The organism is Bacillus sp. HMA207 (assembly GCF_003402455.1).
In the GTDB taxonomy this organism is placed as follows: domain Bacteria; phylum Bacillota; class Bacilli; order Bacillales; family Bacillaceae_G; genus Bacillus_A; species Bacillus_A cereus.
Genome location: NZ_BEZT01000003.1, coordinates 79,640 through 137,310, shown reverse-complemented (window position 1 = coordinate 137,310; position 57,671 = coordinate 79,640). Strand labels below are relative to the sequence as shown.

Genomic DNA, 57,671 nt, shown 5'->3' with positions numbered 1-57,671 from the left:
GTTTCAGGGGCAGATACAATTAGAGTATTAAGCTGCTGTAATGAACTAGGAATTTGTTATATTAATTCAGCCTTGGAAAATGAGGCAGTAGATCAGGACGATAGCTTAATCGGTTTTCAGCTTACGGAAAGATATACAAGGTTTGAGAAGGAGAAAGAGAAATTTACAAATACAAAAGCGATTATAGGTTCAGGTATGAATCCAGGTGTTGTTCAATGGATGGTTGTTGAGCTTATGAAGGAACGACCAAATGAAAGGCCAAGAGCATGTTATATTGTAGAACATGACACATCATTTTTGAATGATACAGCACTTATAAAGCCACATACACTTTATGCTTCATGGGCAGTAGAGCGATTTTTAGATGAAGCGATCTGGAGCTATCCGATGTATATGAGTCATCATCGTCCTCTTTACTTTTATGAAGATGTATATTCTTCAGAGTATAAAGTGAAGTTAGGAGAAAAAGAATTCTATGGTTGTTTAATGCCACATGAGGAAGTATTAATTTTAGGGAAAAACTTCAATATGGAAGTTGGTTTTCTTTATCGAATTAATGAGTATACAACAAATATAATTAGACAGAACTTAGATCAAGTAGAAGATTTATGGAACTGGAATCGTAAAGTGTTTAATCCAGCGGAAGAAGAGGTTGCTGGAGAGGACTTGGTCGGTGTGTTACTCGTTTATGAAAATAGTGAGACATATATGTATAATGTGATGAATAGTAGCCAAGTTTTTCGTAAATATAAAACGAATGCAACGTATTTTCAGGTAGGGTGCGGGATTTATGCGGGCTTGTCCAGTTTACTTTTAGATCAATTCGAACAAGGTGCTTATTACGTCGAGGAGTTGTTATTAAATACAGAAAGTAAGTACGGTGAGTATTTAAATTTATATATGAAGGATTTTGTAATGGGGCATAATAATTTTACGGATGGATTGTTACATGACAGGGTAAGATGGATGTAAGTTGTTACCAAAAGGAAGGAGAAATCTCCTTCCTTTCAGTATTATAAGGTTAAATATTGCCCTGAAAGCAATTTCATACTTATACTTTAAGGAGATAACAATGAAAGTTTTTTGTATCGATCAAGGGGAGTTTTTATATGAATAAATACAAGAGCTTGATTTATGAAGAAAGAAGAGCCTTAAAGGTATTTATATTATTATTTTATATTATATTCTTTTTATATGACGCTATATATTATTTTGTATATCCTGCTATGAATATTAGTGGAACAGCGGTAGGGTGGCCAGAAGGTGGTCTTGGGGTAGGTGTGCCTATATTTGTAATAGCATTATTTCCTATTTCTATATATCTTCAAAAAAGAGGGTATGTATATTCTGTAAAATATTTATTTTTATTTGGGTACATGTTTATCAATCTTGTGAATAATTTAATGATTTATTTGCGAACGGATAGACCTTTTGAACATGGCAGTATGGTAGAAATGTTATTAATTTTATTTGCCCCAGTTTTCGTGAATAAAAAATACTTTTATTTAGTGTCCTTTAGTGTAATTGGAAAGTACGTATTTTTCACATTGCTATTACAAGATTTAAAAGTGATAATTCCACTTGTTTTATGTGTATTTTATTTCATTATTTCACATTCTTTATTAAAACGATTTCAATCTTATGTAAGAACAGTGGTTGAAATGATGAACAATATGAAAGAGACGGAAAATTTAGCTGTGATTGGGACTATGTCTACAACAATTGCCCATGAAATTCGAAATCCGTTAACAGCGTTAAAAGGGTTTACGCAAATGCAAAAAGAAAGAAACCCAACTGATACGATGAGCTACGACATTATGCTACAAGAAATTGAAAGAGTCAATGGATTTGTTAGTGAATTGATGTTGTTAGGAAAACCAAAGCCAACAAATTATGAAAGGTGTAATATACGAGACATCCTTCTATATGTTGTGCATCTAATGGAAAGTTATGCAACGCAATATAGAGTTAAATGTCATTTACAAGTAGATGGGAATTTACCGGCTATAAACGGTGATGATAAGCAATTAAAACAAGTGTTATTAAATATCATTAAAAATGGAATAGAATCAATGCCAGAGGGTGGAGAAATTCATATCCGTGCATATCAAAAAACGCAAGGACATTTGTGTATTTCTGTTGAAGACCAAGGATTTGGTATAGAGAATGAGAAGTTAGAAAAAATCGGCAAGGCGTTTTACACAACAAAGGAGACTGGTACAGGACTTGGATTAATGATTACATATAAAATTATTAAGGAACATCAAGGGAGTATCACGATCCAAAGTAGTGTAGGAGTAGGAACGAAAGTAGAAATTTTTTTGCCTACCTTTTAATGTATTGGGAGAAAAGATTTTTCAGAAAAGTGTTCTTGTTGTGTAAATATAAACATTTTATAAAATGTTTCAAGAAGGGTTTTTTTTATAAAATACTTCGTTTATAATGGAGGAAAATATCGACATGAGATTGATTGCTCATGTAGCGGTTCAGTAGTGTTATGAAAAGATAAGAAGGGGTGCACACGCATCCTTTTTTCTATGCAGATATTATGAAAGAGGTGGTATGATGGAATTAACATTAAATTCGACTGTATGTTTACACACGATTCAATTTCGAAAAGAGCAAAAGAATTATACTGTAAAAGACACAATTACAGGAGAAAAATATGAAATGCCGCCACTTTGGATTGATGCATTGGCAATGATGCGTGACGGTTTTTTATTGGGGGAAATTGAGGAGAAATTAAAAGAAGAGTATCCATCCGAAGAAGTGAATATGTTAGCATTCACGAAGCAACTGTTAGAACTAGAACTTGTTGAAATGGTAGATGGGGAAGAAATAGCTTGTACAAAGAAGAAAGAGAAGGATTATTTAGCTTGGTTACGTCCTCATGTTGAGCAATTCTTTCTTAATTTAAATAAAAAAAATAGAAGCAAAGGTCAATGATGATCTTTGCTTTTTTGTATAGTTTGTTTAAAAAATTACAGCAAATGCTCTTGCAAAAGCACCGTCGCTATCTTTAATTTTTAAAGGTGCTGCTGAGAAGAAGAAACGTTTCGTGTGAATAGCATCTAAGTTTGTTAAGTTTTCGATTAAATAAATATTATTCCCAAGTAGTATGTGATGAATTGGTGATGTTTCTGTCGTTACCTCATCAGGAGAAATAAAATCTAAACCGACAGATTTTACTTTTAATTGTACTAGTTCCTCGGCTAATTCTTCAGAAAGATAAAAAGCTTCTTTCTCATACGCCTCCGTGTTCCATTTAGTAGATAGATTGGAATGGAAAATAACAATATCTCCTTCTTTTATATCAGCATCGTGCAGTACTTCTTTAGGTAGTTTTCGTTCTTGTACATGAGTTACATCAATAAGAACAGCTTCACCTACAAATTGATCCAGCGGTAATTGATCGATGGTCGTTGCGCCTGAAATAAAATGCGCAGGAGCATCACAATGCGTGCCAACATGAACGACAGAATGAAAATCTGTAACTTGATAGCCTGATTCTTCAACACTTGTAACAGCTTCTAGTTGTATTTTAGGTGTTCCAGGAAATTGAGACATATTATTTTCAAATGTTTGTGATAAATCAATTACTTTCATTTTACATACCTCCAATATATGTTTTTCAAATAATAAAAAGCTCATCCTTCAGTATCAAGAAAGATGAGCTTTACATGCTAGTTGAGTTTTATCTTCCAAAATGCAATGCATTTTGCAGGAATTAGCACCTATTCAGTTCGTATAAACTGAGGTTGCTGGGCTTCAAAGGGCCAGTCCCTCTGCCTCTCTTGATAAAGAAGTATTCGGTTTGAAAACCTTAATTTTCTGATAGTTAAATTGTAATTCATTTCCTTTTTATGTGCAATACAAAATAGGTATTCACCCAAATAAAGCCGCTCGCATATTGTAGCTTATGTAAATAGAATGCTGCGAAGGAGTGAGTGCAGTGACAGGAAATGTATTGAATTATTATGCTGGTGGTAATACAGCTAGGGGATTTCACAATTTATACGAAGAGAATTTAAAAGGATTAGACAGATTATTTATCTTAAAGGGTGGTCCAGGAACGGGAAAATCTTCTTTAATAAAGGCAATAGGTCGTGAATGGGTTGGAAAAGGATATGATATTGAATTTTTACATTGTTCTTCTGACAATAAATCGGTTGATGGTGTAATTATCCCACAATTAAAAGTAGGAATTGTTGATGGGACATCACCGCATGTTATTGAGCCAAAAATGCCAGGAGTTGTTGAAGAGTATATAAATTTAGGAATTGCTTGGGACTCAGATAAACTAAGAAAGCAGAAGTTAGAAATTGAAAGATTTGTTTCAGAAGCAAGCAAAGCTTTTCAGTCTGCTTACGCACGTTTTAAAGAGGCATTGGTTATACATGATGAGTGGGAGAAGATATATATTGATAATATAGATTTTAATAAAGCAAATGAACTAACCGATCAGCTAATCCAGAAATTATTTGCAGATAAAAGCGGGAGACAATCGCTTGTCAAACATCGTTTTTTAGGAGCTGCTACACCGAAAGGAGCAGTTGATTTTGTTCCTAATTTAACAGAAGGGTTACCACATCGTTATTTTATAAAAGGGCGCCCAGGCTCTGGAAAATCAACGATGCTCAAAAAGTTAGCTAAGGCAGCTGAAGAAAAAGGGTTTGAAGTTGAAGTATATCATTGCGGATTTGACCCGAATAGTCTTGATATGGTTATCGTAAGAGAATTAGGTTTTGCAATTTTTGATAGCACCGCACCACATGAATATTTTCCAAGTCGCGAGGGTGATGAAATTATTGATATGTATGCCCTTATTGTTACGCCAGGGACGGATGAGAAATATGCGAAGGAAATTCGTGATGTTTCCATTCAATATAAAGCAAAAATGAATGAGGCGATGTCTTTCTTAGCGAAAGCAAAATCGATTCGTGATAAATTAGAACGAATTTATATTGCTGCTATGGATTTTTCAATAGTAGATGCATATAAAGAGGAGATTCAAAAAGAGTTTGAACGAATTGCTGCTACTGTAATTGAAAAGCAACAATAGACGTTTCATTAGGCTGTCAGTAATTTCTGACAGTTTTTTTAGTATGTAGTAAAATTAATAGTGTATTGTCGAATTTCCAAGGAAATAATCAAAAAATGGAGATGTTATGAAATGAGAGAGAAAATCGAGTTGGAGTTAGAAAGAATTGAAAAAGAGAATGATGTAAAAATTTTATTTGCGGTGGAATCAGGGAGTCGTGCTTGGGGGTTTCCATCGAAAGATAGCGATTATGATGTTAGGTTTGTTTATATACATCCGGTAGAATGGTATTTATCAATTCATGACAAACGAGATGTAATTGAATATCCAATTAGTGATGATTTAGATATAAGTGGTTGGGATATTAAAAAGGCGTTGCAACTATTCGCGAAGTCGAACCCAGCTTTACTTGAGTGGATTCGATCACCAATTTTTTATTCGAAAAACTCTAATTTTCCAGAACTACTTCAACAGATGAGTGAGAAGAATTTTGATCCAAAAGCAACGATATATCATTATTTACATATGGCGTCGAAAAATTATCGTGAATTTTTGCAAGGTGAGAATGTAAAGCTGAAAAAGTACTTTTATGTATTACGTCCCATTTTAGCTTGTAAGTGGCTAGAAGAGAAAACGACTTTACCTCCTGTAGAGTTTGACCGATTAATTACAGAATTATCATTAGAACGTAGCGTATTAGATGAAATTGAAAAGTTGTTAATAAAGAAAAAAGCAGGTACTGAATTAGATGTTGGATTGAAAATTAAGGTGCTAAATCAATTTTTAGAAGAACAAATTCATTACTATCAGCAATATGTAAAAGGAATTGAAAAGGGATCAGGAATCGATATTGAGAGTTTAAATACATTGTTTCGAGATATGTTGTTTGAAGCATATGAAAAAGAGCACAAGTAAGTTTGTGCTCTTTTTATTTTGTAGGAATGAAGAAAACAGATATAGCTGCGATAAGACCTGCAAAGGAGAATAAGTAAAAATTCCATGCTAAGTCATATTGCATTGTCATAATAATACCGACGAGAATTGGGCCAGCAATTGCACCAACTCGGCCAAGCCCCAGTCCCCAGCCTAAGGAGGTAGCTCGGATATGTGATGGGAAGTATTGTGTTACATATGCATTTAATATTTGAGTAATACCGACTGATCCAATACCAGCAAGGCCAATTAAAAGATAAATGATTGTAACAGATGGTTTGATTGTTAATAGTCCGATACATATGGCTGCCATAAGATAAGAGATGCTAATAACAATTTTTGCGCCTATACGATCAGCAATTGCTCCAGCAAATAATGCGCCGATAGCTGCGGTAATATTTAGCATAAGTAGAAAAGACAGACTAGATCCAAGAGGATATCCCGCCTGGCGCATCATCTGTGGTAACCAAGTGTTTAAACCATATATTAAAAACATTCCCATTATATAAGTGATCCAAAAAAGTAGTGTTGCTTTTATATATTCTTTTGAGAATAAAGTGAAAAATCCATTTTTCTTTCGTATAGTAGATGGAGCTTGATGAGTTTTATTTTTTATATGAAATTCAATTTGAAAACGATTAAGAATTTGGTTCACTTCTTCTTGGCGATTACGTGATAATAAAAATTGAATGGACTCGGGTAAATAGCGAATAATGAAAGGAATGAGGAGTAGTGGAATCATTCCGATACCAAACATAATTCTCCATCCGAAATCTTCTAACATAAGCATGGACAAAATAGTACCTAACACGATACCTAAAGGATAGCCAGTAAACATAAGAGCATAAATAAAAGATTGCCTTTTTTTGGGTGAATATTCAACAGTGAGTGCTGAAGCCGTAGGGATAACACCGCCTAATCCGATTCCTCCTATAAATCGAGATAATCCAAATAACTCAGGAGAAGGAGCGATAGCCGCTAAACCCATTGTGATAGAAAAAAGTGCTAAACAGCATATAAGCGTCCATTTACGCCCAATTAGATCTGTAATCGTTCCAACTAGAATAGCTCCAATAAACATCCCAAATAAAGCATAGCTTGCAATTGTACCAGCATGCGCTGGTGATAGCGCCCAGCTTTTGTCTTCTAGGAGCTTTGGTAGAACGGCACCGTAAATACCTAAATCATATCCATCAGCTAAAATGGCTAGCCAACAAATAAAAACAACAAGTTTTGTAATAGAGCTTGGAAAGATAGTTTCTGTAGATTCTAGATGAGGTGGAGCTGAAGGTTGCATAATATTCACCCCTTTTAATTTGTAGATGAATATATTATTTTATTTAATGTTAATATTTTCCTCCTTGTGTCGAATTTTATCTGAAAAGGGTTTATAACAAATAAAGAAGTTCAACAGTAATTTTGTTGAACTTCTTTATTTGTTTACTCATTATCAACTCGTTTTAACGGTTGATCTGCTGGGCCTTCAAGAACGTCTCCCTCAATTGAAAAACGAGAACCATGGCAAGGGCAATCCCAAGTACAATCACCATTATTCCATTCAACTTCACAGCCGAGATGTGTACAAGTTGTATCGACGATATGTAATTTTCCTTCTTTGTCCTTATAAGCACCTGCTCGTTTACCGTTAACATGTACGACAGATCCTTCACCAACTTCGAGATCTTCTGGCTTACGTAATGCGGTTTCAATCTTTCCTGCAATTAAATGTTTCGCAACATCAATGTTTTGGGAGAGGAACGTTTTTATATCTGGATTTGCATGGAAGCGTGATGGTGCATACAGTTCTTTATAGGGACTGTGAACTTTTAGGATGGAGTCCTTCAGTAGGTGAGCGGCAGCAGTTCCAGTTGTCATTCCCCATTTGCGATATCCAGTTGCAACAAATATATTTGGATTTCTTTCGTTAATATGTCCGATATAAGGAAGCTTATCTAGAGTGATTAAATCTTGTGCTGACCATCTATAAGGAACTTCGTCTATTCCAAAAGTTGCTTCAGCAAAAGAATAGAGTGCTTCATAATGAAGCATCGTATTTATTCCTTGTCCTGTTTTATGACTCTCTCCGCCAATCAAAATTAATTTTTCTCCATTGTTTGTTATATAGCGTAAGGAGCGCTTTGGATCATCAATACTTAAATACATGCCACCTGGATAATCTGTTTTTGCTTTTATTGCAAGAGCGTAGGAGCGTTCTGCGTACATTCGCGTAAAGAAAAAGCTATTCGCATCATAAAAAGGAAAATGTGAACAAGAGACGACATATTCACAAGTGATATGATGGCCCTCTTTTGTAATTATTTGTGGATAATCTCCCTTTTCCACATCCATAGCTGTTGTTTGTTCGTAGAGCTTTCCGCCCATCTCCACAAACTTTTCTAAAAGTGTTTTTAAATAAAGAAGGGGATGGAATTGTGCTTGATTTTTCATTACAAGTGCAGATTGTACTGGAATAGGAATCGATAGAGATTGAACATAGTCACAAGGTATATTTAATTTTTGATAAGCTTCATATTCTTTCGTTAAATTTCTTAATCCGTTATCGGTAGTTGTATATAAATATGAATCTTCATTTGAGAAATTACAGTCGATTTTATATGTTTGAACAGTTTCATTTATGAATTGTAGAGCCTGATTATTTGATTCATAGTAAAGCCCGGCCTTTTCTACACCGAAATGATTTATTAATTCATCATAAATAAGATCATGTTGTGCTGTTACTTTCGCTGTTGTATGCCCAGTTGTTCCATTTAAAATACGACCAGAATCAATTAAAACAACATCGATGCCTTCTTTTGCAAGTAAATAGGCGGTAGTAATACCTGTAATACCAGCACCGATAATAGCAACTTTCGTCTTTATATTTTCGGATAAACGAGGGAAAGTAGGAAACTGAGTAGATTCAATCCAATAAGATAGCGGCAGTTGTGGAAATGTATCACTTGTCATTGCGGAAACCTCCTGATTTTAGAACAATTTTCCTTTTAATATTTCCATATTATATGAAATTCATGTGTGTTGTTTTAGAAGTAGTCTATTTTTATTAAAAGAGGTTATAAATTATTTTAATATAATTAATTAGATGGGGCATTATGAAGTGGTAGGATTTATATAAAACTAAATTCAAGGGATTCTGTTTGTTGATTACATAGGGAGTTATTGAATGAGATAGAGTCTATGGCGTTTAAGAAAATGTCTATATATAGTGGGTAAATCCTTATGGAATCTATACATTTTCTTTAGTGAAATAAAGTATGATTATAAAAATATAACCACCTTTTATTACTAGGTCATAAAAGGTGTTGACAATATAGAAATTCTATTGTTATGATTCATCATGTGGAAAGGTTGATAGAGAGTAAAAAGAGAAATGTTTTTCATTGATAATAAAAGCGAAAAATAAGTGACGATAGAGTGAGTATATTTTCCTTATAATAGATGCTTTTTGGATCATCTAGTAAAATCAATCTGGAAGCAAGAATTGATATATGTAAGTTGCGCAAGGCGCGGCATAAGAAAGGAGCAAAAGGATGAAGGAGCTTCATACGTTTGGGTGGTATGCAGCACGTGTATCACCACATTTGCCGAAAAAAGCATTTAAACCAGTGCCTACTCGTTTATTTGGTGGACTGGCTTATTTGCTTGTGGCATTGGCGGGGTTAATATCGATTGGTGTATTTGAATTGAATGTGTGGGCGAATCTAGGAATTGCGATTGTTCTTGGATTATGTTTTGCTTCACTAGGATTTTTAGGGCATGAAATTTTACATGGAACTGTTGTAAGAAAGGCATGGCTTCGTGACTTCTTAGGCGCGATTGCATTTATGCCATTATCAACAGGGCCAAAGCTTTGGAGAAAGTGGCATAATGCAACGCATCATGTTCATACACAGCATGAAGAGAATGATCCAGATGCATGGCCGACACTTGAGAAACTTAAGAAGAGTAAGTTTTTGAGTTGGGTATATCGTATGCCTTTACATGTACGTTCATTCTTTAGTTTTCTGTCACTAACAATTCAATTTACATTGCATTCGACTCGAATGTTCTTTCATTTTATAAAAGAGTTCAAGTCATCCAATCAAAAATCTGTATGGCTTCAACTTCTTTTGCCTTGGACAGTTTGGATTAGTTTATTGTTTATTATGGGACCTGGAAAATGGTTATTTGCATATGTCATTCCGTTGTTAATTGCTAACTTTATTGTAATGGCATATATCGCAACAAATCACCGCTTAAATCCAATTGTTCCAGTAAATGATCCGTTAGCAAACTGTTTGTCAGTAACAGTGCCGCGCTGGGTAGACGTTTTACATTTCAATTTCTCATATCATACAGAACATCATCTGTTTCCTGCTATGAGTTCTAAATACTATCCGTTAGTAAAAGAGAAGATTAAAGAAATGTGGCCGGAACGCTATCATGAGATGCCGATGACAAAAGCTTTGGCAGCGCTATGGAATACACCACGTGTGTATTATCAAGGAAGTGAATTAGTGGATCCGCATAGAGAGCATTTCTATGGTTCTTTAGGAAATGGACTAGATCCTCATAATATTTCATATCGTGAGGAACATATAGAAGAAGAAAAGAGTATTAAAAAAGTAAATCAGTAAAAATTAATATATTTTTGCAATGAAAAAGCAAGCCATCTCAGGCTTGCTTTTTCTTATAAAGAAACTTCCTTTTTGTTCCTTTTATGGACTTGGACGGAGTTAGTTTCTTTTCGTTGTAATCGTTTTTCTAAAAGATTAACAAAATAAGTAAATAGAAGAACAAGTACGAGATAGTATGCACCAACGATTATGTAAGTATCTAATTGTTGGAAGTTACCTGCTGCAATTGATAAACCTGAACCCCATAATTCGGACATTCCTACATAAGCAACAAGTGAAGAATCTTTTAATCCGATAATAAATTGGTTTCCTAGAGGAGGAAGAGACAGACGAAATGCTTGTGGTAATATAATTCGTCGCATAGCTAAAGGATAAGGCATGCCTAAAGAGCGAGCTGCTTCTAATTGTCCCCGGTCAACGGATTGAATAGATCCACGAAAAATTTCCGTAATATATGCACCGTTATGAATCGCTAAAGCGATTGCACCTGCCCAAAAAGGGGTGAAAACAACAACGGATGTAATTCCAAAATATAGAATGGCAATTTGAACAATTAAAGGTGTACCACGAATAATAGCAATGTAGACATGAGCGATACTATTTAAAACTTTATTGTTAGAGATTCGAAAGAAAGCGAATAATAATCCAATTAATGAACCGAGTACTAGGGAAGTTAATGTTAATTGTAATGTGACAATAGTAGCCTTTAAGAGTGTGGGATAGGAAGAGATAAAAATTTCAAACATGCGTTTCACCTCATATTGTATAGATTTTAGTAGAGAATGAAATGCCCCACATAAAATGAACATTTAATCAGTGGGGCATTGTTTATGAATCTTTTGAATGGCTAACTTACTTCGTTTTTTCCTCTTCACCGAGAATATTACGCCCGAACCATTTTTTACTGATCTTTTCATACGTACCATCTTTAATGATTTCATCTAACGCTTTATTTACTTTCTCAACCATTTCTTTATCATCTTTGCGAATAGCAATTCCCATTTCATCAAGATTTAATGGTTTTCCGGCTTCTTTTATATTCGATTTTCCTTCTTTTATCATACGTAGACCAACCATTTGATCCGTAATTACTGCGTCAACACGCCCAGGCTCTAAATCCATAAGAGCAGTAATATCGCTGTCATATTCTGTGATTTGATCTGTATATTTTGCAACAAGATTTTTAAAGGTACTAGCTTTTACAACACCAATTTTCTTACCTTTTAAATCTTCTGGAGAAGAGATAGCGTTATTCTTTTTAGCTACAAAAATTTGGGCGCCAGAGCGATAGTACGGATTTGAGAAACTAACAGCTTTTAAGCGCTCCTCTGTAATTGCCATACTACCCAGTATTACATCATATTTCTTCGCTTGAAGACCTTGAATCAGCGTTTCCCATGGGTTTGTAACTGGCGTAGCCTTCATGTTCATCTTTTTAGCAAGAGCTTCACCGATTTCTACATCAAAACCGACAAGTTTGCCGTCATTTTCTTTATAGTTAAAAGGTTTGTATAATCCACTCATCGCATAGCGAAATTCTTTTTCACCATTTGATGAAGTAGTAGAGCTTTCTTTGCTACAAGCTCCTAGTATGAAAGATGTGCATAGTGTAATGCTAGCAACAATGGTTAATAGTTTTCTTTTCATAAAACCCCTCCTATATATTGATCATACGGATGGTTTTTTAGTATGTTATTGAAATATTTTATTTGGATGATCAGTTGTGCACCGTATGAATGTATTCCTTTTCGTTTGAAACAAAAGTTACATTATAAAACGTTGCGTAAAAATTGTTTTGCCCGTTCATGTGATGGAGCTGAAAAGAATTGTGCTGGCGGAGCATCTTCTACAATCTTTCCATCATCCATAAAGATGACGCGATCAGCTACATCTTTTGCGAAATTCATTTCATGAGTAACAATAACCATTGTCATCCCTTCTTCAGCAAGTTCTTTCATAACTTGCAATACTTCTCCAACAAGTTCAGGGTCTAAAGCTGAGGTAGGCTCATCAAATAGCATAATCTTAGGGCTCATTGCAAGAGCTCGTGCAATGGCAATGCGCTGTTTTTGACCACCTGAAAGAAGATGAGGAGTTACATCCGCTTTATCTTGAAGGCCGACTTTTTGGAGAAGTTGAGTTCCAATATCCTTTGCATTTGCTTTCTCTAATTTTTTTACGTGAATAGGTGCTTCTATGATGTTTTCTAGTGAGGTCATATGAGGAAAGAGGTTAAAGTGCTGAAAAACCATACCGACATTTTCACGGACTTTATTTAAATTTGAATGCTTTGGGTCAATTCGCTCACCTTGTAAGTGAATTTCGCCTTCATCGTACATTTCTAAAAAGTTAAGACAGCGAAGTAATGTACTTTTACCAGAACCACTGGCACCAATTAAAACAACAACTTCTTTTTCTTTTACTTCTAAATCAATTCCTTTTAACACATCAAGTGAACCGAATGATTTTACTAGATTTCGAACTTGAATCATACAAAACCCCCAGTTTAAAATATATTTTACAAATGTTGCCCCTTATTTCTGTTATTAGTCATAAATTGTCAGAATCCTTTATTTTTTTCGTGCAATTTGATATTCAAAGAAATAATGTTTTTTTAAAATCTCTATATCCTTCTATAATGAAAATATGGATAATAATATATAGGTAGTATATATATTGCTTATAAAAAGGGGGAAAGGGAAGATGGAAAAAGAAAGAAAAACATTTTCTTTTGGATTACGTACACAACTTATGCTATTCACTACAGTTTTAGCTTTCATTACATATTCAACAAGTATATTTTTTATTTACGTGATATACGATTATTTTCAAAGTTATGTAAGTCAAACAGTATATAATATTATCGTTATGTTATTAGGGGTAGTATGGTCTGGAATTTTAGCATATGGAGCAGCCGTATTTTTAATTAAACCGCTTCGCAAGTTAGAGGAAGCGGCAAGAAAAGCAGCTGAGGGTGATATTCGTGAAGATGTTCCATTACCGAAGACAGATGATGAAATTAAATCTTTAAGTGTTGCATTTAATATGATGTTAGGAAACTTAAGGGGCATGGTAAAAAATATTGATACAACATTTTCGTATACAAATAATCAAGTACAGCAGATTAGAAAACAAACAGGCGAAGCAACGAGACAAGCGCAAGGTGTATCTGAGACACTTGCAGAGATTTCTTCAGGCGCTGAGCAATCAGCGGCATCAATTCAAGCAATTGTTTCTGCTGTTGATACAACGACTTCTATTGCAAGTGAAGTAGAAGAAAAAGCGAAGCAGTCTGATACGTTGTCTTTAGAAATGGTTCAAGCTTTAGGGCATAGTACTCGTGTCTTTACGTCTTTAATTCAAGGTATTCAAACATTGGCAAAAGAAAATGAAGATTCAATGCAAAATGTACAGAAGTTAGAAGAACGAATGAAACAAGTAGAACATATTGTGTCTGTTGTGAGTGCGATTGCTAGCCAAACGAATTTATTAGCACTAAATGCTTCTATTGAGGCAGCTCGCGCAGGAGAGCATGGAAGAGGCTTTGCGGTTGTTGCGGAAGAAGTACGTAAACTTGCTGATGAAAGTGATCATTCTGCAAGAAACATATCGCAGTTATTACGGAATATGCAAGATGAAGTACAACAAGTTGCAATGAAAATGACAGAACAAGTGAAAATAGCTAAAGAAGAGGCGAAACGTGGGGAAGCTACGGAATTAATTTTAAAAGAAATGTCATCAAGTGTTATGGAAGTAGCCGATGCAACTCAGCAAATTAGTAGTTATATGAATGAACAAGTGAGCCACATTCATCAAACAGGAGCACAAACAAAAGCTGTAGCAGCAATTGCTGAAGAAACGTCAGCTGGTTCGCAAGAAGTGGCACGTGTGACGCTACAACAGTCTAAAAATATGATAGTAATCGATCAATTATTAAAGGATTTAGAGAAGCAAGCAACTGATTTGAAACAAACAATTGAACGATTTTCAATGTAAAAGGAAGAACAGAATATTGTTCTTCTCTTTTTTATTTAGCTTGATTTAATATTTACAGTTAAACTATGAACGTTTCCGCAACATTCTTTTCTGTCCCTTTCGGATGAAAATTATAGCGAGCTATAATATTAAAAGGGGTGTCTTTTATGAAAAAAGAAAAAAGACAACGGTTAATTAAACAATTTGTAAAGGAGTATGAAATAGATAAGCAAGAAAGATTAGTAGAATTGTTAGCAAAAAAAGATGTATTAGTAACACAAGCTACGATTTCTCGCGATATTCGTGAGTTAAACTTAACGAAGGTACCTTCTCAAGAAGGATTAATGATATATAAAGTTTTCTCAGAAGAGCATGTACAAACTGATATAAAGTTAAAGAAAAAATTACGAGAAGTGGTTGTGAAAATTGATTGTGTAGATCAATTAATGGTTATTAAAACATTACCTGGTAATGCACATGTTATTGGTGTTTTATTTGATGAGTTAGATTGGAAAGAAAAAATAGGATGTATATGTGGAAATGATACATGCCTTATAATTTCACAGTCGAAATCAGATAGGGAGATTATAGAAGAAAGATTAAATTTAATTATTTAGATGCAAAAATCCTGTTTTTAATAAAATTAAAAACAGGATTTTTGTTTAAATACGGAAGTTAAATATTCAACATATATGCGTAATATATGTATTTTTTATTGAGAAAGCAAGATAGTTTGTTATAAAAATACATATTCGTATGATTTTAAAAAAATAACTTGTTTAATATTTCACAATGATAATGTGGATGCTTTCACAAAGATGAAAGTACAGAGCATTTATTATGTACTTGTAAGACATCAAACATATTTAAAAGGAGGTACAACAAATGAAACATCCGATACATGTTACTTCAGAAATTGGGGAATTACAAACGGTTTTATTAAAACGACCAGGTAAAGAAGTGGAAAACTTGACGCCAGATTATTTGCAGCAATTATTATTTGACGATATTCCATACTTACCAATTATTCAAAAAGAGCATGATTATTTTGCACAAACGTTACGCAATCGGGGTGTTGAAGTTCTTTATTTAGAAAAACTAGCCGCTGAGGCGTTAGTAGATAAAAAACTTCGAGAAGAATTTGTTGATCGTATTTTAAAAGAAGGACAGGCCGACGTAAATGTTGCACATCAAACTTTAAAAGAATATTTACTTTCCTTTTCAAATGAAGAATTAATTCAAAAAATTATGGGCGGTGTACGGAAAAACGAAATTGAAACAAGTAAGAAGACACATTTATATGAATTAATGGAAGATCACTATCCGTTTTACTTAGATCCAATGCCTAATTTATATTTTACTCGTGATCCAGCAGCTAGCGTGGGCGATGGCTTAACGATAAATAAGATGAGAGAACCAGCGCGTAGACGTGAATCATTATTCATGGAGTACATCATTAAATATCATCCAAGATTTGCAAAACATAATGTACCAATCTGGTTAGATCGTGATTATAAATTTCCAATTGAAGGTGGCGACGAGCTAATTTTAAATGAAGAAACAATTGCGATTGGAGTATCTGCTCGTACTTCAGCTAAAGCAATTGAACGTTTAGCTAAAAATCTCTTTAGCCGACAAAATAAAATTAAGAAAGTGTTAGCAATAGAAATTCCAAAATGTCGAGCATTTATGCATTTAGATACAGTATTTACAATGGTTGATTATGACAAGTTTACAATTCACCCAGCCATTCAAGGGCCAAAAGGGAATATGAATATTTATATTTTAGAAAAAGGATCAGATGAGGAAACTCTTAAAATTACACATCGTACTTCTTTAATGGAAGCATTAAAAGAGGTATTAGGCTTAAGTGAATTAGTTCTTATTCCATGTGGAGGAGGAGATGTAATTGCTTCTGCTCGTGAACAATGGAATGATGGCTCGAACACATTAGCAATCGCGCCAGGTGTAGTTGTTACATATGATCGCAACTATGTATCTAATACGTTATTACGGGAACACGGTATAGAAGTGATTGAGGTTCTAAGTTCGGAATTATCTCGTGGTCGTGGGGGTCCACGTTGCATGAGTATGCCAATTGTTCGTAAAGATATTTAGTATAAATAACGGAGAAAGTAGGGATGAATTATGTTAATGACTAGACCAAATTTAAAAGGAAGAAGCTTTCTAGCAGAAAAAGATTTTACACAAGAAGAATTGTTATATTTTCTAGATTTGGCAGCAGAATTAAAAGAGAAAAAGAAAAATGGTATCCCGCATCATTATTTAGAAGGTAAAAATGTAGCGCTCTTATTTGAAAAAACTTCTACTCGTACGCGTTGTGCATTTACAGTAGCATGTACAGATTTAGGGGCAAATCCTGAATATTTAGGGAAAGGTGATATTCAACTTGGGAAAAAAGAATCTGTAGAGGATACAGCAAAAGTGTTAGGGCGTATGTTTGACGGAATTGAGTTTCGTGGATTTAATCATGAAACTGTAGAATCTTTAGCACAAAATTCTGGTGTGCCAGTTTGGAATGGATTAACGGATATGTGGCATCCAACACAAACACTAGCAGATTTATTAACAATTAGAGAACATATAGGGAAATTGAAAAATGTGAAGCTCGTTTACGTTGGCGATGGGCGAAATAATGTTGCTAATAGCTTACTAGTTGGTGGAGCAATCGTTGGAATGGATGTACGTATTTGTACACCGGAATCTTTATGGCCTGCACAAGAAGTAATTGATTTAGCAAAAAAATATAATGAACAAGTAATGATAACAAGTAATGTGGAAGAAGCTGTTGCAAGTGCAGATGTAATTTATACAGATGTATGGGTGTCTATGGGGGAAGAAGAAAAATTTGCTGAACGTGTCGAGTTATTGAAACCTTATCAAGTAAATATGAAAATGATTAAAGCAACAGGGAATGAAAACGTAATTTTCTTACATTGTTTACCTGCATTTCATGATGTTGAAACGATGTATGGCGAAGAAGTTTATGAGAAATATGGGTTGAAAGAAATGGAGGTAACTGACGAAGTATTCCGCAGTAAACATTCAAAAGTATTTGATCAAGCTGAAAATAGAATGCATACAATTAAAGCGGTTATGGCAGCTACTTTAGGAAACATGGAGTAAAGAAGAAAGGGAGTCTTCCTTTCTTCTTTCTCCTCCTTTAGACACGATCATTCACTATTGCTTTTGTATTGTTATTGCAATTAAAGAGAGGTGAGTGGAATGGGTGAAGATAAGAAATTAGGGTTGTTTACACTAACGGCTCTTGTAGTTGGGTCTATGATTGGCGGTGGAGCCTTTAATTTAGCGAGTGATATGGCAAAAGGTGCTGGTGCTGGAGCCATTATTATTGGCTGGGTTATAACAGGAATTGGGATGATTGCACTCGGATTATCTTTTCAAAATCTAACTGTAAAACGGCCAGATTTAGATGGTGGTATTTTTAGCTATGCAAAAGCAGGGTTTGGTAATTTTATGGGGTTTAATAGTGCGTGGGGATACTGGCTATCTGCTTGGCTTGGGAATGTAGCTTACGGTACATTATTGTTTTCTTCATTAGGATATTTCTTCCCGATCTTTGAAGGCGGTCAAAATGTAGAATCCATTATTGGTGCAAGCGTATTATTATGGTGTGTTCACATGTTAATTTTACGTGGAGTTCAATCAGCAGCCCTTGTGAATTTAGTAACTACAATCGCGAAATTAGTACCTGTATTTGTATTTATTGTCATAGGAATCTTTGCGTTTCATATTGATACGTTCTTAGATGGATTTTGGGGGCAAACTGGTTCTTTTTCATGGGGAGCAGTTGGCAGCCAAGTTAAAAGTACAATGCTTGTAACTTTATGGGTATTTATTGGGGTAGAAGGGGCTGTTGTTTTATCCAGTCGAGCAAAAAATAGAAGTGATGTAGGGAAAGCAACCGTTATTGGCTTAATTGGTACACTCATCATTTACATTTTAATCACATTATTGTCTCTTGGACTTATGCAGCAAGCAGACATTGCAGGTTTGAAAAATCCGGCTATGGCTTATTTGTTTGAAAGTGTTGTTGGAAAATGGGGTGCTATCTTTATTAATTTAGGTTTAGTCATCTCTGTATTAGGTGCTTGGTTAGGTTGGACTTTGCTCGCTTCTGAAATTCCATATTTAGCGGCTAAAGATGGAGTATTTCCAAAATGGTTCGCAAAAGAAAATAAAAATAAGGCTCCAGTAAATTCATTATGGATAACAAATGGTTTAATACAAATATTCTTGTTAACATTCGTCGTTTCTGATCAGGCGTATAACTTTGCATTCTCTTTAGCATCTTCAGCTATTTTAATCCCATATGCTTTTTCAGCATTTTATCAACTGAAGCATAGCTTAAAGTCTGAAGAAGCAGATCGAAATAAAAATATAATAATTGGCTTGATCGCAAGTATTTATGGCGTGTGGTTAGTTTATGCAGCCGGTTTAGAGTATTTATTATTAACAATGACTTTATATGCGCCAGGTATTTTTATTTTTTACAATGTTCAAAAGCAAAAGAGTTCGAAGCAAATATTTACTCGAGTGGAATTAGCATCATCCGTAGCAATTGGTGCTTTAGCATTCTTTGCGATTTATGGATTAATTACAGGCAGTATTACTTTATAAAGCGCTGTGAAAGCGAAATCAACTGGAGGGCTGGAATATGGCACGAAGAAAAATTGTAGTTGCACTAGGGGGAAATGCGATACAGTCTGGAGAAGCTACTGCGGGAGCGCAGCAAGAAGCGTTGGAAAAAACGGCAGAACAACTTGTGAAAATAATGGAAAATGATGTGGATATAGTAATTGCGCATGGAAATGGCCCACAAGTGGGGAATATTTTATTACAGCAAAAAGCTGCAGAAACGGAAAAGACACCTGCAATGCCATTAGATACTTGTGGGGCAATGAGCCAAGGGATGATTGGATATTGGATGGAAAATGCAATTGGAAAGGCATTGAAAAAACGGAATATAAACAAAGATGTAGCAACGGTTATAACACGTGTTGTTGTGGATAAAAAAGATGAGGCATTTAAAAATCCAACTAAACCAATTGGTCCTTTTTATACAGAAGAAGAGGCCAGAAAATTAATGGATGAAACAAAAGCAGTGTTTAAAGAAGATGCTGGTAGAGGATGGAGACGTGTTGTTCCATCACCGAAGCCTGTAAGTATTCATGAACATAAAGTGATTAATTCTTTGGTCGAAGATGGAAACATAGTGATAGCTGTGGGCGGAGGTGGAATTCCAGTAATTGATTCTGAAGAAGGGTTAAAAGGAACTGAAGCGGTTATCGATAAAGATTTCGCTGCGCAGAAATTAGCAGAATTAGTAGATGCCGATACGCTCGTTATTTTAACTGCAGTTGATTATGTGTATGTAAATTATAATCAACCGAATCAAAAAAAATTAGAGCATGTCACAGTGAATCAATTAGAAGAATATATTGAAGAACAACAATTTGCTGCGGGAAGCATGCTTCCAAAAATCGAAGCTGCTATTAATTTTGTTAATACAAATCCAAAAAGAAAAACAATTATTACGTCTTTAGAAAAAGTATATGAAGCACTAGAAGAAAAAGCCGGTACTATTATTTCAAAACAGAATGTATGCATGTGTGTTTAAAATTATTGTGTACGCTACTTAGTAGTAAAAAAGAATGGAGTTAGTAACTTCATTCTTTTTATTTATTAATATTTTTTGTATTCATTGTTCATAAAGTTTTCATGATGAAATCTGAATATGCAAGTTAATTATGATAAAATTCAAATTGAATACGCTTTCTTGATTTTTCGCTTCAACATACAGCAAGAGAGAGGGAATTTTATGAATAGACGGAACGTAGTGAAAGACTTAAAGCAGTTCGAATTATTTGCTCATTTAACAGAAAAAAAATTGAAAGGCTTAACAGAGTTTGTTTATTGGCGAACTTATAAAAAAGGTCAATTTTTATTTTTAGAAGGGGATTCAAGGGAAAGAATTTACTTCATGTTAGATGGTTTTGTAAAGTTAGAGCGGGTTAATCAAAATGGGAACTTATTATACGATGACTATGTAAAGCGGTATTCTATTTTTCCTTATGGTGGTATGTTTACAGACAGAGGATATAACTATACAGCAGAAGCAATGACGGATGTGGAGGTATATTATATTCCAACGGTAATCTTTGAAGATATGGTAAAGTCCAGCAGAACGCAATTGATGTACGTTGTTCAGCAATTATCATCTATATTAAAATTGAACGAAAATCGAGTGCAAAATATTACAATTCCTAATGCACAAGATCGTGTTATCCAAACGTTAAATTATTTAATGCAGGATTTAGGAGAACAGAGTGGAGAAAAGATTGTAATTTCATGTCCACTTACAACAATTGAAATATCCAAAATATCTGGAACATCTCGAGAGACAGTTAGCAGCGTATTAAAACAATTAAAAAATGATAGCATTGTTACAATTTTAGATAAAAAAATTACAATACATGATCCAACATATTTTGAAGAAATCTCTATGTGAAAATTGTATATTGATTTTTTAATTCATAGTGTATATTAATAAAGTTCTTTATATATTTATAAGGAACTTTTTACGTTATCCTCTATAAAAAGATTGTATAGTATGGTAATAATAGCTAAAATCGATAATAAAATACAAAGTGAAGGGGAGAAAGAATGATTCGTATTGAGTATGATCGATTAGTAGCTATTTGTTACAGTATAGGGGTTTTGTTATTATTAAAAATTCCAAATGATAATGAATTAATTGGGGAAAAACTATTCAATGTCTATAAGATTCCGATACATACGTATGTTTATATGGATTATAAAGTCTCAAATATATTGATTGTTTCTTTCATACTACATGTAATTGCATTTATATTATTTTTAAAATGGCTAGGAAAAAAGGAGTCTAGTACATTTAGAAAAATGAATAAGATAAAAGTAGTAGGTACTAGTATTTTGATTGTAATGATGCCTTTTATTTTAAATACAATCCTCCAGACCTTGAATAAAACATGGTATTATGCAGGAAAAACAGGGATAGAAGCAATAGAATATAAAAAAGAAGATAGCCAGTGTAGAATGGAGAAAAATGGAGGGAATATCCAACCGAAGTGCATTGTTACTTTAAAAAATTATCGTAATCATGCACAAGCATTAAAAGTTGTTTTATATGATAATGCAAACGAGAATTCAAAAAGCTATCCAGTACCGAAACCAGTCTATTTACAAAAACATGAGACAAAGCAATTTGAATTTCAAGTTCCTGTTTCTTATAATAGAGGTATTGAAAAAGATAAAGTACCAAATATTAAATTACATTCATTGCATGAAAATGATACGAAATACAATTAATCTGTAAGTAAAAGTTTATGAGTAGGAGCAAGAATTTGAAACGATATAGAAAATCAACTTGAATCATCCAACATACTGCGAGGTAACGGTATATTGGATGATTTTTTTATGTTATCCCCTTTTTTCACGTATGAAAAGGAGGAATACTTTGTTGGAAATGAAAAACATCATAAGGATCATACATGGTTTTTACTTTACGTAATCTGTGAAAGTTAGAGCCATAATAACTAGTTTGCCAATTTTTAATGTCGATATCGGGCCAGTTCACATAGTCACCTAGTGTATAAGGATCTAAGCTTTCTCGTAAACCTTTAACCCAGCGTATATTTCGATTTTCTTCATCATCGCATTTCCAAGAGGTAATGTATTCTTGAGCAATAATTGCTTTACGATGAAAATAAGCCGTTTCATTCGGCGAAATATTTTCAACAGCACCTATGAGCGATTGATGCCAAATACTAGCATCTTTATTTGGTGCATGAGAAAGAAAGGATTGCATGATTTGAATGCCTTTAAGGGGAATAGGTTTATAGACATAGGAACCAGAGCGCTTGAAATTTTCAGGGATGTTACCTCCATTAAAAAATTCAACAGCCTTTATATAAGGAACTTCTTCTATAAAGAGAGAGGGGCTACCAGTTTCAAGAAGAGGGGATAATAGGGAATGGAGTTCAGAGGGAGAACCGATAAACTCGCCTTGTGCTTCGATTTTATTTCGTTGCTTGGCGAATAATTCGATCGATGAAGTGAGACGTTCATCTATATAAGGTGCCCAGTTTTGCCACGCTTGAAATGCAGCAATAAATTCTTCCCATTTCCATGTAATTGAGAAAATTGATACATTTTTTATCGGGTGGACTCGAAAAGTTAATGAAGTGACAATTCCGAAGTTTCCACCACCGCCACCACGGCATGCCCAAAAAAGGTTAGAGTTCTCTTGTTCATTTGCACGAATGAGTTTTGCACCAAATTTTCCACATGCTTGTACCATTTCCACTTCCATTAATTGATCACATGTTAATCCATATAAGCGCGAAAGCATACCAATACCACCACCAAGTGCTAATCCAACAATTCCAACGCTTGCACTTGTACCAGCAGGAATTGTAACACCGTAATTCCAAAGTTCTTTATAAACAGTGCCAAGATTTGCACCAGCCTCAATTGTTGCTGTTAATTTCTCTGTATTAACAGTAATGCGATGCATTTCACTCACATCAATAATAAGTCCTCTATTTAAAAGAGAAAAATTTTCATAGCTATGACGTCCACTTCTTAACCGAAATGGTATATGACGTTCACGTGCCCATTTTAAGGCGTTACAGACATCCTTGTTATTTTGACAAAAAACAATAATACAAGGGAGTTTTGGAATACTTAAATTTAAATTCATTCGGGCTACGTCGTAGTCAGGATCTGTGGGAACAACGATACGACCTGTTAATTTTGTTTGCTTCAATTTATTACTCCTTTCTAAAATAATCAGAGTTTTTTATTAATATATGAAAAATGTCTGTAATACGCGTGGACAAGGAGAGGTGAAGAATGAGATTTACCTTTGTGAGAAATAAATAAAGCATAAGAATAAAGAATCTACATAGAGTTCAATGAAAACAGTTGCAAACTGTTCATATTTTGTTATGATAGTGTTACGAAAACGTTTGCATAAAATTTCCGATGGGATGCAAAAGGAGAGAATGACTATGAATAAGACATGGTGGAAAGAAGCGGTTGCTTATCAAATTTATCCACGAAGCTTTATGGATTCAAATGGTGATGGTATTGGAGATTTACAAGGTATTATTGCAAAACTGGATTATTTAAAAGATTTAGGTATAGATGTAATTTGGATTTGTCCAATGTATAAGTCGCCTAATGATGATAATGGTTATGATATTAGTGATTATCAAGATATTATGGATGAGTTTGGTACAATGGCAGACTTTGATGCTTTACTAGATGAAGTTCATAAGCGTGATATGAAGCTTATTATTGATTTAGTTATTAATCATACGAGTGATGAACATCCATGGTTTATTGAATCACGTTCATCTAAAGATAATCCGAAGCGTGATTGGTATATTTGGCATGATGGTAAAGATGGTGCGGAGCCAAACAACTGGGAAAGTATTTTTAATGGTTCGGCATGGGAATATGATGAAGAAACAGAACAATATTATTTACATTTATTCTCACGTAAACAACCAGATTTAAACTGGGAGAATAAAGAAGTTCGCGAAGTACTATACGATACGGTTAATTGGTGGCTTGATAAAGGTATTGATGGTTTCCGCGTTGATGCGATCAGTCATATTAAAAAAGAAGAAGGCCTCAAGGATATGCCAAATCCAAAAGGGTTAAAATATGTGCCATCTTTTGATAAACATATGAATGTGAAAGGTATTCAACCTTTATTAGAAGAGCTAAAAGAAAATACATTCTCTAAGTACGATATTATGACTGTTGGTGAAGCAAATGGTGTTAAGATTGAAGATGCTGAGCTTTGGGTTGGAGAAGAGCAAGGTAAGTTCAATATGGTATTCCAATTTGAACATTTAAGTTTATGGGATGCAGAGAAGAAGAAAGACCTTGATGTTGTAGGATTGAAAAAAGTATTAACGAAATGGCAAAAAGGATTAGAAAATAAAGGATGGAACGCTTTATATATTGAGAATCACGATAAACCACGTATCGTTTCAACATGGGGAGATGATAAACAATATTGGCGTGAAAGTGCAACAGCTCTAGGGGCGATGTATTTCTTTATGCACGGTACACCTTTTATTTATCAAGGCCAAGAAATTGGTATGACAAATGTTCAGTTACCAAATATTGAAGATTACGATGATGTAGCAATTAAAAATTTATATCGCGAGAAAATTGCAGAGGGCGTACCACATCAAGATATGATGGAGATTATATGGGCTTCTTGCCGCGATAATTCACGTACACCTATGCAGTGGAATGATGAGATGAATGCTGGTTTCACAACAAGTACACCTTGGTTTAGCATGAATCCAAATTACAAAGAAATTAATGTTGAGAAGCAAAAAAATGAAGAAAAGTCTATTTTCAATTTCTATAAGAAAATGATTGCCCTGAAAAAAGAGCACGATGTACTGAACTATGGCACGTACGATTTACTTTTAGAAGACGATCCACAAATTTATGCATATACACGTACGTTACAGGATGAAAAAGTCATTGTAATTAGTAATATCTCAAAAGAGGAAGCTGTGTATAATGAGGGTTCATTTGCACTAGAACGCAAACGTTTGCTTTTAAATAACTATGAAGTTGCGGAACATGAAGAAGTAACAACAATTGCTTTAAAGCCTTATGAAACAAGGGTTTATCGCATTTCATAATAAAAAAGGATGCTCTTTGAGCATCTTTTTTTATGAAAAAAAATAAATTTCTATTGCAAAGTGAAAACGCTTTTATTAAAATAGATTTATGAAAACGGTTGCGTAAAGATAAAAATAAAGTAACATAAGGAATCGTTTTCATAAAGGGAACAGAAATTATAATTTAAATCACTATGTTTTTATAAATAAAGGGGAGGAAGAACAGATGAAAATTACGTCTTTTGATTTTTGGCAAAAGTTCGGGAAAGCGTTATTAGTTGTTGTAGCCGTAATGCCAGCAGCTGGTTTAATGATTTCCATCGGTAAGTTAATTGGTATGTCTGCTGGGGATGTTAACGCAGTTCATACAATCGCTCGCGTAATGGAAGACATCGGTTGGGCAATCATTACAAATCTACACATCTTATTCGCAGTAGCAATTGGGGGATCTTGGGCGAAAGATCGCGCGGGTGGTGCATTTGCAGCGCTATTAGCATTCGTCTTAACAAACCGAATTACAGGAGCTATATTTGGGGTAAACGCTGAAATGTTAGCGGATTCAAAAGCGAAAGTTTCTTCAGTAATAGCGGGAGATTTAATTGTAAAAGATTACTTTACTTCTGTACTTGGTGCACCTGCATTAAACATGGGAGTGTTCGTAGGGATTATCACAGGTTTCTTAGGAGCTACTTTATATAACAAATATTATAACTATAATAAACTGCCACAGGCATTAGCATTCTTTAATGGAAAACGATTTGTACCATTCGTTGTAATTCTTTGGTCTACAGTTACTGCGATTGTATTATCACTTCTATGGCCATTCATCCAAAGTGGGTTAAATGAATTTGGTCGCTGGATTGCAGCTTCAAAAGATAGTGCACCAGTTGTTGCACCGTTTGTATATGGAACGTTAGAGCGTTTATTATTACCATTTGGTTTACACCATATGTTAACGATTCCGATGAACTATACAGAGCTAGGCGGAACATATACGATGCTAACTGGTTCAAAAGTTGGACAAGTTGTAGCAGGACAAGATCCATTATGGCTTGCATGGATTACAGATTTAAATAATTTATTAGCAAATGGAGATACGAAGGCATATAACGATTTATTAAATAACGTTGTACCAGCTCGTTTCAAAGCTGGACAAGTTATCGGCTCAACAGCAGCGTTAATGGGGATTGCATTTGCGATGTTCCGTAACGTTGATAAAGAAAAGCGTGCAAAATATAAACCAATGTTTTTATCAGCAGCATTAGCAGTATTCTTAACAGGTGTAACAGAACCAATTGAATTCATGTTCATGTTTATTGCTCCAGTATTATATGTTGTATATGCTATTACAACAGGACTTGCATTCGCGCTAGCTGATTTAATTAACTTACGTGTTCATGCATTTGGATTTATTGAGTTAATTACTCGTACGCCAATGATGGTTAACGCAGGTTTAACAAGAGACTTAATCAACTTTGTTATTGTTTCATTAGTGTTCTTCGGTCTTAACTTTACACTATTTAATTTCTTAATTAAAAAATTCAATTTACCAACACCAGGGCGTGCAGGTAACTATATTGATAATGAAGATGAGGCATCAGAAGGAACAGGAAATGTACAAGACGGTTCATTAGCAACAAAAGTTATCGATTTATTAGGTGGAAAAGAAAATATTGCTGACGTAGATGCTTGTATGACACGCTTACGTGTAACAGTAAAAGATTTAGATGTTGTTGCACCAGAAGCACAGTGGAAACAAAATGGTGCTTTAGGGCTTATTGTAAAAGATAAAGGTGTACAAGCGGTATATGGTCCGAAAGCTGACGTATTAAAGTCAGACATTCAAGATATGTTAGGTGCGTAATAATATGAAATTGCTAACTTTAAACTGTCATTCTTGGCAAGAAGAGAATCAAATAGAAAAGATACAATACCTTGCTAAAGTAATTCAAGAAGAAGAGTACGATGTCATCGCATTGCAAGAAGTAAGTCAGTCCATACAAGCTGAAAATGTATGCGGTAACAAGAAAGAAGATAATTTTGGACTTTTACTATTAGAAGAGTTAAAAGCGCTACATGTAAAAGATTACAATATTACTTGGGATTTCTCTCATATTGGTTATGACGTGTATGAAGAAGGATTAGCGATTATAACGAAGCATAATATTATAAAAGAAGATACGTTCTTCATTTCAGAAAACGAGGATACAACGTATTGGAAAACGCGTAAAATTGTAAGTGCAACAATTGCTTATAATGGTAAGGATATAACGTTTTACTCTTGTCATCTCGGTTGGTGGAATGATGAAGAAGAGTCATTCAAAGGTCAAGTCGATCGTTTGATGGAGCGTGTAGATAGCAATAAGCTCGCCTTCTTAATGGGGGATTTTAATAACAATGCTCGATTGAAAGGCGAAGGTTATGAGTATATGATGCAAAAAGGGTTGTATGACACATATGAATTAGCAATAGAGAAGGATGAAGGAACGACTGTCCAAGGCGAGATTGCTGGTTGGGATGAAAATAAACATAATTTGCGAATCGATCTAATATTGTGTAACCAAAGTAAAAAAGTTCATTCTTCAAAAGTTATTTTTAATGGTACAAACAGAAATGTAATTTCAGATCATTTCGGTGTAGAGGTTCAATTAGATATATAATAGAAGAAATCCTCACAGAGAATAAAAGCTGTGAGGATTTTTTTTAGGAATACAAGTATTTCCAAGAGAAAATACTTGTATTTTTTATGACATTTCATATATATTTGTTATTATTGAATGTAAAACCGATTTGGTCATTTTGTATTCATACTTTGACTCACTTCGTTATATAATGAAGTAAGTGAAAGTTAATGGGAAAAAATAGTACGTTTTTGGTTAATACACGATGTAGAAAGTGATATAATTGCAAAATGTATGTATCATTTTCTAAAGAAGGAAAAATATATAATTAGGTGATAACTTCTATGAAACAGATTTGGCGTATTTATAAGACAGATTTACGGAATGTAGCCAAACATTGGGCTGCAATTGTTATTGTTTTAGGATTAATGATTTTACCATCGTTATATGCATGGTTTAACATTAAAGCTTCTTGGGATCCGTATGGAAATACAAAAGAGGTTCCCATTGCAGTTTCTAACCAAGATGCAGGTTCTAATTTAAGAGGGAAAGATATTAATATCGGGAAAGAGATTGTAGACTCCCTTAAGAAAAACAAAAATCTTGGCTGGAAATTTGTAGATGAAAAACAAGCAATTTACGGAGTTGAGCGTGGAGATTATTATGCAAGTATTACGATTCCAAAAGATTTCTCTGAAAAAATTGCAACTGTTCTGGATGAAAATCCTAAAAAACCAGAACTGGATTACTATGTGAATGAAAAAGTAAACGCGATTGCACCGAAGATTACAGCAAAAGGTGCATCAGGTATTACAGAAGAAATTAGTAAAAACTTTGTAAAAACAGCAAACGGTGAGATTTTTAAAATTTTCAATGATCTTGGAATCGATTTAGAAACAAACTTACCAAGTATCGAAAAAGTAAAAGATCTTGTATTTAAGTTAGAAGCGCAGTTCCCAGAAATGAATACACTTATGGATAAGGCGTTAGATGATGCAACTCGAGCAGAAGATGTTGTGAAAGTAGCGCAAAAAGAGTTGCCGGTTGTAGAGAGTGTTATTAATGATGGGCAAGAAGCGTTAGGGAATTTAGATAAGTTCTTTGCAAATAATGATGAAACTTTAAAGAACGCACCTGGAACAATGAGAAACAATTTAACTGTAGCAAAAGATGTAATGGATAAGGCCAATGCTTTTACGAACTTTTTAATGAATCCAGGGATAGACCTTTCTGGTATGAAGGGATTACCGGAGTTCCCAGCACGCCCTGATCTTTCAAAGATGAATGATGAAGGTTATAAAAACATTGCAAGAAACATTAATCAAACAGTTAATAACGTTTTAAACTCAGCACGTGCAGGAACAGCATACGGAAAAAGTGTTGTGAATGGATTGCAAAATGGTCAGTTTGATCCAGAAAAGGCAAAACAAGACCTTAATGCGGTTTCTGAAAATCTTCAAGGGCGTACAGATAGTATTGCATATCTTATTAATGTATTTACTGAACTTCAAAAGTCAGCGACGACTGATTTTGGTCAAAGCTTTTTCCAAGGGCGAGTGGATCGCTTAACTAAGCTAAAAAGCGGTATGGAAAATGCAAACAAGGGTATTAAAGATATTGTAAATGTTATCGGTACAGGACAAGAAGTAAAGAAAGATGTAACAGATGTAGCGAATCAAAAGTTAGATGCAGCAAATGGATTAATTGATCAAGCGGAAAAAGATTATAATGAAACGTTTGTAGCAGATTATAAAAAAGCAGTCAGCACAGTCGATCAAGCTAAAGCTGATGCAAATGAAGCATACGATAGTGTGAAAAATGAATATGAAAAGGCAAAAAATAATTTAGAAGGTGTTATAGCAGACGTAAATAATAGAGGGGTTAATGGATTAGATAGTACAAAAGTGGCTTTAAACGATTTAAATGGTCAACTACAAGCTACTAATAATCTAATTGGTGATGCGATTCCGGTTCTAGAAAGCACAAATAAGGTATTAGCAGATGTAAATAGCGGAAAAAACCTTAATGGCGGAATTGCAAAATTGAACAAAATACAAAATTCTGTTCAAAAAGGTATAGATGCAACGAATAAAGCAACTACACTAATTAATAATGGACAGAAGCCTACAAAAGAGGTTGTAGAAAGCATTAATGAAGCGACTAAAAATGCTTCAGCTCAATTAGGTGATTTCTTAGCAACATATGATTCAGAAATCGTTCCAAACTTTAACACAGCAATTGAACGTACGAAACGTATGTCTAAAAACACATCTCAAATTTTAAAAGAGGCAGACAAAAAGCTTCCAGATGTTAAAAAATTACTAGAAGATTCATCAAAAGGCTTAGTAGACGGGAAAAAGAAATTAGCAGATATTAAAGCTGAAATGCCGGAGACTGAGAAAAAGATTAAAGAATTAGCAGATAAAATTCGTGATTTTGAATCTGAAGAGGATTTAAAAGACATTATACGCTTATTGAAAAATGATGTTGAAAAGCAAAGTGATTACTTTGCGAATCCAGTAAATTTAAAAGAAAATAAATTATTTGCGATGCCGAACTACGGTTCAGCGATGTCACCATTCTATACAGTGCTTGCATTATGGGTAGGCGCATTATTAATGGTTTCATTATTAACGGTAGAAGTACACGAAGAGGGCGCGAATTATAAGAGCCATGAAATTTACTTCGGACGTTTATTAACATTCTTAACGATAGGTCTTTCACAAGCGTTTATCGTATCGATGGGAGATATATTCTTACTCGGTACGTACGTAGTCGATAAGTTCTGGTTTGTGTTATTTAGTTTATTTATTGGTGGAGTCTTCGTTTGTATCGTATACTCACTCGTTTCTATTTTCGGAAACGTTGGGAAATCGATGGCGATCATTTTACTTGTACTACAAGTAGCAGGATCGGGCGGAACATTCCCAATCCAAATGACACCAGCGTTCTTCCAAGCGATTTATCCGTTCTTACCATTCACATACGCAATTAGCGCAATTCGTGAAACAGTTGGCGGAATGCTTTGGGATATCGTAACGCGAGATTTACTTGTGTTAAGTGCTTTCGTAGTAGTTATGATTGTTGCTGCGTTATTACTGAAAACACCAATTAACAAATCAAGTGAAAAATTTGTTGAGAATGCAAAAGGAAGTAAAATCATTCACTAAAATAAAAGGTTCCTACCGATAGAGGTAGGAACCTTTTTGTTTAATCAAATTTTAATTTTTTTAATGCTTCTGCGAACGGGTTGTTTAATGGTTCTTCTTCTTTTTTCTGTTGTTTCATATATTTTTGAACGTCGCGCTTATCAGCTTTGTTTCCAGATTCTTTTTTACGTCTTTCTTGGAATGTTGATAATTTCTCGCGATAGCCACATTTACATGCAAAGATTTGTCCTGCACCCTCACCACGTAATTCTAGTTTCTTCTTACATTGCGGACAGCGAGCGTTTGTTGTACGAGATACATTTTTACGATGACCACATTCACGATCTTGGCATACGAGCATTTTTCCCTTTTTGCCGTTTACTTCTAGCATTGGTTTACCGCAATCTGGACAAGACTTCGTTGAAATGTTGTCATGTTTATATTTTTTATCGCTTGATTTAATTTCAGAAACGATTTCTTTCGTATAGTTCTTCATTTCAGAAATGAATACTTCTTTTTTCAATTTACCTTTTGCGATAGCCTCAAGTTTTTGTTCCCATTCACCAGTTAGTGTAGGAGATTTTAATTCTTCTGGTACTAAATCAAGTAACTGGCGACCTTTTGAAGTAATGTGAATATCTTTACCGCGTTTTTCAATTAAGAATGAATTGAATAGCTTGTCGATAATGTCTGCACGTGTCGCTACAGTACCTAATCCACCAGTCGATTTTAACGTATCAGCAAGTTGTTTATTTTGCGTATCCATATATTTTGTAGGATTCTCCATTGCTGAAAGTAAAGTCGCTTCGTTAAATCGTGCAGGTGCTTTTGTTTGACCTGATGTTTGCATAATTAACTTTACAGCTAATGTATCGCCTTTCTCAATGTGAGGTAGAAGTTGCTCTTTTACGTCATCAGTTACATCATCATCTTCAAAGCGATTTTCATATACTTCTTTCCAACCGGCATGTAGAATTGTTTTTCCGCGCGCAATGAACGTTTCATTGCCAACCTTTGTGCGTAACGTTAGTTGCTCATATTCGAATGCCGGGAATAACACAGCTAAGAAACGTTTTACAACTAAATCATAAATTTTGCGTTCTTTATCTGTGAATGCTGAGAAGTTAACGTATCCTTCTGTTGGAATAATCGCATGATGATCGCTTACTTTACTATCATCAACAAATGATTTGTTAGGTTTGATAGGCTTTTGTAATACTTTATGTGCGAAGGGACGGTATTCTCCAACACCACATGCTTTTAGACGTTCTGGAAGTGTTCCAACGATATCAGATGAAATGTAGCGTGAATCTGTACGAGGGTACGTTAGTACTTTATGCTGTTCATACAATTTTTGCATAATATTTAATGTTTCTTTCGCAGAGTAACCGAACTTTTTATTCGCATCACGTTGCAATTCAGTTAAATCGTAAAGACCAGGAGAGAATGACTTCTTCTGTTTCTTATCAATTTCCACAACAGTAGCATTTTGTTTATCTAAACTTTTTACAATACCATCGATTTTTTCTTTATTAAAACTACGGCTATTGCCATTTGCATCTTGCCAAGTAAGTTTGAGCTTCTCCATTGTTTGAGCTTCGATGCCGTAGTAAGTTTGTGCTTTGAAGTTCTTTATTTCATCCTCACGACTAGCAATCATAGCAACAGTAGGGGTTTGTACACGGCCGCAATTTAACTGGGCATTAAAGCGAGTCGTTAAAGCACGAGTTGCATTAAGACCGATATACCAGTCAGCTTCTGAACGCGCAACTGCTGAAGCGTATAAATTGTCATAGGCTTTACCTGGTTTTAAATTTGCAAAACCATCTTTAATTGCTTTATCGGTTACAGAAGAAATCCATAAACGTTTGATTGGTTTATTTAGCTTAACTTTATCGATAATCCAGCGCGCGACTAATTCCCCTTCACGTCCAGCGTCTGTTGCTACAATAATTTCATTTACATCTTTTCTAAGTAGCTGACTTTTTACAGCATTAAATTGTTTACCAGTTTGTTTAATAACCGTTAATTTCAAACGCTCAGGTAGCATCGGTAAATCTTCTAAATTCCACTTTTTATATTTCACATCATAACTTTCTGGATCTGCTAATGTAACGAGATGACCTAAAGCCCAAGTTACAATATATTTATTACCCTCAAGATAGCCGTTTCCTTTTTTATCACACTTCAGTACACGAGCAATATCTCGTGCAACGGAAGGTTTTTCAGCGATTACAACGCTTTTTGACATATTAAAAACATCCTTTCAAATTTCCATACGTTAACTATAGCATACATCTTCTTGAGATTCAGTTTCGCTCCATATTTGATCGGTTTTTAATGGAGGGAACAAAATCCCAACTAATTAAAGTTTCACTTTATCAGTTGCTTCTATATTAAATAGAAAAAGTAAAGAACTTGTTATTTTACTAGAATAAGAGTAGACTTTGAAGTAGATGAATAAGAAACACATGGGAGTTTGTGGATACAAACTGAGAGTATGGCTACTAGTCCGTCATTGACCATTTGAACCTGTTGGATAATGCCAGCGTAGGGAGAGTGTAAAAGCACATATTCAGGCACTTTGCGTACGCGCAAAGTGTCTTTTTGTGTATCTCCCATCATTATAGTTAGGAGATGAAAAGGATGAATATGAAAGAACTTAGTAAAGTAGTGGATTTGGTGAGAGAATCTAATCCGCTTGTTCATAATATTACAAATGTTGTTGTAACAAATTTTACTGCTAACGGTTTGTTGGCACTTGGGGCATCGCCTGTAATGGCGTATGCAAAAGAAGAAGTAGCAGAAATGGCTAGCATTGCTGGAGCGTTAGTATTAAATATGGGGACACTTCGTCCTGAAGAAGTAGAAGCGATGTTACTCGCGGGTAAATCAGCAAATGCGAACAATGTGCCAGTACTATTTGATCCAGTTGGTGCAGGAGCAACTTCGTATCGAACAGAAGTTGCGAGACATATTCCGGCTGAAATTGAGTTAGCAATTATCCGCGGAAATGCAGCTGAAATAGCAAATGTTATTAATGAGAAATGGGAAATTAAAGGGGTAGACGCTGGTACTGGAAATGGCAATGTTGTAAGTATTGCAAGGCAGGCAGCGGATGAACTAAATACAGTTGCGGTCATTACTGGAAAAGAAGATGTTGTTACAGATGGAGAGAGAACTATTGTTATTCGAAACGGTCACCCTATTTTAACGAAAGTTACGGGAACAGGTTGTTTACTAACGTCTGTAATAGGAGCATTTGTAGCAGTGGAAAAAGATTATGTAAAAGCAGCAGTAGCAGCATTAACGTTTTATGGTGTAGCTTCGGAACTGGCAGCTGCTAAGACCGTGGAAAAGGGACCTGGTAGTTTCCAAATTGAATTTTTAAATCAGTTAGCGAATACTACTGCTGGTGATATTGAGAAGTATGGAAAGATTGAGGAGTTAGAGTAAGGGGGATGAAACACATGATGCGCATTGAAACAAAGAAGATGTCTAAGTTATTACAAGTGTATTTTATTATGGGAAGTAATAACTGCACGAGGGATCCTTTAGCTGTATTGAAAGAAGCATTAGATGGTGGAGTGACACTTTTTCAGTTTCGCGAGAAGGGGGAAGGTTCTTTAATCGGAGGAGATAGAGTGCGCTTTGCAAAAGAATTGCAGACGCTTTGTAAGGAATATAGTGTTCCTTTCATTGTAAATGATGATGTAGAATTAGCCATTGAATTAGATGCAGATGGTGTTCATGTAGGGCAAGATGATGAAGGAATTACATCGGTTCGTGAAAAAATGGGAGATAAAATTATCGGTGTATCTGCTCATACAATTGAAGAAGCACGCTTTGCAATCGAAAACGGAGCAGATTATTTAGGCGTTGGACCTATTTTCCCAACGAGTACGAAAAAAGATACGAAAGCGGTTCAAGGAACGAAAGGATTAGCTTATTTTAGAGAACAAGGAATTACAGTGCCAATCGTTGGTATTGGTGGGATTACAATTGAAAATACAGCGGCAGTTATAGAAGCGGGTGCGGACGGTGTTTCAGTTATTTCAGCAATTAGTTTAGCTGAATCTACGTATGAAAGTACGAGAAAATTAGCTGAAGAAGTAAAGCGAAGTTTGTAGAAAAGGACATGTAGTATTTTAAGTGCTACATCGAGAAGTAGACTGCCCAAAAAATTTAAACAAAAGTTTGATTAAAAAAGCACAAACCTTTTTAAATAAAGGTTTGTGCTTTTTCTTTAAAACATAATTGAAATTAAGAGCATTCCAATTCCGATAGAAGTAAATGTTGCAATTAAGCCTGGAATCATAAAGCTATGATTTAATACGTATTTACCAATACCTGTTGTACCGGTACGGTCAAAGTTAATGGCAGCAACGATTGTTCCATAGTTCGGAATGAAGAAATATCCATTTACTGCAGGGAACATCGCAATCAGTAGCGCTGGTGGAATGCCAAGAGATAGTCCAAGTGGCATTAAGGCACGAACTGTTGCTGCTTGGCTGTACAGTAAAATAGATAGAATGAATAGTGCGATGGCAAATAGCCAAGGCGCACTTGTTACTAAATGCTGAATGGATCCTTGAATCATATTTAAGTTTCCATTAAAGAAAGTATCTCCCATCCAAGCGATACCGAAAATTGCAACAACTGCTGTTGCTCCTGCTTTAAAGACGTTACCAGATACAATGCTTTCTACATTTGGTTTACAGAAAATAATAATAAGAGCCGCGATAGTTAACATAACCATCTCAATTGTATTCGGCATGGAAAGGCGGGCTAACTTCCCATCAACTATCCATCCTGGACGAAGTGCTTCAAATGAACCAAGAAGTACAACAAGGAAGGTTCCTACAAGGAAAAGGATAACTGATAATTTTGCGCCCTTTACACCTACAAATTCTTTTTTCTCTTCAAGCTTAGGAATCATTCCTTCTTTTAATCGTTTTAAGTATTCAGGGTCTTCATTTAATTCTTTTCCCATCTTACTAGCAACAAATGCAGCTATCATACAAGCGATGAAAGTAGAAGGGATACTTACTTTTAAAATATCTAATAAGGTGATTTTATAGTCAGCTAACATTGCTAAAAGTGCAACTGTTGCAGCTGATATAGGACTAGCTGTAATTGCTTGTTGGGAAGCAATTACGGCAATTGACATTGGTCGTTCTGGTCTAATTCCGGATTCGCGAGAGACTTCAGCGATAACAGGAAGTACAGAATAAGCAACGTGACCAGTTCCTGCACAAAGTGTAAATAAATAAGTAACAATTGGAGCAAAGAATGTAATGCGTTTTGGATTTTTTCGCAATGCTTTTTCAGCTAGATGAACAAGATAGTCCATTCCTCCAGCAGCTTGCAAAGCACCAGCAGCTGTAATTACTGCCAAAATCATAAGCATTACATCGATAGGAGGCGCGGTTGGTTGTAGGTGGAAGACAAAAACGAGTATTGCCATACCAACTCCACCCATTACTCCTAAACCAACTCCGCCTAGGCGTGCACCAATAAAAATACAGAGTAACAAGGTAAGAAATTGTAGCCAAAACATGATAAACTACCTCCGAAATTCATTAGTTAAGATATATTCGAATAGTTTAATTTGAATGAAAATTAAATAAATACCCGAAGAAATCCTTGTTATTTATACATTTTTTATTATATAACACAAAAAAAGTAACATTCACGTACTTTTTGAAATTATTTTGAAAAAGCAATGCATTAAAAATTTGTATTTATATCTCTAAATAAGTAGACATTTTGATTTATATGTTGTAATCTTTGAAAGAGAATAAATTAATTCTCATAGAACTCCCATATCGTTCAACTCGTTCAGCGAGAAAGGCAAACTGATGGAAACATGAGGACGCAAAACTACAGGAGCTAAGGTCGAAAGGCTACGCTAGCCAGTTACCGGACGGATAGGGTTGGTCTTGGCCAATGCTTTTACATTGGCTTTTTTTTATTCTCGAACATATTGAGAAACATTTTCAAACAAAATATCCATATATTTTGTTTTTTTGTTTGTGTTGATTAAGGAAGGTGGATATTAATGAAAAAATATTGGCATAAGTTATCGTTCCTTCAAAAGAACGTCTTATTAACCGTATTAGTTATTTTGACACTTGTTGGAAGTATGGGTGCATTAAGTTTCAATATGTTTCAAAATAGTATGATGTCTTTATTTGAAAGGCAGTCTATTGAAACAGGAGAAATAGTATTGAAAAAACTGGATGTAGAATTAGTTAGAGACATGGCGAAAGATCCTACAGCCGAAAAAGTGAAAAAAGAAAAGTTAACAGAGAAATTAGATGAAGTGTCAAAAGAATTGAAAAGCGTTGGACAAACGTATGTTACAGGAGCAAAGCCGAATGAAAAGCGAGAATTACAACTCGTTGGTTTGACTACAGAGTTAACAAATGCGTTTCCTATAAAGCCGGGGGATTATTATGAACAACCCGCTCATTGGATGAAGGCATACGATAAAGTGATTGATACGAAAAAGGCTCAAATGACAGAAGTATATGAAGATGAAATAGGTTCGTGGGTGACAATATTAGAACCAATTACAGATGGAGAAAACAATATTGTTGCAATTATTGCGGCTGACTTAGATGCTTCCATTGTTCCTATTACAAAAGAGAAGTTTATGATACAGGGCTTACTCTTTATCATTATTTCATTAGCAATTGCGACTATTACTCAATTCTTTATCGTGCGTCACTCGTTAGCTCCATTAAAAGATTTACGAGAAGGGTTACGTAAAATTGGTGAAGGTGACTTAAGTATTAAATTAAAAGAAAGACCAGATGATATTGGAATTATTAATGTTTATTTCAATAACACGATTGAAAAATTTAAAGGGATTATAGATAAAGTAAGGCAAACTGCTGAGCAAGTTTCTTCTTCTTCACAAGAATTGTCGGCGAGTACAGAGGAAAATAGCATGGCAGTTCAAGAGATTGCAAGTTCTATTGAAGGTTTAAGAGTAGGGGCACAGTCTCAAAAAACTTCAGTACAACAATGTTTAGGAATTGTACATGGAATGGAAGATAAGGTAGAAGAAATAACTGGGGCTGCAAAACAAGTTGCGGTTGCTTCTGAAGGTATGGAACAACATTCAATTGAAGGTAATGAAGTGATTGGACAAATTATTAATCAAATGAGTTTAATCCAAAATGCAGTACAAGATTTATCTTCCATCATTTATTCGTTAGAAACAAGGTCAAAAGAAATTAGTGATATCGTAACTGTAATTACAGGTATTTCAAATCAAACAAATTTATTAGCTTTAAATGCTTCTATTGAGGCTTCACGTGCTGGAGCAGCTGGAAGAGGGTTTGCAGTTGTTGCTGATGAAGTACGAAAATTAGCAGAACAAACGGAAGCGTCTGCTAAAGATATAGCGAAATTAATTGGTGAAACACAAGCTGAGACAGAAGATGCTGTAGTTTCCATGCAAAAAGGTTCAAGAGAAGTAGAAACTGGAATTTCGCTTGTTCAAAGTAGCGGTGATTTCTTTGAAAAAATCTCAAAATCAGCGCAATCTGTTACAGATCAAGTAAAAGCTGTTTCTGGTAATTCGAGTGATATTTTACAAAATAGCCAGAATATCGTTCAAGTCGTAAATGAATTATCACATATTGCAAATACTTATGCCAACAGCAGTAGTAATGTTGAAGAAAGCATGAAAGAGCAAGAAATATCAGTACAAGATATTGCAGAATTAGCGACTTCTTTAAGTTGGCTTTCTCAGGAATTACAAGAGCTTATTGGTGAGTTTAAAAGCGAATAAGGAGAAAGTTCAATTCTAATCAAGGGGGTATCTCCGCTACTGATTATGAATTGAACGAATCTGCCCTTTAATAAGGGATGAAAAAGGTGTGAATTTTCACACCTTTATTATATTTAAGAGAGGAATTTACATAAATATGAAATTAGCAATTTCTTATAATGAGATGGTAAAAGAATTTTTAGGAAAAGTAGAAGGAAGTATTAAAATACCTAAAGATGTGCAAGGAACAGAACTTAGGATAAAAAGGAAAACGGAACTGTTTTCAAATTTGACTCACATTGTAGATTTAATAGGAGCGACTGCAACGTGGTTATATCATATTTCTAAAGAAAAACATATTGTTGTGCTTTATCATGTAAGAGGAAGTTTATTTCCGATTACTATTGAAGTTTCTAATTTTCTCTCCTATGAAAGTTTAAATTTACAAATTGAAGAGCAACTGGAGCAAATTAAAGAAATGAATGAGGAAGAAATAGAAGAGTTTCAAAACGGTAATACGTTATATGAAATGTCACCTATTATTATTGGTGAAACATATTATGAGCTACAAGACACGAATACATTACAATTTGTATTTAGTAAAAATATGCAAAGTGTAGAAATAATATTTAATAGTGTTAATTGGAAAGAGACAACGATTACTCGTTATGCACAACAAATACAAGGTGTTTTAATTAATAAATCACAAAATAAGAATAATCATATAAATGATTTTAATATTATTACAGAGGCCGAGATGGCACTTTATAGTCAAGTGAATGATACGACAGCAGTATATCCTGAGAAAAGTATCGTCGATATGTTCTATAATACTGTTACTCAATTTCCAAATCGTATAGCTTTATCTTCAAGGGAAGGTACTTTAACTTATGAGGAGCTAAATAAAAAAAGTAATCAAATAGCTCGTATGTTAATTAAAAACGGCGTCCAGTTAGGAGACTATGTTGGAATATTTATGAAACGTAGCATAGACACAGTAGTAAGTATGGTAGCTATATTAAAAGCTGGTGCAGCGTATGTTCCGATTGATCCAGATTATCCGGAAAGTAGAATACAGTACATTATTCAAGATAGCCAAGCGAAAGTTATATTGATGAAAGAGACGCCTATAACATGTGATGGGGTTCAAACAGTTTCAATGTATGATAGTGAAACTTATGAAGATACAGATGTAAAGTTGTCTATTCATTGTGATGATGTAGCTTATATGATTTATACATCTGGTTCAACAGGGAATCCAAAGGGAACAATGTTAGCACATAGAGGCGTTGTTAATCTGTATACTTGGATGAAAAAGCAATATGAATTGACAGAAGAGGATGTATTTGCCCAATTTCCTTCCTTTAGTTTCGATGCTTCTGTATGGGAGTCATTTGCTTCTTTATTCTGTGGAGGAAACTTATATGTACTATTAGAGGAAGAGCGATTGTCTGTAGAAGCATTTGCAAATGCAATCTATAAAGTGAAAGCAACTTCAATCTTGGCATTAGCAACAATTTTTGTTCGACAAGTAGCAACTTATTTAGCAGAAGAAGATATATATAAGCTAGCTTCCCTAAAAAGAATTGCGATTGGCGGTGAAATGTTGCCTGTAGAGGTTATTAAATTGTGGAGAGAAAGAATAGGTACAAATGTTGAAATTTATAATGTATACGGACCGACAGAATGTACTGTAGTGACGACAACCTATAAAATACCTAGTCAGTTAAATGAGGATGTTGCGAGTATTCCCATTGGTAAACCATGTGCTAATTACCAAGTTATGATTTTGGATGAGAATATGAATCTTTGTCCAATTGGTGTACCTGGTGAATTATATATAGATTCAGTGGGATTAGCAAAAGGGTATTTTAATAAGCCTAATAAAACAATTGAAGCTTTTATTCCGAACCCTTTTAATCCTATAGTTAATATATACAAAACAGGTGATATCGTTAAGTTGCTAGAGGATGGAAATATAGAGTTTTTACATCGGAAAGATGATCAAGTAAAAATTAGAGGACATCGTATTGAACTAGGAGAAATCCAAAGTAAAATTTCTCAAAATCATAATATAAAAGAAAATGCTGTGTTTGCTAAGAAGAGTAAGGAAGGTAGCCAATATTTAATCGCGTTCTATACAACTTTAAATAAAAAAGAAATACCAGAATTAGTTTATCAGTTACAAGAGCAATTACCAGATTATATGGTGCCATCTAAACTAATTTATATTAATGAATTACCACTTACACCTAATAAAAAGATTGATGTTAAGAAGTTAGCTCAGTTAGAAGAAAAGTATGAACCGGTTCGACTACAAGAATATGTTGCACCTTCTAATAAAGCAGAAAAACAAATAGCGAACGCCTGGGCGGAAGTATTAGGAATTTCAAAAGTTGGAGTGCATGATGATTTCTTTACAATTGGTGGACATTCATTAAAAGTATTACGAGTCTTAACATTGTTAAAAGAAGATTTCTCACATTTAACAATTCAAGATTTCTTTAAAGAAAGAACGATATATGGATTAGCTCGAATTGAGCGAGAAGTAAAAGTAGAGAAAGAAGAAGTATTTCGTGAATATAAAGTGATTCACGAACCAGATACTATCACGTATGCAAACGTTTTGGAAGAAAACCAGATTTCAAATGTCTTTTTAACAGGAGCTACTGGTTATTTAGGATCACACATATTATATGAATTGTTGAGAGATACATCTGCTACTATTTATTGTTTAGTAAGACCAACTAAAGATGTGCAGCAAAGAATTATAGATACATTAACAGGCTACTTTAATGATGTATGTGAAGAATGGTTACAGCGTATACAGGCCGTAGCCGGTGATCTGGGAGAAGAGTATCTTGGGATGAGCGAAGAAGAATTTATGTTCATCAGTTCTAAGATGGATACGATAATTCATTGCGGTGCAGATGTAAGACATTTTGGGGATGTAAAACAATTTGAAAATATAAATGTCCAAGGAACTAGCCGTATGCTAGCATTAGCGGAGAAAGGTGCTACATTCCATTTTATTTCTACAATTGGTATCCCGTTAGAATTAGCGGTAGATCAATGGGATACATACATGAAAACTGGTGATTTTAATTACAGTGTAGACTTAGAGAATGTATATTCAAATAGTAAACTACAAGCGGAAAACATTGTTCGTGAAGCAATGAAAAATGGTTTGCGCGGAAATATTTATCGTGCAGGTAATTTAGCATGTCATTCAGAAACAGGTTCGTTCCAACAAAATATTGAAGGAAACGCATTTTATCGTCTTATTAAAACAATGCTATTAATTGGGAAAGCACCAAATGTGAAGTGGAAAGTTGATTTCACACCAATTGATTTTGCTAGTAAATCAATTGTATCGTATTTGCAAGATTCGCAAATTATAGGAGAGACGTTACATATTTGTCATCCACATCAAATTGAGTTTGAACAATTTATACAGCTAATTGGAGAGTGTGGATACAATCTTGAAATGGTTCCACTTTCAGAATATGTAAATACCGGACTTGCATTAGCGAAGGGAAATGAAGTAATAGCAGAGTTAATTGCTTCTCAAGTTGCAGGAGATGGAGCGCAGCAATCTGAAATTGTAATGGGTACGCGTAGAACGAATAAATGGATTAAGAAAAAAGAATTGATAGTACCAGCAATTAATAAAGAATTTATTCAGCAGTTATTAGCTCATGGTGAAAAAGTTGGTTATTTTCCAAAAATAATGAAATGATTATGCATGCTTTTGTTTGTTCAATAAAATAAATCATGCTACAATGAAAACGAATTAAGGACCGGGGAGCCAATTGGCTGAGAGGATGTAAGTAAACATCGACCCTCAACCTGATCTGGATAATGCCAGCGTAGGGAGTTACTTAAAGTGATGTAGCATATGTTATTCTGTAATAACTTGCATACAAGGCTTTCCTACGAAGTAGGAAAGCCTTTTCTTATTTTTGAAATTTAATTTTATAAGGGGGATTTTATTATGTCACAACAAGTTACAATGTCATTTTCAGTAGTACCACAAGCAAAAACGAAAGATGTATATTCTGTTGTCGATAAAGCAATTGAAGTTGTGCAACAATCGGGAGTTCGTTATGAAGTAGGGGCAATGGAAACAACTTTGGAAGGAGAATTAGATGTACTTCTTGATGTCGTTAAACGTGCGCAACAAGCTTGCGTCGATGCTGGAGCAGAAGAAGTGATTACTTCTATTAAAATCCATTATCGTCCAAGCACTGGTGTAACGATAGATGAAAAGGTTTGGAAGTACCGTGATGAATATGCAAAACCAGAAGCAATCTAAACTTATTACAACTATTTGGCTTATCCTTCTCATTGCGATATGGGAAGGATCTGTTTCATTATTTAAAATCGAACCGTGGATTTTACCAAAGCCTTCTGCCATTGTTCAAGAATTAATTGGGATGAAAGATTTACTATTACCAAATACGATGCAAACACTGCAGGAAGTTATAATTGGACTATTCTTTGCAATTTTATTGGGGACGAGCATCGCAATTATTATGGACGTTATACCGTTATTTCGTATTTTAATAAATCCATTGCTCGTTATTTCGCAAACAATTCCAATTGTTGTACTTGCACCGCTATTTATTATTTGGTTTGGATATGGGATGTTGCCGAAAGTAATGGTCGTAATACTTGTTTGTTTCTTCCCAATTGCGCTTAGTATTTTAGAAGGTTTTCAAACAGTAGATAAAAACATGCTGAAACTGTTACAAACAATGAAGGCGACAAAATGGCAAGTTTACCAGAAAGTAAAATTTCCAGCAGTGCTTCCATACTTTTTCTCAGGTTTAAAAATTGCAGTTACATATAGCGTAATGGGGGCAATTATCGGAGAATGGCTCGGTGCAAGTGAAGGATTAGGCGTTATGCTTACGAGGGCTACAAAATCCTTTTTGACTGCCCGAGTATTTGGTGTTGCAGCAATCATCGTTATGGTGACATTATGCCTGTATTTTATCGTAGAGTTTATGGCAAGAATAACAGCACCATGGATATATAGAAAGGACGGCAGAAAATGAAAAAAGGTTTGAAAGTTATGTTAGCTGCCTTAGTAGCGGTAGGTGTGGCTGGATGTAATCCGGCGAAGAAAGAAGAAAGTGCAAGTAAAGACCAAAAAGTAAAAGTAGTATTAGATTGGTTTCCAAATACGAATCATACTGGCTTGTATGTAGCGCAAACGAAAGATTATTACAAAAAGCAAGGATTAGATGTAGAAATTATTCAACCAGGTGACAATGTAACAGCAGAGCAAATGATAGCATCAGGAAAAGCAGACTTCGCAATAAGCGCACAAGAAAATGTAACGTTAGCTCGTGTGGAAGGAATTCCTGTTGTATCTGTAGGAGCGATTATTCAGCATAACACTTCGGCGTTTGCATCGCTTAAGAAAGATAATATGACGTCACCGAAAGATTTTGAAGGTAAACGTTACGGCGGCTGGGGAGGACCAGCAGAAGAAGCGACATTAAAGACGATTATGGATAAACATCAAGCTGATTTTAATAAAGTTGAAAAAATCATCTTAGGACAAACAGATTTCTTTAAATCAATCGGTCGTGATGCAGATTTCGAATGGATTTATTACGGTTGGGATGGTATTGAAGCGAAGCGCCAAGGAAAAGAGTTAAATACGATTATGGTGAAGGACTTAGATCCAGCGCTTGATTTCTATAGTCCTGTTATTATTACGAGTGAAAAACATACGAAGCAAGATAAAGACTTTGTGAAAAAGTTTATGAGTGCAACGACAGAAGGTTATAATTTTGCAATTAAGGAACCGAAAGAAGCTGCTGATATTTTAATTAAAGCTGTTCCAGATGTAAATAAAGATTTAGTTCAAGAAAGCCAAAAATGGTTAAGTACGAAGTATCAAGATGATGCTAAAGCATGGGGAGTACAGAAGGAAGAAATTTGGACGAATTACATGAATTTCTTATATGACAACAAAGTTATTAAAAAGAAAATCGATGTAAAAGATGCTTTTACAAATGAATTCCTTCCAAGTGAAAAATGAGCGGATTAAAAATAAAAAATATAGTGAAATCTTTCGACGGAAAGAATGTATTAGAGAATATTAGTGCCTCTATACAAGAGGGAGAGTTTGTTTCCTTTGTAGGACCGAGTGGTTGCGGGAAAAGCACATTATTAAACATGATTGCAAATGTTGAAAAACCAACAAGCGGGAACGTAACGTATAACGATAAGCAAGTACAAGAGCAAGATGTTGTTAGTTATATGCCACAACAAGATTTATTACTACCGTGGCGATCAGCTTTGCAAAATATCGTTCTTCCGTTAGAAATTGAAGGAAAGCCGAAAAAACAAAGGCTGACAGAAGGAATGGAAGCATTAAAGCAGTTCGAACTAGATGAATATGCAGACCATTATCCAGATGAATTATCTGGTGGTATGCGTCAAAGAATTAGTTTTCTGCGCACATATTTATGTGAAAAGCCAATTATGCTGCTTGATGAGCCTTTTGGTAAATTAGATGCATTTACAAAAATGGAAGTACATAGCTGGCTTTTAAACTCTTGGCATCAAGAAAAGCAAACAATCGTTATGGTGACACATGACTTAGATGAGGCAATCTTGCTTTCAGATCGCGTATTTATTTTATCTCAAAGACCAGCGTCAATAGTTGGCGAGGTACAAGTGAAATTACCTAGGCCGAGAACGATGGATATGTTAACATCACTCGAATTAAAAAAGGATAAAGAAGAGATTTTAAGTGTGTTAGCTCCTTATATGAAAAAATAGAAAAAGCTGATGTTTTAATTTTAGACGAACCGACTAATCATTTGGATGTAGAAACTAAGATGGCTTTACAGGAAGCGTTACAACAATACAAAGGAACGGTTTTAATTGTCTCACATGAACCTTCTTTCTATGAATCGTGGATAACAAAAGTATGGAATATAGAAGATTGGAATACTGAACAATATGAATAAAGAAAAGGCATTCGCTTTTAGGAGCGAATGCCTTTTCTTTGTGATTAACATGATTTTCGAGAACTCTTACATGAGAATTGTATGAAGAAGCACTCTTATGGTGCGCTTATAAGCGTGCTTTTTCTTTTGTTATATTTATAATACGAAAGCCTTTCCCTAACAGGTGACTATCTTTCTTTATATATATAGATAGTTCAAAATGGAATGAAAATAATTCCTTTATGTAAAGGATAATATGGATATTATAGGAAGACAATAGAAATTAAAGGAAATTCATGTAAAATTCAAATGAACTTCATATAAACTTCATATTAGAAATTAAATATAATTATAATAGGTTATTATGATATTTTTGATTTTTCGTAAAATTAAAAGTTTGAATTTAGGAGGTATTGCTCAAACCTAAATTCAAACTTTAGTGAATTAATTAATGGATATTACGTCTAGTTTTCGCTAATGACGGTATTTAAAAGTTCGGCAGGATTACCTGTTCCTGCACCGCCAATTGTAATAGATCCACCAGGAGGAATTTCACCATTCCATCCTGCGTTCGTAATTACATAATGATTATTTGTTTTACTACTAATTTTAGAATCCCAAACTTGTGTTAAATTACCGCTATAATCAAATTCTAATTTCCAATTTTTAATAGGAGTCGTTCCATTATTTTTGATTATAATCGAGAAGTTATAACCGCTGCCCCAATTCGAAGTGACTGAAAATGTAGCAGTACCATTTCCATCAGGAGGTGTCGTATTAGCTTCATCCGTTTTGACAGTAAGAGCGGTAGGTTGTGATTTATTTCCAGCAGCATCTTTGGCAATTATTGAAAATGTGTATTCCGTATTAGGTTTTAAGTTTTTAATTGTAATGCTATTTGTTGTTGTACTCCATTTCTCTTCTCCAACAGTAATTTCATATTCCGTAACTCCTACGTTATCAGTAGATGCAGTCCAGTTTAATTGAACTGAGTTTGAATTTTTATTCGTAAATACAACGTTTTTAACATTCGTTGGTGGCTCAGTATCTTTTTGACTAATAGGTCCACCAAGTAATTCTTTTACTAGCGTATCAAGTAATTTTGGACCACTGCAACTATATTTTGGACTTGTACGGCAATCTCCGCTTAGTTCCCAAAACATTGCTCCACTTAAACCTTTCGTCTTTATATAGTCTGTTTTGTATTTCATAGATTCATTGTCATCGTAGCTAATAAATGTACCTGTAGTTGCATTATATAAATAAGGTACTTTAGCTGTGTCATTCCAGTAGCGTACAAAACCATTTTTATTAACGTAATTGGCTGCTAAATCACCGTAATCATACACACCTGTATCACCGGTAGAATAATCATCCCAAGTACCTTTAGAAGCAAGTTTCCCATCACTACCTGGTTTGCAAGGTTGATATTGTCCGTTATTTTCTTTGCCACAACTTTTCCAGCCACGTCCGTAAAAGGGTACGCCTAATACTAGTTTATCGACTGGAACACCTTCATTTGTATAAACATTTATAGCACCATCTACGTAAAAATTCGTATTTGCTGCTGGGTCATTTGGATCCTTATATAGAGCTGCATTATGATTAGAAGTAGCTTCCCATCCGCCGTGGAAATCATATGTCATAATATTAATCCAATCGAGTATTTGAGAAATTTTCTTTAGCTCTGTATGATCAGCGTAGCGTTGGCTTGCGCCTGAAGCGATTGTTAGTAAATATTGTTTGCCATCTTCAGCACCTGCTTTATTCAAAGCATTTCGGACATCTTGAAGAAGGAGAGTGAAATTTTGTTTATCTTCAGGACGATAACTACCACCAGGAATCGTTTCAACGCCCGGATATTCCCAGTCTAAATCTACGCCATCAAACCCATATGCGCGAAGAAAAGCTACTGTAGATTCAGCAAATACTTTTCTTGTTTTTTCATCAGCGGCCATATCAGAAAAGCGGTTAGACCAAGTCCAGCCACCAACGGAAATAATTGTTTTTAAGTGAGGATATTTAGCTTTTAATCGTTTTAGTTCACCGAAATTTCCGCAACGGGCATATTTATCGCAATCTTCCCAATTTGTCCCAGAGCCAGGATACGATTTGGTAACATCAGCCCATGGTTCCCCGAGTACGAGAGTACCATTAGGAACCTCTTTATTTTGCAATGGTACACCAGATTCTTTACAGTTCCACGTTTGTTTATTTGGATTATCAGGATGAGTAGAAGGGTTTCCATGTTTTCCATTCCAACAAATATCCGCGAAAGCATAGTTAAGGTGAGTAAGTTTTGATGCATCAATGTCAGCAACTTGATAATTACGTCCGTAAACGCCCCACGAAGGAAAGTACCCAACAATTTTTTGACTTTGCTTTGGTGAATCTGCTAATGCGAGATTTGGAGTAATAAAATTTGTGAGAAAAAGAGGTAAGAAAAGTAGTAGGGATAGTAATAGCAGTGTGAATTTTTGAGACCTCATAGCCATTTCTCCTTTCAAAATAAAAGATATATTTAAAGGCATACGCCAATAAATCAAAATGAATCTAGACGTGTGAAACGTCTAGATAAAATGATCAGACATCACGAAGTCTATACAAGGGAGCTGGGGGTGATTAAATCGTAACAAATGTAAGATTTAGTGTAAACGCTTTATTAAGTTGAAAAAGACTTTCTCAATACAAAAAGGCTTAAATACAAACTATATATGAAAACGAAAAATCGGTATGGGAGGAAAAAGCTCATTATAAATAAATTTGAGAAAAAATTGTATGGAGCCAATTATTAAAGACGTAGAAAGATAAGGAAATATCATGTAAAATAATAGTAAAAATATGTAAAGGAGGGAATAGTGTGGATGTGTTTTTGAACATTGCTGAAGAAAAAATTCGACAAGCAATACGGAATGGTGATCTTGATTATCTTCCGGGAAAAGGAAAACCACTACAATTAGAAGATCTTTCAATGGTACCTCCAGAACTTAGAATGAGTTATAAAATTTTAAAAAATGCGGGAATGATTCCACCAGAAATGGAACTACAAAAAGATATATTAAAAATAGAGGATCTAATTGCTTGCTGTTATGATGAAGAAGAGAGAAAGAAATTACGAGAAGAGTTAACAGCAAAAACGCTTCGTTTTCAGCAGGTAATGGAAAAGAGAAAGATTAAAGATAGTTCAGCTTTTCGTATGTATCAAGACAAAGTATTTCGTAAATTACGCTAAGAGGGATAAGATGACTACATTTAAAACGATAGAAGAATTAGCGAACTATATCGAAGAACAACAATTGGTACTTCTGTTTATTAAAACGGAAAATTGTGGTGTTTGTGATGTTATGCTAAGAAAAGTAAATTGCGTATTAGAGAATTATGATTACGTAGAGAAAATAGAGATATTACTACAAGACATGCAAGAGATTGCGGGGCGATATGGAGTATTTACAGGGCCAACAATTTTATTATTTCATAATGGAAAAGAAATTCTTCGTGAATCACGCTTCATTTCACTTGAAAATCTAGAGAGAATCATTCAATTATTCGAGGAATAGGGGAGGCTTTTATATGGGATTTATTATTGTCATACTATTATTTGTTGTAGTTGGAATAATCGTAACAGCAGTTCGATCGAACAAAAAGAAGGTGAACTTGGCGAAACAAAATAACATACATAATTCATCTAACAGCTCATCACCATTATTTTTCTTTGCTGGATCGGATAATGATAGCTCGCATGATGGCGGTTCACATGATTGTGGAGGGTCTTTTGGGGGAGATAGCGGGGGAAGCTGCGGTGGCGGTGGTGATTGATGAAAATGCGCCTTATATAGGCGTATTTCTTTTTAAACAAACGTTTGATTAGTTGGCTTACATATGCATAAACACAGTTAAACAAACGTTTGATTAATATTTTTAACATACTAAGGGGAATGGAAATGAAAAGGGAACCGAAAGTGAAAAATAAGGGGAAAATAGTGTTATTTTTATTAGCTGCGGGAGGCGTGTTTTTTGTTAAATTAGCATTTAAGTTTGGAACCATACATATGATTCGAACTTGGTTTGAAAGTACGTTTTCTTAAATAAGGAATATAGCCTCTTGCGATAGAGGTTTTTGATTTGTTATTATTAAACTGAACGGTCGGTTTAAAGAGGTGTGAATATGAGAAGAAGCGCAGAAGAGATAAAGAAAGAAATTGCATATAAAGCAAAAAGTCTATTTTCACAGAAAGGCTACGCAGCTACATCTATGGAAGAGATTTGTGAAATTACAGAGCGAAGTAAAGGAAGCATTTATTATCACTTTAAAAGTAAAGAAGAATTATTTTTATTTGTAGTGAAACAGCATACGTATGATTGGGTTGAAAAATGGAATGAAAAAGAGAAGTTGTATAGCACTAGTACTGAAAAACTATATGGTCTCGCGGAATATCATGTAGAGGACATACAGCAACCAATTTCAAATGCAATAGAGGAATTCTCTATGAGTCAAGTTGTAAGTAAAGAGATTTTGGAGGAACTATTAGCTTTAACTAGAGAATCATATGTTATGTTTGAGAAATTAATTGAAGCAGGTATACAGTCTGGAGAGTTCCGTGAAGATAATACTCGTGATCTTATGTATATTGTGAATGGATTATTATCAGGGCTTGGAGTACTTTACTACGAGCTAGATTATAAAGAGTTGAAGCGTATTTATAAAAAGGCAATAGATGTATTGTTAAAAGGAATGGCAGCTGAATAATAGGTCAGTTGCTTTTCTTACAAAATAAAATAGACCGAACGGTCGGTTTGTAAAAGGGGGATGAAAATGAACGCTTTATTTAAAAACCGAGCATTTATGCTCGTTATGGCATCTGATATTTTACAACAATTTGCAATTTGGATCAGAAATATGGCTCTTTTATATTTCATAATGGAGCGAACGAATAATGATCCGGTTTCTGTTTCTTTGTTATCAGTTATGGAATATGCACCTATTTTTATTTTCTCGTTTATCGGTGGTGCGCTAGCTGATCGCTGGAATCCGAAAAGAACAATGGTCGCTGGAGATGTATTAAGTGTACTGTCTATTATAGGAATTGTCCTGTTGTTAAAGCTGGATTATTGGCAGGCTATATTTTTTGCAACACTCATTTCCGCGATTGTAGGCCAGTTTTCTCAGCCCTCATCTTCGCGCATATTTAAGCGCTATGTAAAAGAAGAAGAGGTAGCAAATGCAATTGCATTTAACCAAACATTACAGTCATTATTTCTGATTTTTGGACCAGTGGTAGGATCGCTTGTGTATACACAACTTGGTTTATTTACGTCACTATATAGCTTAATCATTTTATTTTTGTTATCTGCTATCGCCCTTTCATTTTTACCAAAATGGGTTGAAAAAGAGCAAGTGGCGAGAGATTCATTAAAAAATGATATAAAAGAAGGTTGGAAGTATGTTCTTCATACGAAAAATTTACGTATGATTACGATCACTTTCACCATTATAGGCTTAGCTGTTGGATTAACAACTCCATTAGAGGTGTTTCTTGTAATAGAACGCCTTGGAATGGAAAAGGAAGCAGTTCAATATTTAGCTGCAGCTGATGGAATAGGTATGTTAATTGGTGGTATTGTTGCTGCAATTTTCGCTTCAAAAGTGAATCCGAAAAAAATGTTTGTATTCGGTATGGGCATATTAGCAATGTCATTTTTAGTAGAAGGGCTATCTACATCATTTTGGATTACTAGTTTCATGAGGTTTGGAACAGGTATTTGTTTAGCTTGTGTTAATATTGTTGTCGGTACGCTTATGATTCAACTTGTACCAGAAAATATGGTTGGAAGAGTAAATGGGACGATTTTACCACTGTTTATGGGGGCAATGCTAATTGGAACTTCACTAGCTGGAGGATTAAAGGAACTAACTTCACTAGTTACTGTGTTTTGTATAGCAATGGCACTTATTTTATTAGCGATAGGGCCAGTTCTACGTATGCAAATAAAAAAAGAAGATGTTGCTAATAAAGAGGCACTAACAAATTCGTTAGCTTCGAAATAACTATTGTAAGGGAGCAATATTGCTCCCTTTTTCTTTGAGGAACTTTTGACAACTATATGAGCCAATTATATACTGATGTTGTAAAAACGATTTTACAGGTTAGGAGCAATGGTGTGAAAAATCAAATCTATGAATTACGCACTGAAAATAATATTTCACAAGGCGCATTAGCTGATAAATGTAAGGTTTCTAGACAAACGATAAATGCAATTGAGAATAATAAATATGATCCAAGTTTAGCGTTAGCGTTCCGTTTAGCTGAAGTATTAGGAACAACTGTTGATAAATTATTTTTGTACAAGCAGTAGAGTCGTTCATTATAAGGCGCACCTTTAAAAATAAAAAAGATCCTCTTCTTATGAGAAGAGGATCTTTTCTTAGAGCGTTTTAGTCTTTGGACTAGGTGGTGTAACGGATGTATTATTTTCTGGAACTCTAGTTAGTAAGAATCCTCCGATAATAAACAGAACAATAATACTAAGAACACCAGCGTTTGTTTTTCCTGTTAATTGCGTTGTAACACCGACTAATACCGGACCCATAATTGCGGCAAACTTCCCAAATATATTATAAAATCCGAAGAATTCATTAGCAGATTCTTTTGGTACTAGTTTTGCAAAGTATGAACGACTTAGTGCTTGAATACCACCTTGAGATGTAGCAACTAACATTGCTAAAATCCAAAAATCAAGTGTCGTTTTTAAGAAATAAGCATATGTGCAAATAATGATATAAATAATGATACCGACATATAACATTTTTTTACCAGTAAATGTTTCAGATAATTTTCCGTATAGTAAAGCAAATGGACAAGCGACAATTTGTGTTACAAATAATATGATTAATAGATTCGTTGCACTAATACCGAGATCGGTTCCGTAAGCGGTAGACATAGTAATAATTGTGTCGACTCCGTCAATATAGAAAAAGTAAGCGATTAGAAACATAAATACAGTTTTATATTCTTTAATATTTTTAAAAGTATCAGCAAGACGTTTGAAGCTCATTCTAATAGGTCTTGGATGACGCTCAATATAGTGTGTTTGCTCTACGTTTTTTAGCATTGGAATTGTAAATAATCCCCACCAAAGAGCTGTTATTGCAAAGGAAATTTGACTAGCAATGCCGACCGATAAGGGAATAGTTCCTTTTTGGGAAAGAATAATAAGAGCGATACAACCGATAAAAGGAATTGTACTCCCGATATAACCTAATGCAAATCCTCTTGTAGAAATTCGGTCCATTCTATCTTCAGAAGTGACGTCTACTAAAAATGCATCATAGAAAATGTTTGCTCCAGCAAAGCCGATTAAGGCGAGCATATAGCACCCTAGCAATAAGTACCACTGAGAGGTTGGAACGACTGCTAACATACTTGTAAATACGATACCGAGTCCAAAGAAGAATGTGAAAAAACGTTTTTTAAATCCTTTATAATCAGCAACTGTGCCAAGAATAGGAGCAAGTATAGAAATTAAAAGTGTTGCGAATGAGTTTGCATACCCCCAATATGCTGTTGAAGTTGCCCCAGATAGTCCAGCTTCTTTTGCAGCTGCTTTAAAGTAAATTGGAAATAATGCAGTTGTAATGACGAGCGAATATACGGAGTTCGCCCAATCGTATAATATCCAGCTTTTTTCTTGTCTGGACATTTTTTTCATATAATGTTCCCCCTCAAATTTGTTTTACTAACAGTGTACAAAAATAAAAATTATAAAAAGAGAAACAGGGATGAATTTTACATAACTTTTACATATATACACAGTTCTTTACAATTGGAGTAAATCCTCTACAATTGATCCGTCTGTTTCACCTAAGTGTAAACCGAGTAGTCTAGCGATAGTTGGGCCCTCATCAATAAGTCTCATATACGGTATGGTAATGCCGCTTTTTATCCCTTTCCCAGCAGCTATAAAAATTGTTTCATAGTTAGGTTTTGTTGGAGAGTATCCATGCGTACCAAATGTATATTTTTTACTAGGCGTAACATCTTTTGCAGTAATTTCTTTTATAAAATCTCCTGTATAGTTTTCAGTGAAATAATACCCCTCTTGTGCTTCTAACATGAATAAACAATTACCGTCTGCACCGCAGTCTTTCGCAGCTTCATCATGAAGTATAAATTCAATTCCGTTTTGTTTATTTTGAAGTAGTTCTTCAAGGAGTAGTTGTACCTCCCGAATTGTATCCGTATCATTTTTGTCCTTTACATATACATAGGCAGAGCCGTCGCAACTTTGGCAATAGGCTTTCCAGTCTACTAATTTTCTTTTTTTATTAAGAGATATAAGTCCTCTTTGATGGAATAGCACATTTAATTGTATGGATTTGTTTTCACTTAAAGCGCTATGATCACCAAGGGCAATAATTGTACTTTCTTCGTATAAGTCACTTTCTTTTAGTGCTTGAATAATTTTCCCTAGACGTTCGTCGTGTCTCTGGATAGCAGCTATTGTTTCGTTAGATTCAAAGCCGTGATAGTGTCTTTGTGTGTCTAGATCGGTGAAATGTACGAACATGATATTAGGCTTTTTCGTCTGGATTGTATGCACAGCAGAGGCGAGGACGAAATCATCCAGCTCTGGTTGTGATAAACCATTTCTTATATGGCCGAAACGACGATTTAAATCTAATTGGTATAGTGGGCTACCGCTAAATAAGGAAACTAACACTTGATTTTGCCACGGTCTATTGGGGAAAATTTCTGGTAAATTGTAATCAATGTTTGCTCTCCCAGTAACAGGCCATAGAAGGGCAGCTGTCGTTAAATTTGCTTTACGCGCTTCATCATACAATGTTGTTCCTTTTATCGATTTTCGGTACCAATGCCAATCAGGTGATTCACGTCCTGGTTGAAGTAACGTATTACTAACAACACCGTGCTTGTTAGGGTAATTACCGGTTACGATTGTTGAGTGGCTTGGATATGTTACAGAAGGATAAATTGGTTCTACTTTTTCGACAACCGTGCCCTTTTTTATTAGAGATTGGAAATGAGGTAGTTTTTGTAGTATAGGAAAATCTAAAGCTGATAAACAGTCGAATGATAAAATAATGACACGATTCGTTAATGCTTTATCCATAAAGTAATCCTCCTAATTATATAAAACCTATTCTTATATATTACTATTAATACCTAGTAATAAAAATATGTTTCTGAATAAAATTTATTGTTTATTTTCAGAAAAATTAAACATATAATAAGTATAAGGGAATCTATGGACGGAGGGAATAGTATGGACTGGTTAGATGGATTCGGTATATTTTACATCATTGGTGGCATCACAATTCTCCTTGTATTTGCTATTTCATATTTACTAAAGAAACGTTTTCCAGACAAACAGTTTGATATTATATTTGCACTGATTGTAATACTTCTTTGCTTAGCATCATTTCCTGTTACCATGATGGTTATTGGTGGGTGGGAAGGAATGGGATATGGATTTATTGGTTTCTTCGTTCTACTAGGTACACTTATTGGTATGATTGCACATCAACTTGTAAAAATTACGCGAAAAAGCTACGTATAAAACTGTAAAAAATGAAAAGAATATAAAAATAAGAAAATTCACTCTTGTTTTAGGTTGAAATTTATATTATGATAATCAACAAATTTATTTCGTTATAACGATGAAAAAGGACTAGTACATATTCAACCTTTTTAGCAGAGAGAGAATCCGCCAGGCTGAAAGATTCTTAAAAAGGCAATATGGAACCTGCCTTTGAGTTCTGCATATGCAGCGGGAATTTCCCGTTATCAAAAAGAGAGCATGCGCAATTTTTGTGCATGAATCAGGGTGGTAACGCCGGCAAAGCTCGGTCCCTATTTAGGGACGCGGGCTTTTTTGTATTTTCTAGAAGGAGGAAGACTGACTATGGCAAAAGAACAAGTGCAAGCCATTACGAAGATGGAAGAGGACTTTGCGCAGTGGTATACCGATATTGTAAAAAAAGCCGAACTTGTTGATTATTCAAGTGTAAAAGGGTGCATGATTTTACGTCCGTATGGTTATGCCTTATGGGAGAATATGCAGAAGGTGATGGATGAGAAGTTAAAAGAAACTGGCCATGAAAATGTATATATGCCAATGTTTATCCCAGAGAGTTTATTGCAAAAAGAGAAGGATCATGTTGAAGGATTTGCTCCTGAAGTAGCATGGGTTACACATGGCGGGGATGAAAAGTTAGCGGAAAGACTTTGTGTACGTCCTACATCTGAAACTTTATTCTGTGAGCACTTTTCAAAAATTGTGCAATCCTATAATGATTTGCCAAAGTTATATAATCAGTGGTGTTCAGTAGTTCGTTGGGAGAAGACAACTAGACCATTCCTTCGTACGACTGAATTTTTATGGCAAGAGGGTCATACAATCCATGAAACGGCAGAAGAATCGCAGGCTGAAACATTAAATATTTTAAACTTATATGCTTCTTTCTGTGAGGATTATTTAGCAATACCAGTTATTAAAGGACAAAAAACAGAAAAAGAGAAGTTTGCTGGAGCAAAGGCAACTTATACAATTGAAAGTTTAATGCATGATGGAAAAGCACTTCAAACAGGAACCTCTCATAACTTTGGGACGAATTTCTCAGAAGCATTTGATATTAAGTTTTTAGATCGTAACGGTAAGTGGCAATATGTGCACCAAACATCTTGGGGTGTATCAACAAGAATGATAGGCGGGCTAATAATGGTTCATAGTGATAATAATGGACTTGTAATGCCACCAAAAGTCGCTCCAGTGCAAGTTGTTATTGTACCAATTGCTCAGCATAAAGAAGGAGTTTTAGCAAAAGCAACAGAGTTACAAGCACATATTCAAAAGGTTGCACGAGTAAAAATAGATGCTAGTAATAAAACACCAGGCTGGAAATTTAATGAGTATGAAATGAAGGGGATTCCAATTCGATTAGAAGTTGGCCCTAAAGATATTGAAAAGAATCAAGTTGTACTTGTAAGAAGAGATACGAAGGAAAAAGAGTTTGTACCAATGGATCAATTAGAAGAACGTATTCCAGCATTACTTGAAGAAATTCATATTGCTTTATTTAATAAAGCAAAAGCATTTCGCGATGAGAATACGTATGTTGCGACAAATTTCGAAGAGATGAAAAAAATAGCTGATGAAAAGCAAGGCTTTATTAAGGCAATGTGGTGCGGGGAATTAGCTTGTGAAGAAAAACTAAAAGAAGAAGTTGGCGTATCTTCACGTTGTATGCCTTTTGAGCAAGAGTATTTAGCTGAAGAATGTATTTGTTGTGGTAAAGAAGCTAAACAAATGGTGTATTGGGGAAAAGCGTATTAATACTTTTTCTGATAGGTGATAAAAGGACTTTGGGCTGCATAATAAAATGTAATCCAAAGTCCTTTTTAGTTTTATACAGTATTTCATGTACTTTTTAGATGGAAGGATGTTGTTCTTATTTTACGTTTTTACGACGAATAAACAGTAACATACCAATTAGGAATGTTGAAAGCCCCATTAAAATAGATATAGGGTAATGCGTTGCAGTATTAGGTAATTTATCACCTTGTTTTTTCGTATTATCTTTTACATTACCCCCTTGAGAACCGTTGCCCTCCTGAGAATTGCTATCGCCTTTAACACGATTGCCACCTTGAGAGCCATTACCCCCTTGAGAACTGCTATCACCTTTAACACGATTGCCGCCTTGAGAGCCATTGCCGCCAGAACCGTTACCACTAGAACCGTTACCGCCAGAACCATTGCCACCAGAGCCATTGCCGCCAGAACCATTGCCACTAGAGCCATTGCCG

The 57,671-nt window shown here is 34.8% G+C and carries 47 protein-coding genes, 3 pseudogenes, 4 riboswitches and 1 other annotated feature (1 of these 55 cut by a window edge); of the genes and pseudogenes, 37 read left to right on the top strand and 13 right to left on the bottom strand.

Features of this window, described 5'->3' with window-relative positions; genetic code table 11:
- The 3 genes from HMAS_RS24210 to HMAS_RS24200 form a co-directional block, all read left to right on the top strand.
- Positions 1 to 972, top strand: the 3' portion of a protein-coding gene (locus tag HMAS_RS24210; RefSeq protein WP_000434716.1) for a hypothetical protein. The gene continues 294 nt to the left of window position 1, outside the view; only the last 972 of its 1,266 coding nucleotides appear in the window; its start codon lies off the left edge, out of view; the stop codon is at positions 970 to 972.
- 137 nt (positions 973 to 1,109) lie between these two features.
- Complete coding sequence (locus HMAS_RS24205) at positions 1,110 to 2,336, top strand: ATP-binding protein (RefSeq protein ID WP_001046095.1); 1,227 nt, start codon at positions 1,110 to 1,112, stop codon at positions 2,334 to 2,336.
- Between the two features lie 229 nt (positions 2,337 to 2,565).
- Positions 2,566 to 2,946 carry a hypothetical protein gene (locus HMAS_RS24200; RefSeq protein ID WP_000424119.1) on the top strand — a complete coding sequence of 127 codons (381 nt, stop codon included), beginning with the start codon at positions 2,566 to 2,568 and terminating at the stop codon, positions 2,944 to 2,946.
- Positions 2,947 to 2,973: 27 nt separating this feature from the next.
- On the opposite strand, the gene HMAS_RS24195 is transcribed toward HMAS_RS24200, so the two are convergent.
- A complete protein-coding gene (locus tag HMAS_RS24195) occupies positions 2,974 to 3,606 on the bottom strand; it encodes a cyclase family protein (RefSeq protein WP_000862983.1) in 633 nt (210 codons plus the stop codon).
- An 85-nt stretch (positions 3,607 to 3,691) separates the two neighbouring features.
- A riboswitch (SAM riboswitch) is annotated at positions 3,692 to 3,804 on the bottom strand.
- A 148-nt stretch (positions 3,805 to 3,952) separates the two neighbouring features.
- On the opposite strand from HMAS_RS24195, the gene HMAS_RS24190 reads away from it, so the two are divergent.
- On the top strand, positions 3,953 to 5,062 hold the full coding sequence (locus tag HMAS_RS24190) for a PRK06851 family protein (protein ID WP_000147486.1): 1,110 nt from the start codon (positions 3,953 to 3,955) through the stop codon (positions 5,060 to 5,062).
- A gap of 111 nt (positions 5,063 to 5,173) precedes the next feature.
- Positions 5,174 to 5,956, top strand: coding sequence for a nucleotidyltransferase domain-containing protein (locus HMAS_RS24185; protein WP_001208237.1), 783 nt, complete (start codon positions 5,174 to 5,176; stop codon positions 5,954 to 5,956).
- 13 nt (positions 5,957 to 5,969) lie between these two features.
- Here HMAS_RS24185 and HMAS_RS24180 read toward each other — a convergent pair whose 3' ends face one another.
- Positions 5,970 to 7,271 (bottom strand): MFS transporter, encoded by a 1,302-nt coding sequence (locus HMAS_RS24180; RefSeq protein WP_116345067.1) that lies wholly within the window; start codon positions 7,269 to 7,271, stop codon positions 5,970 to 5,972.
- A 143-nt stretch (positions 7,272 to 7,414) separates the two neighbouring features.
- On the bottom strand, positions 7,415 to 8,941 hold the full coding sequence (locus tag HMAS_RS24175) for an FAD-dependent oxidoreductase (RefSeq protein WP_000199978.1): 1,527 nt from the start codon (positions 8,939 to 8,941) through the stop codon (positions 7,415 to 7,417).
- 581 nt (positions 8,942 to 9,522) lie between these two features.
- Here HMAS_RS24175 and HMAS_RS24170 point away from each other — a divergent pair.
- Complete coding sequence (locus HMAS_RS24170; protein WP_000661226.1) at positions 9,523 to 10,608, top strand: fatty acid desaturase family protein; 1,086 nt, start codon at positions 9,523 to 9,525, stop codon at positions 10,606 to 10,608.
- Positions 10,609 to 10,661: 53 nt separating this feature from the next.
- On the opposite strand, the gene HMAS_RS24165 is transcribed toward HMAS_RS24170, so the two are convergent.
- The 3 genes from HMAS_RS24165 to HMAS_RS24155 form a co-directional block, all read right to left on the bottom strand.
- Complete coding sequence (locus HMAS_RS24165; protein WP_116269189.1) at positions 10,662 to 11,417, bottom strand: amino acid ABC transporter permease; 756 nt, start codon at positions 11,415 to 11,417, stop codon at positions 10,662 to 10,664.
- Positions 11,418 to 11,460: 43 nt separating this feature from the next.
- The gene (locus HMAS_RS24160) at positions 11,461 to 12,255 is read right to left on the bottom strand and encodes an ABC transporter substrate-binding protein (protein WP_000823753.1); all 795 of its coding nucleotides are present in this window, start codon (positions 12,253 to 12,255) and stop codon (positions 11,461 to 11,463) included.
- 122 nt (positions 12,256 to 12,377) lie between these two features.
- Complete coding sequence (locus HMAS_RS24155) at positions 12,378 to 13,100, bottom strand: amino acid ABC transporter ATP-binding protein (RefSeq protein ID WP_000616923.1); 723 nt, start codon at positions 13,098 to 13,100, stop codon at positions 12,378 to 12,380.
- A gap of 211 nt (positions 13,101 to 13,311) precedes the next feature.
- On the opposite strand from HMAS_RS24155, the pseudogene HMAS_RS28475 reads away from it, so the two are divergent.
- The 9 genes and pseudogenes from HMAS_RS28475 to HMAS_RS24110 all read left to right on the top strand — a co-directional run.
- Positions 13,312 to 13,662: pseudogene (locus tag HMAS_RS28475) on the top strand (HAMP domain-containing protein); the annotation flags it as partial.
- A gap of 369 nt (positions 13,663 to 14,031) precedes the next feature.
- Positions 14,032 to 14,604, top strand: a pseudogene (locus HMAS_RS28470) (methyl-accepting chemotaxis protein); the annotation flags it as partial.
- 146 nt (positions 14,605 to 14,750) lie between these two features.
- Positions 14,751 to 15,200, top strand: coding sequence for an arginine repressor (argR, locus tag HMAS_RS24140; RefSeq protein ID WP_025710040.1), 450 nt, complete (start codon positions 14,751 to 14,753; stop codon positions 15,198 to 15,200).
- Positions 15,201 to 15,468: 268 nt separating this feature from the next.
- On the top strand, positions 15,469 to 16,701 hold the full coding sequence (arcA, locus tag HMAS_RS24135; RefSeq protein WP_000682331.1) for an arginine deiminase: 1,233 nt from the start codon (positions 15,469 to 15,471) through the stop codon (positions 16,699 to 16,701).
- A 30-nt stretch (positions 16,702 to 16,731) separates the two neighbouring features.
- Positions 16,732 to 17,730 carry an ornithine carbamoyltransferase gene (gene argF / locus HMAS_RS24130; RefSeq protein ID WP_000930291.1) on the top strand — a complete coding sequence of 333 codons (999 nt, stop codon included), beginning with the start codon at positions 16,732 to 16,734 and terminating at the stop codon, positions 17,728 to 17,730.
- A 99-nt stretch (positions 17,731 to 17,829) separates the two neighbouring features.
- On the top strand, positions 17,830 to 19,245 hold the full coding sequence (gene arcD, locus HMAS_RS24125) for an arginine-ornithine antiporter (protein ID WP_000503412.1): 1,416 nt from the start codon (positions 17,830 to 17,832) through the stop codon (positions 19,243 to 19,245).
- A gap of 37 nt (positions 19,246 to 19,282) precedes the next feature.
- Entirely contained in the window at positions 19,283 to 20,245 is a 963-nt protein-coding gene (arcC, locus tag HMAS_RS24120) for a carbamate kinase (RefSeq protein ID WP_016121523.1), read from the top strand.
- Between the two features lie 201 nt (positions 20,246 to 20,446).
- On the top strand, positions 20,447 to 21,136 hold the full coding sequence (locus tag HMAS_RS24115) for a Crp/Fnr family transcriptional regulator (protein WP_001081905.1): 690 nt from the start codon (positions 20,447 to 20,449) through the stop codon (positions 21,134 to 21,136).
- A 155-nt stretch (positions 21,137 to 21,291) separates the two neighbouring features.
- The gene (locus tag HMAS_RS24110; RefSeq protein WP_044307357.1) at positions 21,292 to 21,975 is read left to right on the top strand and encodes a hypothetical protein; all 684 of its coding nucleotides are present in this window, start codon (positions 21,292 to 21,294) and stop codon (positions 21,973 to 21,975) included.
- A 124-nt stretch (positions 21,976 to 22,099) separates the two neighbouring features.
- On the opposite strand, the gene HMAS_RS24105 is transcribed toward HMAS_RS24110, so the two are convergent.
- Positions 22,100 to 23,434: an FAD-dependent oxidoreductase gene (locus HMAS_RS24105; RefSeq protein WP_025710036.1), complete on the bottom strand. Its 1,335-nt coding sequence runs from the start codon at positions 23,432 to 23,434 to the stop codon at positions 22,100 to 22,102.
- Between the two features lie 244 nt (positions 23,435 to 23,678).
- On the opposite strand from HMAS_RS24105, the gene HMAS_RS24100 reads away from it, so the two are divergent.
- The 4 genes from HMAS_RS24100 (at position 23,679) to HMAS_RS24085 (ending at position 31,113) form a co-directional block, all read left to right on the top strand.
- Positions 23,679 to 25,343 (top strand): glycoside hydrolase family 13 protein, encoded by a 1,665-nt coding sequence (locus HMAS_RS24100; RefSeq protein ID WP_001044710.1) that lies wholly within the window; start codon positions 23,679 to 23,681, stop codon positions 25,341 to 25,343.
- 205 nt (positions 25,344 to 25,548) lie between these two features.
- Positions 25,549 to 27,186 carry a PTS transporter subunit IIBC gene (locus tag HMAS_RS24095; RefSeq protein ID WP_000705560.1) on the top strand — a complete coding sequence of 546 codons (1,638 nt, stop codon included), beginning with the start codon at positions 25,549 to 25,551 and terminating at the stop codon, positions 27,184 to 27,186.
- Positions 27,187 to 27,190: 4 nt separating this feature from the next.
- A complete protein-coding gene (locus HMAS_RS24090) occupies positions 27,191 to 27,982 on the top strand; it encodes an endonuclease/exonuclease/phosphatase family protein (RefSeq protein ID WP_000771986.1) in 792 nt (263 codons plus the stop codon).
- A gap of 305 nt (positions 27,983 to 28,287) precedes the next feature.
- Positions 28,288 to 31,113 (top strand): YhgE/Pip domain-containing protein, encoded by a 2,826-nt coding sequence (locus tag HMAS_RS24085; protein WP_044307356.1) that lies wholly within the window; start codon positions 28,288 to 28,290, stop codon positions 31,111 to 31,113.
- A 40-nt stretch (positions 31,114 to 31,153) separates the two neighbouring features.
- Here the strand turns inward: HMAS_RS24085 and topB are convergent, their stop codons facing one another.
- A complete protein-coding gene (gene topB, locus HMAS_RS24080; RefSeq protein ID WP_044307355.1) occupies positions 31,154 to 33,343 on the bottom strand; it encodes a DNA topoisomerase III in 2,190 nt (729 codons plus the stop codon).
- A 210-nt stretch (positions 33,344 to 33,553) separates the two neighbouring features.
- Positions 33,554 to 33,666: riboswitch (TPP riboswitch) on the top strand.
- A 72-nt stretch (positions 33,667 to 33,738) separates the two neighbouring features.
- Here topB and thiM point away from each other — a divergent pair.
- Together thiM and thiE are read left to right on the top strand one after the other, a co-directional pair.
- Entirely contained in the window at positions 33,739 to 34,548 is an 810-nt protein-coding gene (gene thiM / locus HMAS_RS24075; protein WP_044307354.1) for a hydroxyethylthiazole kinase, read from the top strand.
- A gap of 14 nt (positions 34,549 to 34,562) precedes the next feature.
- Positions 34,563 to 35,222: a thiamine phosphate synthase gene (gene thiE / locus HMAS_RS24070; RefSeq protein WP_006916691.1), complete on the top strand. Its 660-nt coding sequence runs from the start codon at positions 34,563 to 34,565 to the stop codon at positions 35,220 to 35,222.
- A gap of 116 nt (positions 35,223 to 35,338) precedes the next feature.
- Here thiE and HMAS_RS24065 read toward each other — a convergent pair whose 3' ends face one another.
- Complete coding sequence (locus tag HMAS_RS24065) at positions 35,339 to 36,652, bottom strand: anaerobic C4-dicarboxylate transporter family protein (RefSeq protein WP_025710029.1); 1,314 nt, start codon at positions 36,650 to 36,652, stop codon at positions 35,339 to 35,341.
- A gap of 282 nt (positions 36,653 to 36,934) precedes the next feature.
- Positions 36,935 to 37,019, top strand: a riboswitch (cyclic di-GMP riboswitch).
- 134 nt (positions 37,020 to 37,153) lie between these two features.
- Between HMAS_RS24065 and HMAS_RS24060 the strand changes: the two genes are divergently transcribed.
- The 7 genes and pseudogenes from HMAS_RS24060 to HMAS_RS24030 form a co-directional block, all read left to right on the top strand.
- Positions 37,154 to 38,896, top strand: a complete 1,743-nt coding sequence (locus tag HMAS_RS24060; RefSeq protein ID WP_000761083.1) for a methyl-accepting chemotaxis protein — start codon at positions 37,154 to 37,156, stop codon at positions 38,894 to 38,896.
- A gap of 136 nt (positions 38,897 to 39,032) precedes the next feature.
- The gene (locus HMAS_RS24055; protein ID WP_044307353.1) at positions 39,033 to 42,614 is read left to right on the top strand and encodes a non-ribosomal peptide synthetase; all 3,582 of its coding nucleotides are present in this window, start codon (positions 39,033 to 39,035) and stop codon (positions 42,612 to 42,614) included.
- A gap of 52 nt (positions 42,615 to 42,666) precedes the next feature.
- A riboswitch (TPP riboswitch) is annotated at positions 42,667 to 42,768 on the top strand.
- A 101-nt stretch (positions 42,769 to 42,869) separates the two neighbouring features.
- On the top strand, positions 42,870 to 43,190 hold the full coding sequence (locus tag HMAS_RS24050) for an MTH1187 family thiamine-binding protein (RefSeq protein ID WP_000082906.1): 321 nt from the start codon (positions 42,870 to 42,872) through the stop codon (positions 43,188 to 43,190).
- Positions 43,162 to 43,935 (top strand): ABC transporter permease, encoded by a 774-nt coding sequence (locus tag HMAS_RS24045; RefSeq protein ID WP_001057166.1) that lies wholly within the window; start codon positions 43,162 to 43,164, stop codon positions 43,933 to 43,935. Before HMAS_RS24050 ends, HMAS_RS24045 begins: the two co-directional genes overlap by 29 nt.
- Complete coding sequence (locus tag HMAS_RS24040) at positions 43,932 to 44,930, top strand: ABC transporter substrate-binding protein (protein ID WP_000715573.1); 999 nt, start codon at positions 43,932 to 43,934, stop codon at positions 44,928 to 44,930. The genes HMAS_RS24045 and HMAS_RS24040 overlap by 4 nt, the downstream gene beginning before the upstream one ends.
- On the top strand, positions 44,927 to 45,676 hold the full coding sequence (locus HMAS_RS24035) for an ABC transporter ATP-binding protein (RefSeq protein ID WP_000015772.1): 750 nt from the start codon (positions 44,927 to 44,929) through the stop codon (positions 45,674 to 45,676). The genes HMAS_RS24040 and HMAS_RS24035 overlap by 4 nt, the downstream gene beginning before the upstream one ends.
- Positions 45,673 to 45,867 (top strand): annotated as a pseudogene (locus HMAS_RS24030) (ABC transporter ATP-binding protein); the annotation flags it as partial. The gene HMAS_RS24035 and the pseudogene HMAS_RS24030, both read left to right, overlap by 4 nt.
- A gap of 443 nt (positions 45,868 to 46,310) precedes the next feature.
- On the opposite strand, the gene HMAS_RS24025 reads toward HMAS_RS24030, so the two are convergent.
- The gene (locus HMAS_RS24025; RefSeq protein WP_044307352.1) at positions 46,311 to 48,335 is read right to left on the bottom strand and encodes a glycosyl hydrolase family 18 protein; all 2,025 of its coding nucleotides are present in this window, start codon (positions 48,333 to 48,335) and stop codon (positions 46,311 to 46,313) included.
- Between the two features lie 371 nt (positions 48,336 to 48,706).
- Between HMAS_RS24025 and HMAS_RS24015 the strand changes: the two genes are divergently transcribed.
- From HMAS_RS24015 to HMAS_RS23985, 7 genes are all read left to right on the top strand, one after another.
- Positions 48,707 to 49,078: a DUF1992 domain-containing protein gene (locus HMAS_RS24015; RefSeq protein ID WP_000382375.1), complete on the top strand. Its 372-nt coding sequence runs from the start codon at positions 48,707 to 48,709 to the stop codon at positions 49,076 to 49,078.
- Between the two features lie 10 nt (positions 49,079 to 49,088).
- Positions 49,089 to 49,403 (top strand): thioredoxin family protein, encoded by a 315-nt coding sequence (locus HMAS_RS24010; RefSeq protein WP_000206514.1) that lies wholly within the window; start codon positions 49,089 to 49,091, stop codon positions 49,401 to 49,403.
- A 13-nt stretch (positions 49,404 to 49,416) separates the two neighbouring features.
- Positions 49,417 to 49,662 carry a hypothetical protein gene (locus tag HMAS_RS24005; protein WP_000505774.1) on the top strand — a complete coding sequence of 82 codons (246 nt, stop codon included), beginning with the start codon at positions 49,417 to 49,419 and terminating at the stop codon, positions 49,660 to 49,662.
- A 125-nt stretch (positions 49,663 to 49,787) separates the two neighbouring features.
- Positions 49,788 to 49,931, top strand: a complete 144-nt coding sequence (locus HMAS_RS24000) for a hypothetical protein (RefSeq protein ID WP_000817973.1) — start codon at positions 49,788 to 49,790, stop codon at positions 49,929 to 49,931.
- Positions 49,932 to 50,011: 80 nt separating this feature from the next.
- Positions 50,012 to 50,593: a TetR/AcrR family transcriptional regulator gene (locus HMAS_RS23995; RefSeq protein WP_001254452.1), complete on the top strand. Its 582-nt coding sequence runs from the start codon at positions 50,012 to 50,014 to the stop codon at positions 50,591 to 50,593.
- Between the two features lie 66 nt (positions 50,594 to 50,659).
- Positions 50,660 to 51,892, top strand: coding sequence for an MFS transporter (locus HMAS_RS23990; protein ID WP_044307350.1), 1,233 nt, complete (start codon positions 50,660 to 50,662; stop codon positions 51,890 to 51,892).
- Positions 51,893 to 51,948: 56 nt separating this feature from the next.
- Positions 51,949 to 52,200, top strand: a complete 252-nt coding sequence (locus tag HMAS_RS23985; protein ID WP_002023181.1) for a helix-turn-helix transcriptional regulator — start codon at positions 51,949 to 51,951, stop codon at positions 52,198 to 52,200.
- 69 nt (positions 52,201 to 52,269) lie between these two features.
- Here HMAS_RS23985 and HMAS_RS23980 read toward each other — a convergent pair whose 3' ends face one another.
- Both HMAS_RS23980 and HMAS_RS23975 read right to left on the bottom strand, forming a co-directional pair.
- Positions 52,270 to 53,553 carry an MFS transporter gene (locus HMAS_RS23980; RefSeq protein WP_000738812.1) on the bottom strand — a complete coding sequence of 428 codons (1,284 nt, stop codon included), beginning with the start codon at positions 53,551 to 53,553 and terminating at the stop codon, positions 52,270 to 52,272.
- Positions 53,554 to 53,661: 108 nt separating this feature from the next.
- A complete protein-coding gene (locus tag HMAS_RS23975) occupies positions 53,662 to 54,975 on the bottom strand; it encodes an ectonucleotide pyrophosphatase/phosphodiesterase (RefSeq protein WP_044307349.1) in 1,314 nt (437 codons plus the stop codon).
- A 153-nt stretch (positions 54,976 to 55,128) separates the two neighbouring features.
- Here HMAS_RS23975 and HMAS_RS23970 point away from each other — a divergent pair, with 153 nt between their 5' ends.
- On the top strand, positions 55,129 to 55,422 hold the full coding sequence (locus tag HMAS_RS23970; RefSeq protein ID WP_043924604.1) for a YesK-like family protein: 294 nt from the start codon (positions 55,129 to 55,131) through the stop codon (positions 55,420 to 55,422).
- Between the two features lie 91 nt (positions 55,423 to 55,513).
- Positions 55,514 to 55,720, top strand: a binding site (T-box leader).
- Positions 55,721 to 55,767: 47 nt separating this feature from the next.
- A complete protein-coding gene (gene proS / locus HMAS_RS23965; RefSeq protein WP_001040978.1) occupies positions 55,768 to 57,198 on the top strand; it encodes a proline--tRNA ligase in 1,431 nt (476 codons plus the stop codon).
- 115 nt (positions 57,199 to 57,313) lie between these two features.
- Here the strand turns inward: proS and HMAS_RS23960 are convergent.
- The coding region (locus HMAS_RS23960; RefSeq protein ID WP_116345065.1) for an LPXTG cell wall anchor domain-containing protein at positions 57,314 to 57,671 on the bottom strand (358 nt) is incomplete at its 5' end.

Coding starts and splice junctions, on each gene's coding strand:
- HMAS_RS24160 (WP_000823753.1), bottom strand. CDS start 12,255: ATGAAAAGAAAACTATTAACCATTGTTGCTAGCATTACACTATGCACA.
- HMAS_RS24005 (WP_000505774.1), top strand. CDS start 49,417: ATGGGATTTATTATTGTCATACTATTATTTGTTGTAGTTGGAATAATC.
- HMAS_RS24185 (WP_001208237.1), top strand. CDS start 5,174: ATGAGAGAGAAAATCGAGTTGGAGTTAGAAAGAATTGAAAAAGAGAAT.
- arcD (WP_000503412.1), top strand. CDS start 17,830: ATGGGTGAAGATAAGAAATTAGGGTTGTTTACACTAACGGCTCTTGTA.
- HMAS_RS24060 (WP_000761083.1), top strand. CDS start 37,154: ATGAAAAAATATTGGCATAAGTTATCGTTCCTTCAAAAGAACGTCTTA.
- HMAS_RS24115 (WP_001081905.1), top strand. CDS start 20,447: ATGAATAGACGGAACGTAGTGAAAGACTTAAAGCAGTTCGAATTATTT.
- HMAS_RS24035 (WP_000015772.1), top strand. CDS start 44,927: ATGAGCGGATTAAAAATAAAAAATATAGTGAAATCTTTCGACGGAAAG.
- HMAS_RS23985 (WP_002023181.1), top strand. CDS start 51,949: ATGAGCCAATTATATACTGATGTTGTAAAAACGATTTTACAGGTTAGG.
- HMAS_RS24170 (WP_000661226.1), top strand. CDS start 9,523: ATGAAGGAGCTTCATACGTTTGGGTGGTATGCAGCACGTGTATCACCA.
- argR (WP_025710040.1), top strand. CDS start 14,751: ATGAAAAAAGAAAAAAGACAACGGTTAATTAAACAATTTGTAAAGGAG.
- HMAS_RS24055 (WP_044307353.1), top strand. CDS start 39,033: ATGAAATTAGCAATTTCTTATAATGAGATGGTAAAAGAATTTTTAGGA.
- thiM (WP_044307354.1), top strand. CDS start 33,739: ATGAATATGAAAGAACTTAGTAAAGTAGTGGATTTGGTGAGAGAATCT.
- HMAS_RS24205 (WP_001046095.1), top strand. CDS start 1,110: ATGAATAAATACAAGAGCTTGATTTATGAAGAAAGAAGAGCCTTAAAG.
- HMAS_RS24165 (WP_116269189.1), bottom strand. CDS start 11,417: ATGTTCATTTTATGTGGGGCATTTCATTCTCTACTAAAATCTATACAA.
- HMAS_RS24180 (WP_116345067.1), bottom strand. CDS start 7,271: ATGCAACCTTCAGCTCCACCTCATCTAGAATCTACAGAAACTATCTTT.
- thiE (WP_006916691.1), top strand. CDS start 34,563: ATGATGCGCATTGAAACAAAGAAGATGTCTAAGTTATTACAAGTGTAT.
- HMAS_RS24050 (WP_000082906.1), top strand. CDS start 42,870: ATGTCACAACAAGTTACAATGTCATTTTCAGTAGTACCACAAGCAAAA.
- HMAS_RS24195 (WP_000862983.1), bottom strand. CDS start 3,606: ATGAAAGTAATTGATTTATCACAAACATTTGAAAATAATATGTCTCAA.
- HMAS_RS24040 (WP_000715573.1), top strand. CDS start 43,932: ATGAAAAAAGGTTTGAAAGTTATGTTAGCTGCCTTAGTAGCGGTAGGT.
- HMAS_RS24000 (WP_000817973.1), top strand. CDS start 49,788: ATGAAAAGGGAACCGAAAGTGAAAAATAAGGGGAAAATAGTGTTATTT.
- HMAS_RS23995 (WP_001254452.1), top strand. CDS start 50,012: ATGAGAAGAAGCGCAGAAGAGATAAAGAAAGAAATTGCATATAAAGCA.
- proS (WP_001040978.1), top strand. CDS start 55,768: ATGGCAAAAGAACAAGTGCAAGCCATTACGAAGATGGAAGAGGACTTT.
- HMAS_RS24110 (WP_044307357.1), top strand. CDS start 21,292: ATGATTCGTATTGAGTATGATCGATTAGTAGCTATTTGTTACAGTATA.
- HMAS_RS24065 (WP_025710029.1), bottom strand. CDS start 36,652: ATGTTTTGGCTACAATTTCTTACCTTGTTACTCTGTATTTTTATTGGT.
- HMAS_RS24095 (WP_000705560.1), top strand. CDS start 25,549: ATGAAAATTACGTCTTTTGATTTTTGGCAAAAGTTCGGGAAAGCGTTA.
- HMAS_RS23970 (WP_043924604.1), top strand. CDS start 55,129: ATGGACTGGTTAGATGGATTCGGTATATTTTACATCATTGGTGGCATC.
- HMAS_RS24090 (WP_000771986.1), top strand. CDS start 27,191: ATGAAATTGCTAACTTTAAACTGTCATTCTTGGCAAGAAGAGAATCAA.
- HMAS_RS24045 (WP_001057166.1), top strand. CDS start 43,162: ATGAATATGCAAAACCAGAAGCAATCTAAACTTATTACAACTATTTGG.
- HMAS_RS24175 (WP_000199978.1), bottom strand. CDS start 8,941: ATGACAAGTGATACATTTCCACAACTGCCGCTATCTTATTGGATTGAA.
- HMAS_RS24010 (WP_000206514.1), top strand. CDS start 49,089: ATGACTACATTTAAAACGATAGAAGAATTAGCGAACTATATCGAAGAA.
- HMAS_RS24100 (WP_001044710.1), top strand. CDS start 23,679: ATGAATAAGACATGGTGGAAAGAAGCGGTTGCTTATCAAATTTATCCA.
- HMAS_RS24085 (WP_044307356.1), top strand. CDS start 28,288: ATGAAACAGATTTGGCGTATTTATAAGACAGATTTACGGAATGTAGCC.
- arcA (WP_000682331.1), top strand. CDS start 15,469: ATGAAACATCCGATACATGTTACTTCAGAAATTGGGGAATTACAAACG.
- HMAS_RS24200 (WP_000424119.1), top strand. CDS start 2,566: ATGGAATTAACATTAAATTCGACTGTATGTTTACACACGATTCAATTT.
- topB (WP_044307355.1), bottom strand. CDS start 33,343: ATGTCAAAAAGCGTTGTAATCGCTGAAAAACCTTCCGTTGCACGAGAT.
- HMAS_RS23990 (WP_044307350.1), top strand. CDS start 50,660: ATGAACGCTTTATTTAAAAACCGAGCATTTATGCTCGTTATGGCATCT.
- HMAS_RS23975 (WP_044307349.1), bottom strand. CDS start 54,975: ATGGATAAAGCATTAACGAATCGTGTCATTATTTTATCATTCGACTGT.
- argF (WP_000930291.1), top strand. CDS start 16,732: ATGTTAATGACTAGACCAAATTTAAAAGGAAGAAGCTTTCTAGCAGAA.
- HMAS_RS24025 (WP_044307352.1), bottom strand. CDS start 48,335: ATGAGGTCTCAAAAATTCACACTGCTATTACTATCCCTACTACTTTTC.
- HMAS_RS24155 (WP_000616923.1), bottom strand. CDS start 13,100: ATGATTCAAGTTCGAAATCTAGTAAAATCATTCGGTTCACTTGATGTG.
- arcC (WP_016121523.1), top strand. CDS start 19,283: ATGGCACGAAGAAAAATTGTAGTTGCACTAGGGGGAAATGCGATACAG.
- HMAS_RS23980 (WP_000738812.1), bottom strand. CDS start 53,553: ATGAAAAAAATGTCCAGACAAGAAAAAAGCTGGATATTATACGATTGG.